This window comes from Staphylococcus sp. 8AQ (assembly GCF_902506595.1).
GTDB classification, from domain to species: domain Bacteria; phylum Bacillota; class Bacilli; order Staphylococcales; family Staphylococcaceae; genus Staphylococcus; species Staphylococcus pasteuri.
Window position 1 is genome coordinate 1 of the sequence record NZ_LR733873.1, and the last position, 42,650, is coordinate 42,650.

51 protein-coding genes and 4 pseudogenes are annotated in these 42,650 nt (G+C 30.1%); 33 read left to right on the forward strand and 22 right to left on the reverse strand.

The genetic code is table 11. From position 1 onward, the window contains the following. Positions 1-398, forward strand: a pseudogene (locus tag GVY01_RS12195) (YfcC family protein); the annotation flags it as partial. Positions 399-538: 140 nt separating this feature from the next. On the opposite strand, the gene GVY01_RS12200 reads toward GVY01_RS12195, so the two are convergent. Then, positions 539-1,057 (reverse strand): type 1 glutamine amidotransferase domain-containing protein, encoded by a 519-nt coding sequence (locus GVY01_RS12200; RefSeq protein ID WP_017636335.1) that lies wholly within the window; start codon positions 1,055-1,057, stop codon positions 539-541. A gap of 136 nt (positions 1,058-1,193) precedes the next feature. Beyond that, complete coding sequence (hxlA, locus tag GVY01_RS12205) at positions 1,194-1,829, reverse strand: 3-hexulose-6-phosphate synthase (RefSeq protein WP_017636336.1); 636 nt, start codon at positions 1,827-1,829, stop codon at positions 1,194-1,196. Positions 1,830-1,930: 101 nt separating this feature from the next. Between hxlA and GVY01_RS12210 the strand changes: the two genes are divergently transcribed. Both GVY01_RS12210 and GVY01_RS12215 read left to right on the forward strand, forming a co-directional pair. After that, positions 1,931-2,281, forward strand: a complete 351-nt coding sequence (locus GVY01_RS12210) for a winged helix-turn-helix transcriptional regulator (protein WP_017636337.1) — start codon at positions 1,931-1,933, stop codon at positions 2,279-2,281. Between the two features lie 117 nt (positions 2,282-2,398). Beyond that, complete coding sequence (locus GVY01_RS12215; RefSeq protein WP_017636338.1) at positions 2,399-2,494, forward strand: type I toxin-antitoxin system Fst family toxin; 96 nt, start codon at positions 2,399-2,401, stop codon at positions 2,492-2,494. A gap of 505 nt (positions 2,495-2,999) precedes the next feature. On the opposite strand, the gene GVY01_RS12660 is transcribed toward GVY01_RS12215, so the two are convergent. The 3 genes from GVY01_RS12660 to GVY01_RS12230 form a co-directional block, all read right to left on the reverse strand. Next, positions 3,000-3,116 (reverse strand): hypothetical protein, encoded by a 117-nt coding sequence (locus GVY01_RS12660; protein WP_311133135.1) that lies wholly within the window; start codon positions 3,114-3,116, stop codon positions 3,000-3,002. Positions 3,117-3,311: 195 nt separating this feature from the next. Next, positions 3,312-4,655 carry a dihydrolipoyl dehydrogenase family protein gene (locus GVY01_RS12225; RefSeq protein WP_029056294.1) on the reverse strand — a complete coding sequence of 448 codons (1,344 nt, stop codon included), beginning with the start codon at positions 4,653-4,655 and terminating at the stop codon, positions 3,312-3,314. Further along, a complete protein-coding gene (locus GVY01_RS12230) occupies positions 4,642-5,085 on the reverse strand; it encodes a MarR family winged helix-turn-helix transcriptional regulator (protein WP_375543616.1) in 444 nt (147 codons plus the stop codon). The genes GVY01_RS12225 and GVY01_RS12230 overlap by 14 nt, the downstream gene beginning before the upstream one ends. A 492-nt stretch (positions 5,086-5,577) precedes the next feature. On the opposite strand from GVY01_RS12230, the gene GVY01_RS12665 reads away from it, so the two are divergent. The 6 genes from GVY01_RS12665 (at position 5,578) to GVY01_RS12250 (ending at position 8,544) form a co-directional block, all read left to right on the forward strand. Beyond that, positions 5,578-5,898: an alcohol dehydrogenase catalytic domain-containing protein gene (locus GVY01_RS12665; protein WP_236549886.1), complete on the forward strand. Its 321-nt coding sequence runs from the start codon at positions 5,578-5,580 to the stop codon at positions 5,896-5,898. Between the two features lie 6 nt (positions 5,899-5,904). Further along, the gene (locus tag GVY01_RS12670) at positions 5,905-6,141 is read left to right on the forward strand and encodes a zinc-binding dehydrogenase (protein ID WP_029056297.1); all 237 of its coding nucleotides are present in this window, start codon (positions 5,905-5,907) and stop codon (positions 6,139-6,141) included. Positions 6,142-6,239: 98 nt separating this feature from the next. After that, positions 6,240-6,419, forward strand: coding sequence for a hypothetical protein (locus GVY01_RS12675; protein WP_225307072.1), 180 nt, complete (start codon positions 6,240-6,242; stop codon positions 6,417-6,419). A 60-nt stretch (positions 6,420-6,479) separates the two neighbouring features. Then, the gene (locus GVY01_RS12240; RefSeq protein ID WP_029056299.1) at positions 6,480-6,794 is read left to right on the forward strand and encodes an ArsR/SmtB family transcription factor; all 315 of its coding nucleotides are present in this window, start codon (positions 6,480-6,482) and stop codon (positions 6,792-6,794) included. Further along, positions 6,791-8,083, forward strand: coding sequence for an arsenite efflux transporter membrane subunit ArsB (arsB, locus tag GVY01_RS12245; protein WP_191962471.1), 1,293 nt, complete (start codon positions 6,791-6,793; stop codon positions 8,081-8,083). Before GVY01_RS12240 ends, arsB begins: the two co-directional genes overlap by 4 nt. A gap of 71 nt (positions 8,084-8,154) precedes the next feature. Continuing rightward, positions 8,155-8,544 carry an arsenate reductase/protein-tyrosine-phosphatase family protein gene (locus GVY01_RS12250; RefSeq protein ID WP_225307070.1) on the forward strand — a complete coding sequence of 130 codons (390 nt, stop codon included), beginning with the start codon at positions 8,155-8,157 and terminating at the stop codon, positions 8,542-8,544. A gap of 313 nt (positions 8,545-8,857) precedes the next feature. Here the strand turns inward: GVY01_RS12250 and merA are convergent, their stop codons facing one another. The 8 genes from merA to GVY01_RS12290 form a co-directional block, all read right to left on the reverse strand. Then, positions 8,858-10,180, reverse strand: a complete 1,323-nt coding sequence (gene merA / locus GVY01_RS12255; RefSeq protein ID WP_154874831.1) for a hypothiocyanous acid reductase MerA — start codon at positions 10,178-10,180, stop codon at positions 8,858-8,860. Further along, positions 10,167-10,601: an RrF2 family transcriptional regulator gene (locus tag GVY01_RS12260; protein ID WP_154895758.1), complete on the reverse strand. Its 435-nt coding sequence runs from the start codon at positions 10,599-10,601 to the stop codon at positions 10,167-10,169. The genes merA and GVY01_RS12260 overlap by 14 nt, the downstream gene beginning before the upstream one ends. Positions 10,602-10,937: 336 nt before the next feature. After that, positions 10,938-11,165, reverse strand: coding sequence for a hemerythrin domain-containing protein (locus GVY01_RS12265; protein ID WP_154874833.1), 228 nt, complete (start codon positions 11,163-11,165; stop codon positions 10,938-10,940). A 621-nt stretch (positions 11,166-11,786) separates the two neighbouring features. Beyond that, a complete protein-coding gene (locus GVY01_RS12270) occupies positions 11,787-11,882 on the reverse strand; it encodes a type I toxin-antitoxin system Fst family toxin (protein WP_154895756.1) in 96 nt (31 codons plus the stop codon). 258 nt (positions 11,883-12,140) lie between these two features. Then, positions 12,141-13,115, reverse strand: a complete 975-nt coding sequence (locus GVY01_RS12275) for a cation diffusion facilitator family transporter (RefSeq protein ID WP_375543615.1) — start codon at positions 13,113-13,115, stop codon at positions 12,141-12,143. Continuing rightward, positions 13,105-13,440, reverse strand: coding sequence for a hypothetical protein (locus tag GVY01_RS12280; protein WP_225307068.1), 336 nt, complete (start codon positions 13,438-13,440; stop codon positions 13,105-13,107). Before GVY01_RS12280 ends, GVY01_RS12275 begins: the two co-directional genes overlap by 11 nt. 113 nt (positions 13,441-13,553) lie before the next feature. Then, positions 13,554-14,942, reverse strand: coding sequence for an SLC45 family MFS transporter (locus GVY01_RS12285; protein ID WP_154874837.1), 1,389 nt, complete (start codon positions 14,940-14,942; stop codon positions 13,554-13,556). Between the two features lie 160 nt (positions 14,943-15,102). After that, positions 15,103-16,092 (reverse strand): LacI family DNA-binding transcriptional regulator, encoded by a 990-nt coding sequence (locus tag GVY01_RS12290; RefSeq protein ID WP_154895754.1) that lies wholly within the window; start codon positions 16,090-16,092, stop codon positions 15,103-15,105. A gap of 312 nt (positions 16,093-16,404) precedes the next feature. Between GVY01_RS12290 and GVY01_RS12295 the strand changes: the two genes are divergently transcribed. Continuing rightward, on the forward strand, positions 16,405-18,063 hold the full coding sequence (locus tag GVY01_RS12295; RefSeq protein ID WP_159333793.1) for a glycoside hydrolase family 13 protein: 1,659 nt from the start codon (positions 16,405-16,407) through the stop codon (positions 18,061-18,063). 230 nt (positions 18,064-18,293) lie between these two features. On the opposite strand, the gene GVY01_RS12300 is transcribed toward GVY01_RS12295, so the two are convergent. Further along, entirely contained in the window at positions 18,294-18,629 is a 336-nt protein-coding gene (locus GVY01_RS12300) for a MerR family transcriptional regulator (RefSeq protein WP_159333794.1), read from the reverse strand. A gap of 77 nt (positions 18,630-18,706) precedes the next feature. Between GVY01_RS12300 and GVY01_RS12305 the strand changes: the two genes are divergently transcribed. The 3 genes from GVY01_RS12305 to GVY01_RS12315 are packed head-to-tail and all read left to right on the forward strand — an operon-like array spanning position 18,707 to position 21,085. After that, positions 18,707-19,390, forward strand: a complete 684-nt coding sequence (locus GVY01_RS12305; RefSeq protein WP_119622432.1) for a type 1 glutamine amidotransferase domain-containing protein — start codon at positions 18,707-18,709, stop codon at positions 19,388-19,390. A 21-nt stretch (positions 19,391-19,411) separates the two neighbouring features. Further along, the gene (locus tag GVY01_RS12310) at positions 19,412-20,077 is read left to right on the forward strand and encodes an NAD(P)-binding oxidoreductase (RefSeq protein ID WP_159333795.1); all 666 of its coding nucleotides are present in this window, start codon (positions 19,412-19,414) and stop codon (positions 20,075-20,077) included. 3 nt (positions 20,078-20,080) lie between these two features. Further along, a complete protein-coding gene (locus GVY01_RS12315) occupies positions 20,081-21,085 on the forward strand; it encodes an NADP-dependent oxidoreductase (RefSeq protein ID WP_159333796.1) in 1,005 nt (334 codons plus the stop codon). Positions 21,086-21,420: 335 nt separating this feature from the next. Here GVY01_RS12315 and GVY01_RS12320 read toward each other — a convergent pair whose 3' ends face one another. The 6 genes and pseudogenes from GVY01_RS12320 to GVY01_RS12345 form a co-directional block, all read right to left on the reverse strand. Then, positions 21,421-22,284 carry a replication initiation protein gene (locus GVY01_RS12320; RefSeq protein ID WP_159333797.1) on the reverse strand — a complete coding sequence of 288 codons (864 nt, stop codon included), beginning with the start codon at positions 22,282-22,284 and terminating at the stop codon, positions 21,421-21,423. 703 nt (positions 22,285-22,987) lie between these two features. Next, positions 22,988-23,230, reverse strand: a complete 243-nt coding sequence (locus tag GVY01_RS12680) for a hypothetical protein (RefSeq protein ID WP_236549879.1) — start codon at positions 23,228-23,230, stop codon at positions 22,988-22,990. Between the two features lie 74 nt (positions 23,231-23,304). Then, positions 23,305-24,135, reverse strand: a pseudogene (locus GVY01_RS12330) (relaxase/mobilization nuclease domain-containing protein); the annotation flags it as partial. Continuing rightward, positions 24,122-24,307: a hypothetical protein gene (locus GVY01_RS12335; RefSeq protein ID WP_159333798.1), complete on the reverse strand. Its 186-nt coding sequence runs from the start codon at positions 24,305-24,307 to the stop codon at positions 24,122-24,124. The gene GVY01_RS12335 and the pseudogene GVY01_RS12330, both read right to left, overlap by 14 nt. Further along, positions 24,292-24,579: pseudogene (locus GVY01_RS12340) on the reverse strand (plasmid mobilization protein); the annotation flags it as partial. The gene GVY01_RS12335 and the pseudogene GVY01_RS12340, both read right to left, overlap by 16 nt. Before the next feature lie 249 nt (positions 24,580-24,828). Beyond that, positions 24,829-26,208, reverse strand: a complete 1,380-nt coding sequence (locus GVY01_RS12345) for an MFS transporter (protein ID WP_159333799.1) — start codon at positions 26,206-26,208, stop codon at positions 24,829-24,831. Between the two features lie 111 nt (positions 26,209-26,319). On the opposite strand from GVY01_RS12345, the gene GVY01_RS12350 reads away from it, so the two are divergent. From GVY01_RS12350 to pepG1, 8 genes and pseudogenes are all read left to right on the forward strand, one after another. Beyond that, positions 26,320-26,829 (forward strand): ArsR/SmtB family transcription factor, encoded by a 510-nt coding sequence (locus tag GVY01_RS12350; RefSeq protein WP_236549881.1) that lies wholly within the window; start codon positions 26,320-26,322, stop codon positions 26,827-26,829. Then, positions 26,799-26,996, forward strand: coding sequence for a hypothetical protein (locus GVY01_RS12685; RefSeq protein WP_236549882.1), 198 nt, complete (start codon positions 26,799-26,801; stop codon positions 26,994-26,996). The genes GVY01_RS12350 and GVY01_RS12685 overlap by 31 nt, the downstream gene beginning before the upstream one ends. A 140-nt stretch (positions 26,997-27,136) precedes the next feature. Then, the gene (locus tag GVY01_RS12355; RefSeq protein WP_064597096.1) at positions 27,137-28,027 is read left to right on the forward strand and encodes a ThiF family adenylyltransferase; all 891 of its coding nucleotides are present in this window, start codon (positions 27,137-27,139) and stop codon (positions 28,025-28,027) included. Between the two features lie 13 nt (positions 28,028-28,040). Continuing rightward, positions 28,041-28,445 (forward strand): annotated as a pseudogene (locus tag GVY01_RS12690) (aspartate/ornithine carbamoyltransferase family protein); the annotation flags it as partial. 6 nt (positions 28,446-28,451) lie between these two features. Further along, entirely contained in the window at positions 28,452-28,943 is a 492-nt protein-coding gene (locus tag GVY01_RS12695; RefSeq protein ID WP_328803506.1) for a hypothetical protein, read from the forward strand. 147 nt (positions 28,944-29,090) lie between these two features. After that, on the forward strand, positions 29,091-29,606 hold the full coding sequence (locus GVY01_RS12365; protein ID WP_159333800.1) for a MarR family winged helix-turn-helix transcriptional regulator: 516 nt from the start codon (positions 29,091-29,093) through the stop codon (positions 29,604-29,606). Next, positions 29,603-29,959 carry a rhodanese-like domain-containing protein gene (locus GVY01_RS12370; protein ID WP_064207393.1) on the forward strand — a complete coding sequence of 119 codons (357 nt, stop codon included), beginning with the start codon at positions 29,603-29,605 and terminating at the stop codon, positions 29,957-29,959. The genes GVY01_RS12365 and GVY01_RS12370 overlap by 4 nt, the downstream gene beginning before the upstream one ends. Positions 29,960-30,394: 435 nt before the next feature. After that, on the forward strand, positions 30,395-30,529 hold the full coding sequence (gene pepG1, locus GVY01_RS12760; RefSeq protein ID WP_328803504.1) for a type I toxin-antitoxin system toxin PepG1: 135 nt from the start codon (positions 30,395-30,397) through the stop codon (positions 30,527-30,529). Positions 30,530-30,713: 184 nt separating this feature from the next. Here the strand turns inward: pepG1 and GVY01_RS12375 are convergent, their stop codons facing one another. Beyond that, positions 30,714-31,577 (reverse strand): replication initiation protein, encoded by an 864-nt coding sequence (locus GVY01_RS12375; RefSeq protein WP_017636236.1) that lies wholly within the window; start codon positions 31,575-31,577, stop codon positions 30,714-30,716. Positions 31,578-32,019: 442 nt separating this feature from the next. On the opposite strand from GVY01_RS12375, the gene GVY01_RS12380 reads away from it, so the two are divergent. Beyond that, on the forward strand, positions 32,020-32,433 hold the full coding sequence (locus GVY01_RS12380; RefSeq protein WP_268893238.1) for a replication initiator protein A: 414 nt from the start codon (positions 32,020-32,022) through the stop codon (positions 32,431-32,433). Positions 32,434-33,048: 615 nt separating this feature from the next. Next, a complete protein-coding gene (locus GVY01_RS12385; RefSeq protein ID WP_159333801.1) occupies positions 33,049-33,423 on the forward strand; it encodes a hypothetical protein in 375 nt (124 codons plus the stop codon). Positions 33,424-33,816: 393 nt separating this feature from the next. On the opposite strand, the gene GVY01_RS12390 is transcribed toward GVY01_RS12385, so the two are convergent. Further along, positions 33,817-34,287, reverse strand: coding sequence for a hypothetical protein (locus GVY01_RS12390; RefSeq protein WP_159333802.1), 471 nt, complete (start codon positions 34,285-34,287; stop codon positions 33,817-33,819). A gap of 343 nt (positions 34,288-34,630) precedes the next feature. Here GVY01_RS12390 and GVY01_RS12395 point away from each other — a divergent pair, with 343 nt between their 5' ends. The 10 genes from GVY01_RS12395 to GVY01_RS12440 all read left to right on the forward strand — a co-directional run bounded on the left by GVY01_RS12395 (position 34,631) and on the right by GVY01_RS12440 (position 42,252). Beyond that, the gene (locus GVY01_RS12395) at positions 34,631-35,437 is read left to right on the forward strand and encodes a ParA family protein (protein WP_159333803.1); all 807 of its coding nucleotides are present in this window, start codon (positions 34,631-34,633) and stop codon (positions 35,435-35,437) included. Positions 35,438-35,556: 119 nt separating this feature from the next. Then, positions 35,557-35,805 carry a CopG family transcriptional regulator gene (locus GVY01_RS12400; RefSeq protein ID WP_159333804.1) on the forward strand — a complete coding sequence of 83 codons (249 nt, stop codon included), beginning with the start codon at positions 35,557-35,559 and terminating at the stop codon, positions 35,803-35,805. Positions 35,806-36,191: 386 nt separating this feature from the next. Beyond that, positions 36,192-36,434, forward strand: coding sequence for an AbrB/MazE/SpoVT family DNA-binding domain-containing protein (locus tag GVY01_RS12405; protein WP_159333805.1), 243 nt, complete (start codon positions 36,192-36,194; stop codon positions 36,432-36,434). Positions 36,435-36,966: 532 nt separating this feature from the next. Next, positions 36,967-37,170: a hypothetical protein gene (locus tag GVY01_RS12410; RefSeq protein ID WP_159333806.1), complete on the forward strand. Its 204-nt coding sequence runs from the start codon at positions 36,967-36,969 to the stop codon at positions 37,168-37,170. A 1,150-nt stretch (positions 37,171-38,320) separates the two neighbouring features. After that, positions 38,321-38,464: a type II toxin-antitoxin system Phd/YefM family antitoxin gene (locus GVY01_RS12820; RefSeq protein WP_159333807.1), complete on the forward strand. Its 144-nt coding sequence runs from the start codon at positions 38,321-38,323 to the stop codon at positions 38,462-38,464. Between the two features lie 773 nt (positions 38,465-39,237). Then, complete coding sequence (locus GVY01_RS12420; protein WP_159333808.1) at positions 39,238-39,597, forward strand: hypothetical protein; 360 nt, start codon at positions 39,238-39,240, stop codon at positions 39,595-39,597. Positions 39,598-39,746: 149 nt separating this feature from the next. Continuing rightward, positions 39,747-39,971, forward strand: coding sequence for a hypothetical protein (locus GVY01_RS12425; RefSeq protein ID WP_159333809.1), 225 nt, complete (start codon positions 39,747-39,749; stop codon positions 39,969-39,971). 496 nt (positions 39,972-40,467) lie between these two features. Next, positions 40,468-40,845: a hypothetical protein gene (locus tag GVY01_RS12430; protein ID WP_159333810.1), complete on the forward strand. Its 378-nt coding sequence runs from the start codon at positions 40,468-40,470 to the stop codon at positions 40,843-40,845. A gap of 5 nt (positions 40,846-40,850) precedes the next feature. Beyond that, positions 40,851-41,291 carry a RusA family crossover junction endodeoxyribonuclease gene (locus tag GVY01_RS12435; protein ID WP_159333811.1) on the forward strand — a complete coding sequence of 147 codons (441 nt, stop codon included), beginning with the start codon at positions 40,851-40,853 and terminating at the stop codon, positions 41,289-41,291. A 1-nt stretch (position 41,292) separates the two neighbouring features. Continuing rightward, complete coding sequence (locus tag GVY01_RS12440; RefSeq protein ID WP_159333812.1) at positions 41,293-42,252, forward strand: hypothetical protein; 960 nt, start codon at positions 41,293-41,295, stop codon at positions 42,250-42,252. Positions 42,253-42,650: the final 398 nt, after the last annotated feature.

Consider the following 42,650-nt stretch of genomic DNA (forward strand, 5'->3'; position numbering starts at 1 on the left):
ATTTAGTATTAAATAACGGAAGAATATCAGATACGATTTTACATTTTTCTTCATCACTTGTTGAAAATATTCAAGGTCCATTATTTGTTATCGCATTACTATTTATCTTTTTCTTCCTAGGATTTATAATTCCATCATCATCTGGACTAGCTGTATTAGCGATGCCTATTTTTGCACCATTAGCTGATACGGTGGGTATTCCTAGATATACGATTGTCACGGCGTATCAATTTGGTCAATATGCAATGTTATTCTTAGCCCCAACCGGTTTAGTCATGGCTACATTACAAATGCTCAATATGCGTTATTCACATTGGTTCCGTTTCGTTTGGCCAGTTGTGGTCTTTGTACTTGTGTTTGGTGGTGGCATGTTAGTAACCCAAGTTTCATTACATTAATATAAAAAATTTTTAAATTAATTTTATATTTATGTTATTTGGTTTGTTCATATAATATCTCAACTAAAAAACTATCGACAAATTTTATAAAATTTGTCGATAGTCACTAAAATAATTGAATATTTATTAATATTACAAAACTATGCTTCTAATTGTTTAATAATTTCTCTGTTGAAATCATCTAAATCATCTGGTACACGACTTGTTACAATATTGTTGTCTACTACAACTGATTCGTCGACAACGTGTGCTCCCGCGTTAGATAAATCTTTACGTACGTTGATAACACCAGTTATTGTACGTCCATTTAAATCATCAGTATCAACTAATAATAGTGGGCCATGGCATATTGCAAATGTTGGTACATCATTTTGAGTGAAATATTTAGTAAATGTACCATATCGACCTTCTTCATCACCACGTAAATGGTCAGGTGAGAATCCACCAGGGATTAATAATGCATCATAATTTTCTGGTTTTGCATCTGAAATACTAACATCTACCATTACTTTTTCACCATGTTTACCAACAACTTCATGTTTTTCTGTATCACCAATAACTTCAGTCTCGAAGCCAGCGTTTTCTAATGCTTCTTTTGGACTAGTTAATTCTATATCTTCAAATTCATCTGCTAAAATGATTGCTACTTTTTTAGTCATAAATAGAACACACCTTTCGATTATAATTTTTAAATCTAAATACTATATACACTAGAAAGAGGAAATTTAAACATATGCAGTTTTATATTTGTCTTGCGAATAACATATGTTTTTATCCAATATAAATTAGAAAAAATTAAGAATATAAATCTACTATATCACGACATTGTTTAGCCGCAGCTTTAGGATCGTCAGCGTTTGCAATGCCACCACCAACAATAATTAAATCTGGTTTTTCAGCTGCAACTGTTTTAATTGTATCTGGTTTGATCCCACCTGCTACAGCTACTTTTGAATTTGAAATAACTGATTTAACAGTACGTAAACTTTCTAAAGGTGAAGCACCTTTAGCTTGTAAATCATAACCCGTATGCACCGCAATATAGTCAGCACCCATTTCATCTAATTCTGCTGCACGTTGTTTTAAATTTTGAACCGCAATCATATCAACTAATAATTCTTTACCATTATTGTGAGCTTCTTCAATAGCACTTTTAATTGAAGCATCCTCAGAAACACCAAGAATTGTCACAATATCAGCCCCAAATTTTACAGCTTGACTTACTTCATATCCAGCAGCATCCATAATTTTTAAATCTGCTAATACTTGTGCGTTATTAACTGACTTACTCATATATTCAACGGCAGATAGTCCTTCATTTATAACAATTGGTGTTCCAATTTCTACGATATCAATAAATTCTTCTACTTCTTGAGCAAGCTTTGCTGCTTGTTTTTGATTTAATAAATCAATTGCTAATTGTAATTTCATTAAATTTCTCCTTTCTATCTTTTATAATGCTATTATGGTATTAGTTGTTTCTAATAACAATACTGACATTTTTGTCACTATATGAAAATGGAGGATTTCTTGTGTTAATTGAATATAATAATAAAGAATTTTATACTTCAAAAGATTTAGCCCTGTCTGTAATTGGTGGAAGATGGAAAATTGCCATTGTTTACCACCTTTTGCAAAATAATCGTTTAAGATTGAGTGAATTACAAAACAAACTTCCTGATATCAATCAACGTATGTTAATAAGGCAACTCAGAGAATTAGAGAAAGACAAAATCATTGAAAGGAAGATCTACCAAGTGGTACCTCCAAAAGTAGATTATAGGTTGACTAAAATAGGATTAAAACTTGATAAGGTAGTCTTTTCAATTTGCAATTGGGGGGACGATTTTCTAGATATACTTAAAAACAGTAATCATAGATAATTGACATGACAAATGATTATCGGAAGTTATCTGTAACTCACCCATTACAGATGATATAATATAAAGGTCGCCTATCTCTCAGGCGTCAATTCAGACGCAGAGAGGAGGTGCTAATCTATGCTAGAAATCCTTGTTCACATCACGACCACAGTCATCAGTGGTTGTATTATTGCGTTATTTACGGATTGGCTACGTAATCGCAATAATAAATAGGCGACTATAGCCACACCTAAAAATCCCCTTACTATTGCCGTAGTGAGGGGATTGGTGCATCTATGCTAGTTTCCTTGTTAACTAAATTATAACACTGGTTAGTAGAGAAATGCAAAGTAGTTTTATCTGTTTAGGTTATGTGAATCCAATATATTTAAAAATAGGAGTGATTATGATCAATAAAGTTAACTTACATCACAGGATGAAAATCTTTTAAAACAAATTAATGGAGTAAATCAACAATAGAATCAGATAATGAAATTTCTATTATTTTATTGATTGTAATAGCTTCAGTACATTTTTATTAACTTTAGTTTTGTATAGGATTTTTTTCATTCTATTCAGTATGATTGTGGATATATTTACTAGTAACATAATTAGATATTAAACGCTATATTATTGTGTCATTTCAATTAATAATGCTTAGTTATAATAAATTCTGAAATAAAATTTCTACTTTTTTAGGACTGTTTTTGAAAGCAAGTTTTTTATTACATTACCATCTTTAGCAATAATAAATTTTGTGAAATTTTATTTGATTTTCTTTCCATATTCCAGCTATTTGATCATCAGTACCAGGTTTTTGTTTAGCAAATTGATTACAAGAAAATCCAAGTATAATTAACCCTTGCTCTTTATATTTTTGGTAATATTTTTCTAATTCTTCAAATTGACCACTAAGCTACATTTTGTGGCAGTATTAACTAATATAATAACTTTACCTTTGTAGTCATTTAAATAATACTTAATACCTACTACCATCTTTGTTAACAACTTGTATATCATAAATATTACTAGTTATTTTATAGCACTCCTTTTATAACATTGCTAATTTTAATTGATCTATAACGCCACTTGATGATCCAGGAAAAGCAAAGATCATTTTATTTAAATCTTGAGCCGTTAATTTTTGGTTTACAATGAAAGTTAATAAATTAACTAAATCTGGTGCATCATCAGCATATATAGCAGCTCCCACTAATTGTTTATCATTATTTAATACAATTGTCATTTCAGCTTCAGTTTCATTTTTGTATTCAAACACCATTTGTTTACCAAAAGGAATATCTATCACTTTATAGTCCTCACTAGTATTAGCTTCATCTACAGAAACTCCAATATTAGACAATCTTGGTAGTGTATATAAAACTGAAGGTATTGCAGGATAGGTAATAGGATTTTTATTCATACCCAAAATATGCGCAGCAATATAGTTAGATTCAAATGTTGCAGTAGGTGTTAATTTAGGAATTACTTTATCTAACACATCACCACTAGCATAAATATTAGGGATATTTGTACGTAAATATTCATCTACCTGTATACCTCGAGTAGTGAAATTAACGCCAACTTCTTCAAGTCCAATACCGTTGACATTTGGTCTACGTCCAGTAGCATCTAACACATAGTTAGTAGTAATCTCTAATCCTGATTCTGTTGATACAGTATAATTGTCACCTAGCTCTTTAATTACAGTAGTATTTTCATTCATATGGAATTGAACTCCTTCTGTTGCCAATTTGTCCATTAATTTAGCAACATGTGCTGAATAAAAACCTTTGAGCGGTTCATCGTCAACATGAATCATATGAGTTTCTACACCAGATTTAATGGCTATGCTAGCAAATTCAATACTAATAATACCTACACCTATAAATGTGATACTATTTGGCATTTGCTCTAAGGATAAGAAGTCTCTACTATCGTGTGTATATTCAGACCCTTCAATATCTAACTTATTGCTGTGTTGACCTGTTGCAATAACTATGTTTTCACCGTAATATTGTTCACCATCTACTACGAGGTGATGCTCATCTACTAATTTTCCTGCCCCTTCAATAATATCAATACCTTGTTGTTCAAATAAACCTTTCAAAGTATTTGCCATAGGGTCAATGATTTTATGTTTATAAGACATAAGGTTTTCCCAATTCACTGATAATGCTTCAGTATTAATTATGTTGGGATAGTGTGAAGCTTGCTCTAGTACTTCATAAGGGTTTTCTAATAAAATTTTGGCATTGCACCCATAATTTGTACAAGTACCTGCTATACGATCTTTTTCGACAATAGCAACCGATTTCCCCGCTTTGTTTAAAGTCAGCGCACTATGCCAAGCTGCGTGTCCACTACCTAAAAATACAACATCATATTGTTTCATTTGAATCATCCTTTGTAATAATTTTCAACGTTTCTTCTAAATTATCCATAATACTTTTGGCTTTCATATATTCATCTACATCAAATTGTGAAGAAATGCATTTAGCAATAGCTTCATGTACTGCTTCTTGCTCATTTAGACCTTTTATCGTTAAAGTTATGATAAGGTTACGTTTATCGCTTTCATCCCTATTTCTTTGAACCCAGCCAGCTTGCTCAAGTCTTTTTAGTAATGGGCTTAGGGTATTACTTGCTAGATTCAACTTTTTACCAATGGATAATAAAGTTTGAGGGTTCTCTTCCCATAATGTTAATAGCACTAGATATTGAGAAAAAGTTAAACCGAATTGACATAATTGCTTTTCATAAAACTTGCTGAATAATTTGTTAACATTATAAGCAGAAAAGCATAGCTGATGTGCCAATTTCATTTCATCATCAATCAATTTAATCACTCCTATTCTCATTAAAGAATAATCAATCGCAAACGATTAATCAACTGAGAAAACTTATAATGAACCACATACGTTTGTTTAATTGATTACTAACTTTTAAAATTTTTCATCAATTGTGCAAATTGATTTCGATTTTAAAAATAGTGCGTAAAACTTATGGTTTCAGAGTATTATTCAAAAGAAGAATGAACAAGTCATTAAATATATACGTAAAGTAATTGGAAAAAGAGCTATAATTTAGTTCTTTTTTCATACTTATACATTGTTGTTTAACAGTATGACGGTTTGAGTGTTTTGTAAATTTTTCCATAATCCTAATAAAAAGGAGTTTTAATAGCGAAAGCATGGCAATTAGAAAATTTTGGTTTAGATAACCTTAAACAAGTTGAACTAGAGAAACCCGAAATTACAGAAGATCAAATTTTAATTAAAGTTAACTCTGTATCACTTAATTATCGAGATACTGCAATTGTCGAAGGTATATGTATATATCCCCCTGAATTATTAAAATTTCCGTTTATTCCTGTTTCAGATGCTTCAGGAATAGTTGTAGAAATCGGCTCAAAAGTTACCAAATTTAAAAAAGGTGATCGTGTTACTTCACATATGTTTACCAAGTGGCTAGATAGAAAACCTAAAAGCGATGAACAATCACATGCCTTAGGTGCTACAGTAGATGGTGGACTTTCAGAATACATGGTATTGAATGAAAATGCAGCTGTATTCTCTCCTGAAACACTTACAGATAATCAATCGTCAACTTTGCCAGTAGCAGCATTTGTGAATTGATTCTCATTGGTTGAATATGGAAATATTAAAGCAGGTGATAAAGTTCTTGTTCAAGGCACAGGTGGCGTTTCTATATTTGTAATTCAAATAACAGCAGCATTAGGAGCAGAAGTTATTGCAACAAATAGCAGTGATGAAAAATTAGAAAAAGCCAAAGAACTCGGAGCTTCTAAAGTAATCAACTACAAAAAGCATCTTGATTGGGAAAAAGAAGTCCAAAAATTAACAAATGTAAAGGTGTAGAACATATTGTAGAAGTGGTCGGTGGGTCAAGTATTGCCAAATCTATAGATGTCTTAGTTTTTAAAGGGCATACATAGATTATTGGATTTCTTGAAAATATGGGAGCAAATGTTAATTTATTCGCATTACTTGCTAAACAAGCAAGAATCCAAGGTATCAATCTAGGGCACCATAGATCATTTGAAGATTTCAATAAAGCTTTAGATCAAATAAATATAGATCCTGTAGAAGTAGGTATTACACGCCAAACTATATATAGAATTAAAAACAGTAGATAAAATAGTATAGGCATTAATCTATATAGATGTTAGTCTATTAAATGTCTAAGAGGTATATTCGTGTCTTATAAAGAACTATCAACAATATTAAAAGTTTTATCAGATCCAAGTAGGTTGGAAATGCTGGATTTACTATCTTGTGGTGAATTATGTGCTTGTGACTTGTTGGAATATTTTCAATTCTCACAACCTACGATAAGTCATCATATGAAGTCATTAGTAGATAATGATTTAGTTATTACACGAAAAAATGGTAATAAACACATGTATCAACTTAATCGTGAATTTTTAGATTATATTAATCAAAATTTGAACATCATTAACTCGCCTAACCAACGGTACGTATGTAAAAGTATGAAATTGGGTGAGTGTTGATGACAATTTTAGCAATTGTGATTTTTCTTTTAACTTTAATTTTTGTGATATGGCAACCTAAAGATTTAGATATTGGTGTTACAGCTTTCATTGGAGCTGTCGTTGCTATCATTACAGGAGTCGTAAGTTTTTCTGATGTATTAGAAGTAACAGATATTGTTTGGAATGCTACATTAACATTTGTAGCTGTTATTCTTATTTCATTAATATTAGATGAAATTGGTTTTTTTGAATGGTCTGCAATACATATGGTCAAGGCTTCCAACGGTAATGGATTAAAAATGTTTATCTTTATAATGATATTAGGGGCAATTGTAGCAGCATTTTTTGCAAATGATGGTGCAGCTTTAATCTTAACGCCCATTGTATTAGCAATGGTAAGGAATCTAGGATTTAATCAAAAAGTGATTTTCCCTTTTATTATTGCTAGTGGTTTTATTGCAGATACTACATCACTGCCTTTAATTGTAAGTAACTTAGTTAATATTGTTTCTGCAGATTACTTTGATATTGGGTTTATTGAGTATCTTAGTCGAATGATTATTCCTAATATATTTTCTCTGATTGCTAGTATTATCGTTTTATGGTTATATTTCAGAAAATCTATACCTAAAACGTTCAATACAGAAAATATTTCAGACCCTAAAAATGTAATCAAAGATCCTAAATTATTTAAGCTTTCATGGATTGTATTAGCAATACTACTTGTGGGATATCTTGTTAGTGAGTTTATACAAATACCTGTATCAATCATTGCTGGTATCATTGCTCTTATCTTTGTAATATTAGCTCGTAAATCTAAAGCAGTTCATACAAAACAAGTAATTAAAGGCGCACCATGGAATATTGTTGTATTCTCTATTGGTATGTACCTTGTTGTGTTTGGACTAAAAAATGTAGGTATTACAACTATTCTTGGGGATATCCTAACAAATATTTCAAGTTATGGGTTATTCAGCAGTATCATGGGTATGGGATTTATAGCTGCTTTCTTATCTTCAATTATGAACAACATGCCAACTGTTTTAATAGATGCAATAGCGATTGGTCAATTCAGTGCTACAGGAATATTAAAAGAAGGTATGGTTTATGCGAATGTCATAGGTTCTGATTTAGGACCTAAAATTACGCCAATTGGTTCTTTAACAACATTATTGTGGCTACATGTCTTAACACAAAAAGGTGTGAAGATTTCATGGGGAACATACTTTAAAACTGGAATTATCATTACTACTCCAGTCCTATTTGTAACACTCTTAGGTTTATACCTTACACTAATCATATTTTAAGAAAAGAGGCTTTAATTATGGATAAGAAAACAATTTATTTTATATGAACAGGAAACTCTTGTCGTAGCCAAATGGCTGAAGGTTGGGGAAGGGAAATATTGGGTGAAGATTGGAATGTCTATTCTGCCGGTATTGAAACACATGGTGTTAATCCTAAAGCAATAGAAGCTATGAAAGAAGTAGATATTGATATATCAAACCATACGTCAGACTTGATTGATAATCATATTTTAAAACAATCAGATTTTGTCGTAACGTTATGTAGTGATGCAGACGATAATTGTCCTATTTTGCCACCAAACGTTAAAAAAGAGCATTGGGGTTTTGAGGATCCAGCAGGTAAAGAATGGTCAGAATTTCAACGTGTTAGAGATGAGATTAAATTAGCTATAGAAAATTTTAAAATGATAGGTATTGCAAAAATTAATGAAACAAAAAACTTAACTTTAAAATTTCCATGATGATGTGCATGGCCACTATGATGTGAGGCATGGTTATCATGATGATCATGATAACCATGTCTAGTATGAATCATATGATGCTGTGAGTCTCTATTATCCATCAAATTACTTCCTCCAATTTATAAAAATCTATAGGTAATATAATTAGTTCATATTATATACCCAGTAGGGGTAAGTAAAAACGAATTGATTTCCAAAATAATTAGAAAATACATATCGCTTAATCGAATAAATTCATATTTTAATATTATAAATCAAGAGATATACTATCATTTAAAGTTATTTATATTGATTTTAATTGAATTAATACTATTTAAATATTAAATAAATCATTAAATGATTCTATCATTGTTGGATGGGTATAAATATTGTCTCTTAAAATTGTATAGTCAATATCTTGATCAATAGCAAGTTTAATAATATTTATCATTTCTTCAGATTGTAGTCCATATAGTGTAGCTCCTAATATTTTATTTGTTTTAGTATCTATCACTACTTTAAACAGGCCTCTAGTGTCATTATTGATTTTGTGTCTTGGTATATTATTAACTGGAAGCTTACCTTCTTTAATCTTATAACCTTGTTCTTTCGCTTCTTTCGCCGTTAAACCAACACGAGATAATGGTGGGTCTATAAATACAGTATATGGTATTGACCCTCTATTTTCTGTAGTACGCTCACCTGAACCTAATAATTTGTCGTTAACAATTCTAAAATCATCTAAAGAAATATAAGTGAATTGCATGCCCCCTTTAACATCACCAATCGTATAGATATGATTAACGTCAGTTTTCAGTTGATTATCAACTTTAATTTCGCCACGTTCACCAAGTTTAATATCAGTATTTTCTAAATTTAAGTCTGTATTTGGTTTTCTACCAATTGCGAGTAGAACTGCATCTGCTTCAACATCGCCTCTATTCGTTTTTACGACAGTATGATCATCTTGATCTTCAAATGCTGAAGTTTGAATATCTAGCTCAATTTTTACACCTTTATCTTCTAAGTCTTTAATTGCATGAGAAACGATTTCTTCATCTTCTTTTGGCATTAGTCTTTCTTTCATTTCTAATACAGTCACTTCTGTCCCAAAGTTGGCAAACATAGATGCAAATTCTAAAGAAATATAACCTCCACCCACAATAACCAATCGTTTAGGCTTCTCATTTAAATTCATGATACCAGTAGAATCGTATAAATATTTTGATTTTTGAATGCCTTGGATATTTGGAATAACAGGTGTTGCTCCTGTATTTATAACGATGTCATTTGCTGTTAAAGTATCTATGACTTTACCTTGTTCATCTAATAAATTCACTTCAGTATTTGATTTAAAGGCAGCTTTATAATCTAATACTGTTATATTTTCATCATCTGCTAAATTATGGTAGTTCTTTTTATTAAGTGCAGTTACAACTTCTTCTTTACGATGTAATGATCGATTGAATGAACCACTTTCTAATCCTTCATGTATTAATGTTTTAGATGGGATACACCCTGTGTTGATACATGTACCTCCATACATTTTTTGAGATTTTTCAACTACTGCTACTTTCATTCCTTGTGCTGATGCACTTTTTGCAAGTGTTTTACCACCTTTGCCAAATCCTAAAATTAATAAATCATACTTTTTCATTGTATCTCTCCATTAAAATTTTATTGAGTATATCTCCAATTGATATATTTTGATAAAATGCTTCTAAAATTCTAAACTCTTCGTAATGATATTCTGACATAACATGACTCATTTGATTTGAAATTTCACATTCACTATCTTTAGTTCCTGTGTAAATTCTTCCAAATGATTTATTAGCGGTGAATAATCTAAATAATTCTGCTAAGGATGTATTCAAGACATTACCTTGCACACTATAACCGCCATACTTTCCTTTTTCCACTGTAATATAACCACTTTCGGATAATTGACTCATAACTCTTCTTAGTTGAACTGGATTTACACAAACTTTCTTTGATAGTTCGGTACTACTGAACTTTTCATAAGAATGCTTACTTAAAAAAACTAGTACATGGACTGCGATATTAAACTCTAAATTCAATGAAGTACCTCCAAATTCCAAAAGTAATTTTTATAGTTACATTTAAGCACATTAATTTATGATATGCAAATAAATTGGAATGTAATTTATTTCTACTTTTTATCTTAAAAACTCTTTTTAGTTTCTAGGAGTTTGTTTATTTGAGATATTGGAATATTAATGGAAGACAATATGATTAACTAAAATTGATTTTTGATTAATAGAAATATTGAAGAGTTTATATGGTGAAATTTATTAGTTAGTGAGAAAAATGTTTCTGTTTCAAAGTGAAAAATACTGTAATATGAATACGGAGAAATGCAAAAATAATTTCTTGTTAAAATAACATTTACGTTTTTAGATTTGCTTACTATTGTATACTAATTCCCATATTTTACAAGCATCGCTTGGTAATTGGAAATTAAAAGTTAATCTTCGTATATTATTTAAAATATCTCTAATATTTTCATGAGCAGATATTAAATCTGCAATTATACTTTCAATATCTGAAACCTTTTGACCATTACTATATTCAATGATTTTAGGAAAATCCACTGTATCTTCCTTTTGTGTATGTTCTAACATATTATCTCTAAATACTTGATATGATTTTTATGTTTCAAAATAGTCTGTTGCATATAAACCTCTCCTACACTTTAGTTTAATCATAGTGTATTCGTTTTTAAGAAATATAAACTTGACCTATATCAATCTTATCTAATAAATATAGCGAATAATATTTAGGCTTAAACAGATACATATATAAAAAGAGTCCAGAAACTTTATGTCCCGGACTCATGAAACAGAAAAATTTGATTATATATCGAGAGAAAAAGATATATTTGAAAATCTATATGAAAATGTTTTGCCTTATAACCCAATATATTTATAGAATTAATGAAAATCAAATAAACACTTATTATAATAACTATGAATTAGTTAAAAATAGTAAGGATTTATTAAAATTACTAAAGTTAAAAGGAATTCATTTCGAAAATTCTTTAAGAAATGATCCTCTTTATAGCGAACAATACGAAGTATTTAGAAATTTACTTTAGCGTGATTAGTCTGAATACATGGTTTTGCATTTCTCCACCAACCAGTGTTATAATCTAATTAACAAGGATATCTGCATTTGATGCACCAATCCCCTCACTATTGCGAGTAGTGAGGGGATTTTTAATGGTGTGGCTTAGTCGCCTATATTTACTTATCATAACGTTTTCGAAGCCAATACGAAAATAACGCAACGATACAACCACTTGTTGCTGTGGTCATGATGTGAACAAGGATATCTGTCATTTTTAGCACCTCCTCTCTGCGTCTGAATTGACGCCTGAGAGATAGGCGACTTTTATATTATATCACCTATAATATTTGAATTACAGATAATTTCCGATAAGTGATGTTATGTCTATATAACCTCTCTAAAAATTTTTAAAGAATATTTTTAGGTTACATAATAGGACGTTATCAGTGTTAGATAAATATTTTTTGTAATAAACCTTTTTACGTTGTTTTAAAATTTCCATTTCCGCTGTTTGATTATCAATCAAATTATTAATTTTTTATATTTTCTTTAACCTTTTCAAAATAAGGTTCATTAAGATGATTAATATCTAAATGTTCTATTTGTATTGTGGTATGTGATATTCCATATTTTTCTTTTAATAAATCTTCTATTTCATTTATAACCACAAAAGCATCTATACTACTTCTACTATCTAGAACAACATGCACACTTAAAGAATATTGATTTGTTGTAATTCCCCATAAATGAAATTCATGCACGTCGATAACGTCGGGAATAGATTTTATTGCTTCTATGACATTGTCTGTATGTAATTCTTGTGGCACAGCTTCCATCAATATCATCCAAGCATTACGCATAATTTTATAACCACCCCTAAAAATAATGATTGAAATGACCATACTTAAAATAGGATCGAATAATTGTATACCTGTGAAATGTATTAGTAAAACTGCTAAAATGACTCCTACTGAATTTAATAAATCTCCAACAAAATGCCATAATGCACTTTGTACATTGATATTTTGTTCATTCTTTAAAGAACGCATTAATATAACCGTCAACACAATATTTACAATTAAACCAATTGTTGCTATGACAAGCATTAAACCACTTTCAACTTGCTTAGGATAAACTATACGTATGATCGCCTCGTAAAAAATACCAATAGAAATTACTGATAGTGCTAAACCATTTAAGAATGCTGCTAATATTTCGAAACGTAAGTAACCATAAGTAAAACGTGCTGTTGGTTTACGACTTGCAAAGTAAATAGCCAGCATTGATAATCCGAGCGCAAGTACGTCACTTAACATATGAAAGGAATCTGACAATAAAGCTAAAGAGTTAGATAATATTCCGCCTGTAAATTCTACAATTGTAAAAAATAAAGTGATTAATAGCGTTGCCCATAATGTTACTTTAGATTGTTTTTGGACTTTACTGTGTTCTACATGGTGAAAGTATGTTTGTTTCATATACCTATTCCCCTTTTTATTTTCCATAAGTGATACTTGTACCTAAATGACCAGCAATAATAAGTAGTACAAATCCAATAATCGTCAATACAACTGTCGCACCTATACATAATTTTTTATATTTTATAAACCACATACTACCTATTTGAGTTAATGTTGCAAACCCATATGTTATAAGCGAATCTAAGGCGAATGTTTCATGTAAATGTACTAATTTTTCAACATGTTGTATCCCATAATGTTGGATAGCAAATGCCTCTCCACTATCTCCAAGTATGTAACTAATAATTCCAAATACCATAACTGTAGTAAGGAGCATGGTTAATGTGATAGATAAATTAACTTTTTTCAAAAACAACCTCATTTTTTCTTTATTCAACCTTAAATTCAAATATCCCTTAGTTAATTTAGAAAGTCGACAATACCATAGAGAGTTTGTCGACAATCTGCATTTTTAATATTTTATTATTGTTTTTCATACTTAGAATCAATCAAACTTACACATGCCGCAGCTACTAATAACATTACTCCAGCAAACAACAGCATGTTTGGCATTGATTTACCAAACAACGGGAATAACGCAAAGCTAGCTAAAGAAGCGATAATCTGAGGGAGACAAATTGAACAGTTAAATAATCCTAAATAAGCACCAGCATTTTTTCCATCTGTATTTTCAGTTAATAATGTAAATGTTTGTGTATTCATAGTAAGGTTATTAATTCCAATTAAGCAGAACGATAAAATTAATAACCACTGTGAATGAATAAAGAAGATTGATATAAATCCAATAGCACCCATGAGTAAACCAAATCTTAATACTAATTTTCTTTGATGAGGTTTTGCATATGCAGCTACTATGCCAAATAAAATAGATGCTACAAATTGTACGCCAGTTAATACACCATACCAGTTACCTGCTTCTTGGTATCCTGCTGATGAAGGATCTGTAGTACCCCAAACATTATTAGCAATAGCACCAGGTGTATATGTCCATAAATACATAATGGCAAACCAAGTAAAGAATTGAACCAAAGATACTTGCCAAAATTGTTTAGGTGCTTTTAAAAGCAATTGCCATAAATTCAATGAATTTTTACGATTTCTTTTTTCCTCTATTCCATGATACTGTGCATGTAATTTAGGGTTATATTCATTTACAGAACGTACTGTCCAAATAGTTGAAATTAACAGAACAACTGCTGCAATATAATATGCAATTTTGACTGTCATAGGTACTTCACCTTTAGGCGCTACGTTCGATACACCCCAAAGTGTTAATAAGAATGGGAGTAAAGTTGCTATAATCCCTCCCATATTCGAAAAAATTTGTTGCCAAGACCAAGCCATGTCTCTTTGTTTTTCAGGAACCATATCACCAATAACCATTTTGTATGGTTGCATACAAGCATTTGCAGTTAAGTCCATAAAAAGTGTCATGATTGCTCCAAATAAAAGAGCAGACAATGATGCATAACCAAAACCAAGTGATCCTGAATTCGGTAATAATACAAGTGTGATAACTCCTATAGGACCGGCTATTAATAAATATGGCATTCGTCTACCAAATCTTGTCCATGTACGATCCGAATAATAACCAATCAATGGTTGAATAATCAAACCAGCTAACGGAGGTAAAATAAAGAACCATCCAAGATTATTGGGGTTCGCTCCTAAGGTTTGGAAAATTCTAGCCATCATAGCTGACTGTAAAGAAAATGCCATGTTTACTCCAAAAAAACCAAAAGTCATTGCAAAAATAATGCTCTTTTTCAATATTGGCAAGCTCAGTTTTTCTGACAATGGCTTTTCTTTCTCACTACTGTATTGATAACCTAAACCATCTGTGTCTTTCATTTTAAAATCTCCTTAAAAAATAACAGTCTTTAAAGTATGCGATTACTTTAAAGACTGTTATTTCATATAATATTTTCTACACACATTAGTCTTCGTTAATTATGTAATCGATTACTTACAGATAATAACATATGAAAGTGATTTTGTAAACGATTACAATTTATTTGGATATAGTTGATTTTCTTTCTATTAACTTACCATTTAAAATTATATTTTTTCTTTCTATTGCTTTTTTATCTATAATCTCTATTAACAACTCCATTGCTTTTTCTCCGATTTCATAATTAGGTTGCGAATAGGTTGTAAGTCCAGGTTCAATGATTTCAGCTAATTTAATGTTATCGAACCCTACAACAGAAATATCTGTCGGTATATTTATCTTATGTTTTCTCAACACTTTAATTATTCCAATGGCCATTTCATCATTAGCTGCAAAAATAGCTGTTGGTCTATCTTTCATACTTAAAATATGTCTTGCAATTTTATATCCTGATTCTAAAGAAAAATCCCCTTCAATAATTGTTTCCTTAGTAACTGGATAATTATACTGTCTCATTTTATTTTCAAATCCTAATAAACGCTTTTTCCCCAAAATACTATCTAATGATCCTGTAACATGTATTATTTTCTTTTGCCCTAAATTAATAAGAAAATCTGTAACTGTTTCTGCCGCTTCAACGTTATTAATTGATATTGTAGGGATATCTAAACTTGTGCTTGTTTCACATGCTAACACTATTGGGTATTTATCATAAATATCTTTCATTGTTCTTAAACTTAACTTTGATGTTAATAGGATCATACCGTCTACTTGCCTCTCATAAAGGTATTTAAAATAATTATTTACTTTCTTCTTTTGAGCATCAGCCAAAAGAATTTGATATCCCTTCTTTCCAGCTATACTTTCAATTCCTCTCAGCATATTTGTAAAAAAAGGATTAGTAATATCAGGTACTACAACTAAAATAGTCTTAGTTTCCATTTTTCTTAACTGTCTTCCAATACTATTAGGATAATAATTTAATTTTTCTACAGCATCTAAAACTTTTTTTCTATTTTTTATAGATACATTCCCGGTATTTGTTAATACTCTTGAAACTGTTGCTGTTGACACTTCTGCAAGTTCAGCCACGTCTTTTATATTTGTCACTCTTGAATCCCCCTTGTTCAATATATACAACTTTGATTAGAAAAAAGTTATTATACTAGCATTCACTCTTAGCTAATACTAAATAAATGAGATATTTTTCTAAATATAATTCGAGCTAAATTAGCTAAACTTATTATATAACATAACTGGCTTTAATGTAATCGTTTACAAAAACTCAAAAACTTGATACATTAAAATGTAATCGATTAGATTTTAAATTGTTATTTCTATATTTAAATGGCTAAAAATAAACATAAAGCATACTAATATTTTAGTCATTGTAATAACATAAAACGATAAGGAGCGAGAATTATGACAGAAATTAAAGATAGACAATGGTGGAAAGAAGCTGTCGCATACCAAGTTTATCCTCGTAGCTTCAATGATTCTAACAATGATGGTATCGGTGATTTACGTGGAGTAATTCAAAAATTAGATTATTTAAAAGAATTAGGGATTGACGTTATTTGGTTAAGTCCAATGTATGCTTCTCCTAACGATGACAACGGTTATGATATCAGCGATTATCACGCCATTATGAAAGAATTTGGAACTATGGAAGATTTTGATGAGCTCTTAGATAAGGTCCATCAGAAAGGAATGAAACTAATTTTAGATCTTGTAGTCAATCATACTTCAGACGAACATCCTTGGTTTATTGAATCTCGTTCAAGTAAAAATAGTCCTAAACGTGATTGGTACTATTGGGCTGATCCGAAGGATGATGGTTCTGAACCTAATAACTGGGAAAGTATCTTTAATGGTTCAACTTGGGAATTTGATGAAAATACAGGACAATATTATTTTCACTTATTCAGTGTTAAACAACCCGATTTAAATTGGGAAAACCCTGAAGTACGAAATGCAGTTATAGACATGATGAATTGGTGGTTCGATAAAGGTATTGATGGTTTTCGTGTAGATGCAATTACGCATCTTAAAAAATCTTGGGAAATGGGAGATTTACCCGTTCCTCCAGGTAAAAAATATGCCCCGGCTTTTGATGCTGATATGAACCGCCCTGGTCTTCAAGATTGGTTACAACAAATCAAAGATGAATCATTAAGTAAGTATGATATTATGACTGTCGGTGAAGCAAATGGAGTAAATCCCGATAATGCTGACGAATGGGTTGGAAGAGAAAATGGTAAATTTAATATGATTTTCCAATTTGAACATTTAGGCTTATGGAATACAGGACAATCTCATTTCGATGTTAAAACTTATAAAAAGGTATTGAACCGTTGGCAAAAAAAACTTGAAAATACTGGATGGAATGCACTATTCATCGAAAACCATGATCAGCCGCGTCGTGTATCTACATGGGGAAATGATAATAAATATTGGTATGAATCAGCTACAAGTCATGCGGTTGTTTACTTTCTACAACAAGGCACACCATTTATTTATCAAGGACAAGAAATTGGAATGACGAACTTTCCGTTTACAAGTATAGAGCAATTTAACGATGTATCTGTTAAAAATGAATACCTTATGGTTAAAGAAGAAGGCGGAAACACTGATGCATTATTAGAGAAACACCGCATGGAAAACAGAGATAATTCTCGAACTCCAATGCAATGGAATAATGAAGATTATGCTGGTTTCTCTAATGTTGAACCTTGGTTCCCAGTCAACCCTAACTACGTTTCAATTAATGTCGAACAACAAGAAGCGGATGATCATTCTATATTGCAATTTTACAAAGATTTAATTCAACTTAAAAAATCAGATGCCACCTTTACGTATGGAGAATTCAACTTAATTGATTCAGAAAATTCCAGTATCTTTGCATATACTCGCACATTAAGTAATAAAACAGCAGTCATTGTCGGTAATCTAACAAATCAAACAGCAAGTCTAAAAACTGATCTTAAATTAAACAAGGGCGATTTAAAATTGCATAACTATGATACTGAAATTAATACAGATAATATAAAACCCTATGAAGCATTTGTTGCTATGATTTAGTTAATAAATTTATTCAGTTGACAAATATCCAAAATTCAAACCCACTCATAACAATATAAATTTTAATTTGAGTGGGTTTGGATTTTTTAAATTATATATTATTTACCTTTTTTGTCTGACTTTTAAATTGAGTATTAATAAAGTCTCCTATACTATGTGAATAATCATATTTTTATTCTTAAATTAATCTTTATATCAAGAAAATCATACAATTGATAGCTCTAAGCATTCTATATTTTCAATTTTTTTTCAATTAGAGAAATGTGTTCACTTATCATATTTCTTTGTTTATTCAAGAATTCAAGGTGTGCTCCAAGTATACTTTGTATGTCTATTTTATTTTGATAGAGCATGTCAGTGTTTTTTTGAATTTCTTTTAATGGCATATTTAAATTCCTTAGACACTGGATAAATTTAATCATTTCGATATCGTCGTCTGTGTATAAACGCTTGTTATTGCTGTCTCTATGGATGTGTTTCAATATATTCTTTTTCTCGTAATAACGTAGTTTGCTTTTAGGTATTTTGCAATAATCTGAGACATATTCAATGTAATATTGTTTCATGTAAGCATATCCTTTCTCTTAAATCAAGGTTTAACTGATATTGTACTCTATATAAACATGAATGAGGAGGAAATACAATGAAAAAAGCTTTAATTGTTGTAACAAACATTGCGAAATACGATAATTTAGACAGACCTACGGGTGCGTGGTTCTCAGAGGTTACGCATTTTGCGAAAGATTTCTATGACGCAGGTTATGATGTTGATTTCGTAAGTCCGAACGGTGGATATGTGCCTCTTGATCCTATCAGTCTTAGCCCTGAAATGATGGGAGCTGAGGACTGGGAATACTACACAGATCATAATTATATGAATAAATTTGGACAAACATTATCTCCAAAAGAGGTTAATCCTAGCAACTATCAAGCTATTTACTTTGCAGGTGGACATGGTGCGATTTGGGATTTTAGAAATAACAAAGAACTTAACGACATTGCGTTAAGTATTTACAATAACCAAGGCGTTCTCTCTTCTGTATGTCATGGTGCGGCGGGTCTACTCGACATTAAAGAAAATGGGGATTACCTCGTTCATCATAAAGACGTGACTGGTTTTACAAATAGTGAAGAACAAGCAAATGGTACAACTGAATACATGCCATATTTATTAGAAGACGAATTCATTAGTAACGGTGCACATTTTAAAAAAGAGGATGACTGGAGCAATTTCGCAGTCGTAGATGGTCGCATTGTGACTGGTCAAAATCCTCAATCAGGACATGCTGTTGCTGAACATGCTTTAAAAATCTTAGCTAATCAATAATTTCATAAAGGAGCGATATACATGAAATCATTAATTATTGGCGCTAATGGTGGCGTCGGTCAACATCTTATACGTAAACTGAAAGCACGAGATGTTGATTTTACTGCCGGTGTTAGAAAAGAAGAACTAGTTGAATCTTTAAAAGCAGATGGTATCGATGCAACTTACATTGATGTCGCAAAACAGTCTATTGATGAATTAACAGAATTATTTAAACCGTATGATCAAATCCTTTTTTCCGTTGGTTCTGGTGGGAGCACAGGTGACGATCAAACAATCATTGTAGATTTAGACGGTGCAGTGAAAGCAATTAAAGCAAGTGAACACGTCGGTCATCAACACTTTATTATGGTATCAACGTACGACTCACGTCGAGAAGCGTTTGATGCGTCAGGCGACTTGAAACCATATACCATTGCAAAACATTATGCGGATGACTACTTAAGACATGCAAATTTAAAATATACCATCGTGCATCCAGGCGCTTTAACAAACGAACATGAAACGCAACAATTCAATATGAGTGAGCAATTTGAAAATGTACAAAATCCGTCTATTACAAGAGAAGATGTAGCAGAAGTGCTTGTTTCTGTATTAACTGATGAAGCATTACAAGGTCACGAATTCCAAATCATCAATGGTGACTTGTCATTATCAGACGCAATAACTAAATATCTGGAGGAGTAATAAATGAATAATCAACAAATTGTACTTGCAAAACGACCACAAAGTATCCCTCAAGACGATGTATTTAGATTTGAAACAATAGAAACTCGAGAACCACATGCAGGTGAGGTTCAAGTAGAATCCATTTATGTATCTGTAGATCCTTACATGAGAGGCAGAATGAATGATACAAAAAGTTATGTTCAACCTTTCCAAGTGAATGAGCCATTACAAGGTCATATTGTTGGAAAAGTCACACAATCGAACGATGAACGTCTATCTGTTGGCGATTATGTCACAGGCATATTACCATGGAAAAAGATAAATACAGTGAATGGAGACGATGTGACCCCTGTGCCATCAAAAGATGTACCATTACATTTATATTTAAGTGTTTTAGGCATGCCGGGAATGACGGCCTACACAGGATTGCTTCAAATTGGTCAACCAAAATCTGGCGAGACGGTTGTCGTGTCAGCTGCATCCGGTGCGGTAGGCTCTGTCGTAGGACAAATTGCTAAGATTAAAGGCGCAAAAGTTGTCGGTATTGCTGGTGGTAAGCAGAAAACAGCATATTTAACAGATGAATTAGGATTTGATGCGGCCATTGATTATAAACAAGATGATTTTACGCAGCAACTCGAAGCAGCTGTACCAGATGGTATTGATGTGTATTTTGAAAATGTAGGCGGCACAATTTCTGATGAAGTGTTTAAACACTTAAATCGATTTGCACGCGTTCCGGTATGTGGTGCAATTTCAGCATATAATAATGAAAATGACGATATTGGGCCACGTATCCAAGGAACGTTGATTAAAAATCAAGCATTAATGCAAGGATTTGTAGTAGCACAATTCGCTGATCATTTTAAAGAAGCAAGCGAACAACTCGCACAATGGGTGTCTGAAGGTAAAATTAAATTTGAAGTGACGATAGATGAAGGTTTTGACAATTTACCTTCTGCATTCAGAAAGTTATTTACAGGTGAGAATTTCGGTAAACAAGTTGTCAAAATCAAAGAAGAATAGTGCAAAAATTGCAACACCAATTGTTATAAATGAGTTGTATATATTATCACCAATTAAGAGTATTTAAATATCTTATCTTCTTAATCATTATTATTTATTCTATTTTACAATGCTCCACTAACTAGTGTTATAATTTACCTAACAAACTGTTTATAAGAATAAAATAGAGAGACGTTAGTGAGTCAATAAATGTTTTCAATATTATATTCTGGGAAAATGAAAATTAGATAATAAGCATTCATATTTATAAAGCCTTGTTCTTTTAGAACAAGGCTTTTTCTCCCAAGAAGTATTAGATCATGATATCAGTGTATCTATGCTTATTATTTCTACTGTTACTCATCCCAATCAATTTTAAGTTGCTTTAAAAAAGCTTCCCGATCCTTTTCTAATTGAGGATCTATATCAATTTTATCTTCTTTATTATATGTTCGATTTTCTAACCATGAGGGTGTTTTTTCTCTACTAATATATTGTCTTGAACCGACAGTATTTTTACTTTTAACATACTTTTTATTATAAATACGATTTTCAGGTTCGAATATAAATTCTAGATATTCTATTTTGCGTCCCTTTTTTGCTCTAACTTTATGTATCTTTAACGCTTTAAAAATATAACTGAGTTCGTTAATAATAGGTTTTAATACATTCTTATTAATATCGGTCATTCTATACGATGTTGGAATATCTAATCGCTCTCTAAAATCATTTATTTTTATTTTTAAATAACCTGTATGTTTAAACTGCTTAAGTATTCTAAACATGTTTTTAGAATACGTTGATTTAAGCGTCGTCATTTCTTCTAGTTCAAATTTTGTAAAATTATTCGTAATTGAATTAAGTATATGCTTTAGATTAGGAGATGTTGAAATCTCTAAATATTGTTCCTTTTTATGAATTCTATAATGATTAAACAACACAAAGCGCTCTATGATGTCATCATCTTCATACTTAATTGTCAATTCCAACATTTTTTTGTATACATCATCCAAATCTTTCACAAACCTATTAATATTACGCGTTTTAGGGTTATAGTTACTTAATTCTTTTAATTCATCAAAAGCCAAATGTAACATATAGGTGTCTTGTTCTTTTAACTTATTGCACATCACAAAAAACAAATTAATTTCTATGCTTGTAAATTTTCTTAATGGGACAAGGTTTAGATCATTTTTATATACAACTGTTTCACCAGACATTTTATTATCACTCCATCAGTAACTGCATCATATAAAGGAGTACTAAAAAAATAAATACTCCCTTATACCAATTGAATATAAGCATAAAACACTTTTATAGCGGCGTCAATGAATAAAAGGAGTGATGATATTTAAACTACTCCTTTTATGTGGCAAAACTATGCCTTTTATGTGGCAAAACTATGCCTTTTATGTGGCAAAACTACTCCTTTTATGTGGCAAAACTATGCCTTTAAAATTCTAAACTCCTTGGCACTCTATGTCTAAAGTACCTCCTAAAAAGGTTTTAAAAAGATTTATAAAAAGATATTAAAAAGTTAGGGGCAATTCACCCCTCATAAATTCAAAAGAAAAAAGTGTTAAAAAAGTTACTATCAGAAACAAAATTTCATTTCTGATAGCAACTTTTTTATTTTAAGCCTAATTTAAGCTTTATATAGCATCTTTATCCTGAATTATATACTTATTAATTAAATACTCTTATACGCTCTTAAAATGGTATATATAAGCAATCCAAATAAGAGATAAGGGACAAGATAAAGTAAAAGAATGAAATAACGCCATGCTGAATGCTCGGTTTTTAATACATAGTTAATCCATTCGTAAAAATGATGAACACCTAACAAGTCACCTAAGAGATTTAAGACTAAAAATGCGACCATAGTTAAAGCAAAAATGAAAAACATAACAGTAATCCCTTTGGTTAAACGATTAAATGCTTGATCATATTGTTTAACAGCTGTTTCGTTTTTTTAATTCGCTCATCTATTGTCTTTTTATATTCGCTATTCGCTTTTTGAAGGTCTGCTTGATTGCTTTTCATTTCTTTAACCATGTTTTGTGTTTCTGTTTTTACGTCATTGAGTTCTTTTTGTATCGCTTGTTCAAAATCTTGTTTTAAATTATCAGTATCAATGCGTTGTACATAATGTCTCGCTGCACTCATAAATCGTTTTTCGTTCGTTTGAGTTGCTTGATTAAAGTTCGAGGCCGTGGTCTCGATCGTCGTTAATAATTGTTCGTGATGCTTGTATCTCGTTCAGTTGATTCATCATGGTTTGAAGTTGGTCGTTTTGGCTGGAAGTCAGTGTCTGAGTCTCGTTCTTGTTGTCTTCGTCGTTGAATTTGTCTTTCAAAGCCACCTTCGATACCTCCTTTATTGTAATCTTCGTCGAGTTTACGCCCACGCACCTTTTTATTTTCGGCTAAATGTCGATAGGTAATGCTTTTGAGTGTGACACGTTCAATTTCAATATCATGTTGGTTTAAATGGTCTTTGAATTCATCCATATTCGTTGCTTGTGATTGGTCTATCGCCTCTCTGATTTCATCTTTCCATGAATATTGGACAGTTGATTTCGTATTAGGGTGGGCAATGGCTTTTTCCGTTTGTGTATAACGTAAACGTGCTGTGTCTTTCTTTGGCACATTTAAACCATGTTCTTGACACACCTCATCATTAAAATCTCTTAAATCACGTAAGGTTTGTTTATTGTTGTTAAATTTTTTCCCTGTCTCAAGATCAATAGCATTAATCACAATATGGTTGTGTACATGATCCGTATCATTGTGTGTATAGACAGTGACTTGATGATTGGGCGCCATTTTCTCAGCAAGTTCTAAACCTAGCTGATTACATTGTTCAGGCGTGACTTCGTCAGGTTTAAACGATTGGATAATCACATGACCTTGATTACCGTCCGTTTTGCTATATAACTCAAGAGTGGGTTTGAAACTCGATTTCGCATAGTCTACATCACAATTTAAACCACTTTTTTCAATGGCACGTTTTTCAGCGTAATTGATCGCCCGTGATGTTGATTTGGTGGCACTTAATTTAGTTGTTGCAATCATCACGTCGTTTTTCTATTATTTCTTGAATTAAATAACCAATATTGATTACTCCAATAACTAACATAATTATGGCTGTTGTATATGAATGGTTATAAAAATTCCAAATTGAAAAGCCTATAGCAAGTATTAATACAAATAAGCTCGTTACTATTTCTAAATTCTTTCCCATATGTCATTCAACCTTTCACGTAATTCATTAATATTATGTTCTAATGCCTCATAATTCGGTGCGTCATATTGATGTTGATTACAATATTTAGCAATCTGATTCGCATTTGCGCCTAACTTAATTAAATCTTTCGCAATCGATTGTCGCGTTTCTTTATCAAATTTCGGTGCGACCAATCGATTGCCTTGTGCCTTTTTCTTAACGAAAGAAGGCACACTCATATTTAAAGTTTCAGCCGACTTCTTTAACTTTAAATATTCGGATTCGCTCACACATCCCACCACGCTTTCTTCGAAAGATAACTCCTTAATATAATTTTGCTTTACCCTGTAAAGTAAAATTAATCAAGTCGTTATAGTGGTTTGGGCAAGCATTGGCTTTGCTAGCCACTTACGTGGTAGCGACGCCTGCTTGTTGGGGATTATCCCCAAGCCCCTTAGGATTTTTTCTAACGAAAAAATAGTGTCTAATTGATAGCCACTAATAATAAAGAAAAAGAAGTATTATTTGTTATAAATATATTAATTAGGTTCATATTTAGTCTTTAATATTTTTAATAAAAAAGGTAATAATGCTAAAAAGAGTGTTATTGATGCAAATAACCATGCATGACTTGACCCTTCTATGAGTTTATCTGAATTTGATGAATTACTGATAAATAATGAAGTAACTGCTGTATAAAAAGCAATACCTATATTTTGAACCATTCTTTGTGTAGCTCCAACAGTACCTTGCATATCTTGAGATACAGTTCCCATTATTGCTGAAGTATTAGACGGTAGGAAAAACCCTCCTCCTATACCATATATTAGTAATAACAAGCTTATTGTCACTGGATTTAATATATATTGTAATAATCCTAGGCTTGTATATGCCACAATCATAATAATTAGTCCTGTAGTCATTAATACAATATTGCCAATGCGAGAAATTAATTTACCAGATATTTTTGAAATAAGTACTAATCCTAAAGGAGAAGCAAGGTTAACTAATCCTATTTGCCAAGATGAAAGATGATTAATCTTTTCTAAAATATATGGAGGAATGATAAAACCTAAAGATGTTGTACCTCCAAATACAAATATTGCAAATATTGGAGATGAAAATGATACATTCTTGAATAAACGTAAATCGATGATAGGATGATTCGTTTTTAACTCCCATATAATAAATAGGCAAAAAGAAACAATAAAGATTAGGAAATTGCCATATACTGATATATTAAAAATTGAGTGATAAGACCAAGATGTTAAACTTATTAATAAACAAAAGATAGATAGAAATAATAATGAATTTCCACGTATATCTAAATGGATAGACATACTTTTTTGTTCTTTAATATATCTTTTTAAAAATAAACAGCCGATTAAACCGATAAATATAAAGGGAATATTGACCCAAAATATCCATCTCCAATTACCTACAGATATTAAAAGACCTCCAATACTTGGACCTAAAACAGGACCTATTCCTAATAGAATACTTAACGTTCCTAACGCAGAACCTTGTCTATTTTCAGGAATGGTTGTAGTAATAATAGCTGTAGCAGTTCCTTGTAACATTGCTGCACCTATACCTTGTAAACCACGAAAAACGATTAATTGTATGACGTTGTTTGAAAAACCGCATAAAATAGAAGCTATTAAAAAAATAGTTAATCCTAAACTATATATATTTAAACGACTGTATTTATCGCTTAGTCTCCCAAATATTATAATTGTGCCTGTTAATAATAAAGTATATAGTGTGACACTCCAAGTAATAAAAGAAGTATCAACATTAAAAGATTTAGATAAAGTAGGTAATGCGACATTTATAATTCCGCTATCAAGGGTGGATAAAAACATTCCTATTCCTGCTGTAAAAACAACTAAATGATCGAAATACTTAGAAGAATTCATCTATAATACCTCCTCATTTAACTAATTTAATCATACCCATATAATATTTCGCTTAACACCGAAATATTATATGGGTATGATTAAATTGTACTAACAGAAAGGGTGTATTATATGTATGAAAATTTTTCTGATAATATTCTCCTTATTGGACATAAGACACGTTTAACTATGTTAATTGAATTATCTAGTGGCATAGCTCTTCCAGCTGGAGAATTAGCTAAATTAGCTGGTGTAAAACCTCAAACAGCTAGTGAACATCTTTCAAAACTAGTAGAAGCTAATTTTATTTCAGTTAATACATGGGGACGACATCGCTATTATAAAATTGATAATGACAAAGTCATTGATGCAATCAATGCTTTATCTGTTATATCTCCTCCTATGAATAGCAAATCGTTAAAAGAAACAACAAAAAAAGAAAAGTTGTCGTATATACGCACTTGTTATGGTCATATTGCTGGGAAAATAGGGGTTAAATTTACTGAAGCTTTATTAGAAAATGATTATCTTAAAGAAAAAGGAGAATGTTATAAATTGACTCAAAATGGAAAAAATTGGTTAAAAAAATTGGAATGGAAACAGAAAAAAGCATGTATTCTAAATCTATTCCAAAGCATATAGATTGGACTGAAAGAAAAAATCATATGGCAGGACCGGTTGCATTACAAATAACTGAAAAAATGATCGAATTATCTTGGATAGAGAATAGTGAAATTAATCGATGTCTTAATTTAACCAAAAAAGGAAAAAGTGCTTTCAAGACATATCTAAATATGAACATCCCATAATAAAAAAACGAAATATTTTGACAAATAAAGTGCTTTTATGATTATGTACTTATTGAAAGTGTATTAAACCACTTATATTTTAATTTTTTCTGTGTCGAGTGATGTAGTTGTTATAAAATATTATATTTTGGAGTTTCATAATGAATTCTAAAGTGATTAAACATACTGCAGATTTTGATGAAAAACGATATTGGGAAAGAGTTAAGCGAAATTTAGGTTGGTTAGGAAATACTGATGAAGAAGCCAAAAAGCGTCAAAATAAAATTAGTGAAGTGGTAATAGGCATTGCCGGTTGTGGTGGTATAGGTGGTGCTGTAGCCGAAAGATTAGTAAGATTAGGAGTTCGTCATATAAAAGTAGCAGATCCAGATTATTTTGAGCTTTCTAATATTAATAGACAATTTGGTGCATCTTTGGATAATCTTGGAAGAAATAAGGCAGAAGTAGTTGGAGAATCTATATTTAATATTTCAAGAGATGTAAATGTTGATGTTTATCCTGAAGGTATTAATAATAATACTGCTGATGATTTTGTAGAAGGTTGTGATTATGTTTTAGATAAAATTGAATTATTTGAATTAGAAGCTCGCTATGCATTACATAGAGCTTTTCAAAAGAATGAAAGATGTAAATTTATGTTAACTGTGCCAGTATTTGGTCATAGAGCTTTCTTCTTTAAATGGACTAAAGATTCAATGTCAGCTGAAGATTATTTTGATATCAAGCCAGGTTCAGAGCTAGATGAAAAAAATACAAGAAAAATAGTTTATTCTCTTTTTCCAGAATACCCTCAATTTCCATCCAAAGAAAGATTAGATGATTGGTTAATTAATAATAAAGAATGCCCTATCTTTGCTGGATGTCCCCCTTTAGCTCAAGGTCTTTTAGTAGAAAGATTGAGTTTTGAAATAACTGGTCTGAAAGATATTCCAGAATATAAAGAATTACCGTCAACTCCAAGTTATTCTATGTTTGATTCAGCCTCTTGGGAAACAAAAATTGTAGAAAGAGAGGAAAATAAAATTGATTAATAACTTATTATCGATGAAGAATGTGAATCTTACTGATATTAATACTATTTTTGAAAAAGCAGATTATTATGAAAAAGCTTTAAAAAATGGAAAAGTAATTAAGGATTTAGAAGGTAAAATTCTTGCTACACTTTTTTATCAACCAAGTACCAGAACTAGAATGAGTTTTACAAGTGCCATGTATCGATTAGGTGGACAAGTCATAGATATGGGTGGACCTAAAGTAGCACGCACTGATGATTATTTTGACGAGAGTATGTCAGATACTATTAAATATATTGAACAGTATTCAGACATCATGGTTATGCGTCATTTTCAAAATTATACTGTTGAAAAAGCATCGTAGGTCACCCATACTCCTATGATTAATGCTGGAGATGGAACAAATGAGCACCCTACACAAGCTTTATTAGATTTATATACGATGTCAAAAGAATTAAATGGTTTAGAAGATAAAGTTATAGGAATAGGCGGAGATATTAATTGTAGAGTGATTCGTTCTATTGTTATAGGTTTAGAAAAGTTTGATATTAAGAAAATTATATTTCTATTGCCAAATGGAGAAGAATTAAATAGCGATATTCTAAATTTATTAAAAAATACTGATTACTCTATAGTCCATAATGTAGAAAGAGTATTAGAGCAAGCAGATATATTAGATATCATACCTTTTGAACTGCCAGATTTTAATTCTGCTTATTCAGAAAAAGTTGATGAAAAACCATCATTAGAAAATAATTTGATAGTATCTAAAGAAAAGTTTAATGATAAGAATAGGATCCCTATTCTAAGTCCTGGACCAAGAGAAGCTGAACTTTCTTCAGATACAGACGACATGGATAATGTGATATTTACTAAACAAGCATATAATGGTTTATTAATAAGAATGTCTCTTTTGTATTATTTTTTACACTGAATTAATAGCTATTTATAAAATGAATAGGTTATACAAACTAACTACCCATAATAATTAATTATGTAAATTAAAAGTACTTTTAAAGTTTATTAAAGAATGTTATATTCAAAGTAGTTAGGTGCCTAACTACTTTGAAGGAGTGTTTTTTTGGAAGATTTTTATCTATATGATAGCCCCTCAATCAATAAGTTGAGAAATTTAAAAAAAGAGTATGATAATTTAGATATTACCTCTGTACTTACGTATTTTGAGATTCAAAAAGCTTATAAAAATATAAAATCAAATCATGATTTCCTTTTTCAAAAATTTGAGCTATCTGAAAGTAAATTTACGATAATGATGTTGTTGTCTTATGAAAAAGACATGATTTTATCACCTTCAGACTTGTCCCGCAAAATTGGTAGTAAAAAATCAACTATTAGCGGTGTTTTAAAGGGATTGGAAAAGCAAAATTGGATTAGAAGAGTTAAAGTGTTAAAGGATAATAGAACTAACTATGTACAATTGACTAGTGAAGGGCTAAATAAATTAGAAGAATTTTTACCATATAATTATGAACTTGTTTCAAATATTTTTTCTGATTTTAGTGAAGAAGAAAAGGAACAACTATATTTCTTAGCAAACAAACTTAAAATTAATTTAGAAAAGGATGATTTTTTATGAACAAAATAGACTTTTTAGAGACATTTTTAAGTTTTTACATTGATCATCATGAAGTACTTAAGGATATGGAAAGTGGTGAAAATAGATATACTATTCTTGATGTGAGAAATGCACCAAAAGAAGTTAAAGGAGATAAAATTAAAAATTCTATTGAAATACCGGCTAAGGATTTAAAAAATCAATTGAACACTTTATCTAAAGATACGATTTATGTAGTTTATGATTGGACAGGCGGAACTATTTTAGGAAAAGAAGCATTATTAGAATTATATAAAAATGATTATGAGGCTTATGAATTAGCTGGAGCTTTAGAAGGCTGGAAAGGTATGAAACTACCTTTGGAAGATGTATAATATATACGTTTTAACTACCTATAAGACTTTATTATGTTAACTAAAGGAAAAGGGAGAAACGCCGTTAAATCAGCGTTTCTCCCTTTTATGTGAATTCATGGACTATTCACATTTTATACATACCCTTAACCACACGTTTTCATGCATTTTCATGAAGAGAACTTTTGTATATTTATGTAAGTTACACTTGTGTAACCTACACATAGCGTATACTTATTTAATAGTAAACTATTAAACTTGTTTACTTGTATATTTGTTTAGCTGTTGCATACAATATGCGCGCATATTGTATGCATGTATATTGTATGCCTGCATATACTTGAAAAGTTATATATTTGAACACAACTTTAAAAAACTTACTTACATCTATATAATGATCAATGTAAGCAAGTTGGATCGATGGTGGCTAATCTGAGTATAAGGAGCGTGCTGCCTATGATGGTATCAATCAAATCTTTAGAAAGGAGACGCCTCTTGGTTGATATAACTACCATGTTGCAATTTGGAATTTTCCTCATTACGTTCATCGGTCTTATCATCGAGCTTATTAAATTAAGCCAAAAAAAATAACCATCCCAACTTTTGACAGAGTAGGAAGAATGGTTATTAAGTAATATCCGAAAAGTCACCGTCTTTTTAACGGGCTTACTATGGCACAAGTGTTATCAGCACTTGTGTCTTTTTGGTATATACTAGTTAGCAATTCATTTGTTACTTTAATTATATCTTTCATACTATCTTTTGTAAACTTTTTCTATTCTTCCCAATCGACTTCAAGTTGTTTTAAAAAGGCTTCTCGTTCTTTCTCTAATTGTGGATCATACTCATTTTGTGTTTGTTTTTCATATGTGCGTTCTTTTAACCATTTTGGTGTTTTCTCACGACTTATATATTGTCGTGACTTACCTATATCCGCCATTTGAGGTTGTCGTTTACTGTGAATGCGTTTCTCAGAGTCAAAAGTAAATTCTAACCATTCAATTTTACGTCCTTTTTTAGCTTTGATTTTATTGATATTGAGGTTATTAAATATTGGAGAGAGCTCCTTGATAATCGGTGTTAAAACAAATTGGTTAATATTAGACATTCTATAAGATTCTGGAATATCTAATCGTTCTCTAAAGTCTTCAATTTTAATCTTCATATAGCCAGTATGTTTATATTGTTTAAGTAATCTAAACATATTTTTTGAATAGGTAGATTTAAGGTGTGTCATCTCTTTTAATTCAAATTTAGTAAAGTTATTCGTAATTGAATTTAAGATATATTTTAAATCAGGAGAAGTAGCAATTTCTAAATATTTTTCCGATATATCTATTTCATACTTATAGAATAAGACAAATTTTTTAATTTTTGTTTCAGTTCTAATAGTATATCTGATATCTAACATCTTATCGTAAACTCTTTGGAGATCATCTACAAACCTGTTAATGTTACGTGTTTCTGGACTGTAATTACTTAATTCTTTGAGTTCATCAAAAGATAAATGAAGTGTATTAGTATCTTGTTCTTTGAGCTTATTACACATAGCAAAAAATAAGTTAATTTCAGTAGCAGTAAAGCGTCGTAATGGAACTAAATTCATTTCATTTTTGTAAATAACAGTTTCTCCGCTCATATAATAACTCTCCTTTCAACAAAGGCATAAAAACAAAAAAACTATGCTTTTAATGTGGCAAAAATATGCCTTTTAAATTCTATAATATTATGTATTAAAGCTTGTTTATACAGTAACATAGAACTATAGGCATAACAACAAAAAAAATATGCCTTTAATGTGGCAAAACTATGCCTTTAATGTGGCAAAACTACTCCCTTTAACACCTTAAATCCATTGTCTCTCTAAGCATCAAACAAGTCCTAAAAAGGTTTTAAAAATATTTATAAAAATATATTAAAAAGGGCGGCGATTATGAGACAGCAACCACTATGAAAAAGGTTTCTATAAATACCATGTTACATACATTCGTACTTATACTGTTATTTATATGTATATTATTAGAGCACTATTGTAAAATTTAAAATACTGTATAATACATGTAAATTTATGTAAGTTACAAATATTATACAAATTCTTACTATTTGATCCACAATACAGAGGGCTTCATGTGAAGTCAAAAGCGATGTATATGTTAATTGTAGACACGATGATATATCGAATGAATAAAGATACTATCGAGGTAGATAGAAATGGCTATCAGTATATCGAATTTGAGACCGATTATTTCAAGAAAATGTTAAAAATCAGTGTGAACACAATCACTAAATTCAAAAAAGAATTAATAAAAGTAGGACTTATTGATGTTACTTCAAAAACAGGTAAACAACGTCTTTACGTCTACATGCCTAAAATCGAGGATAAACAATTCTATTATTATAATAAAGAGACAAAATCCAACAAATACACATATATCGAATTACCTAAATTCTTATTTGAAGCGGCATATCAATCAATATCTTCCTATCAAAAATAGCCGTACAACTGGACGCTTTGTGGACAATCACGGTGTAGTATATACAAAATATACTTATAATCGCTTCATAGACGCATTAAACATCAAATCAAAGCATACACTAAAAAACATATCAATATCTTAGTCAAATACAATCTATTAATCGTGAGTAATGTAGCTACTACAATTAATCATATTTTCAAAACATAAAACCGTTATTATGTATTAAAGCCTAAAAAAAGAAAAAAACAATGTAATCAAACAAGTTGATACAAACGATAGTTATGTCTCAAGTCATAATGTAAATGTTGAACAAAATAGGGCAAATAATGTCGATATGGAAGGACATAATCACAATAATAATGCATCTGATTAACAAAATATGTCATCTAGTAATATTAAAAATTCTAGTAACACTATAAACATAAATGCACAGTATATATCAGAGTCAGCCTCATTCAAAACTGAAAATGAATCATTAAAAGAACAAATACGCTATTACAAAAAATACATCAAACAATACTTACCTGATTTCATCGATGAGAAAAAAATGCTAAAAGAACAATTACTAAAGAATTTCCCGACTTTTATCCGTACGCTTATTGTTAATTACACGACTAAGAAACACAGCGTGCGATGAGTGTGATTTGTGACGCCAAAAATAAATATAATCAACTCTACGAAACAAATTATCGTCTTGAAGATTTAGAGAATGAAATTGTAGAAGCATTAATCCGTGTAAACCGAAAACATAAAAAAGACAATAAAAAGATGACTGAAGTATGTAATTATCTAGTTGTAAGTATCAAAGGCGCATTTACTCAAAGACACGAAGAAGATTATAACAGAGGTGTTATTACAAAAAGTCCTGAAACGGCTTTATTTGGTGACTTACCAAATGTTATTACGACATCAAGTCAATTGATGAATAGCAATATTAGAAAACAAATAACGTCAAACGAATTACATGCCGCCAATCAATACGCAACGGCTAAGAAAATGCCTTTTTGATAACCTAATATAAGATTTGCGAGTAGTGGACCATAGGAAATGCAAGGATAAATTGAATTAGTAAAAGACATTACCATCATTAGCAATTATGGTTAGGCGTTATTAGTATGTCTATTTGCTACGTATTTTAGACATAAGGTCTTTATAATATATATTGAATTTATTCTTTTTATTTACAATCTTTTCAGAAGAGTATGAATCAATGATACAGGTCCTATATAAAATCTTAAGTTGCTGTAGTAAAACGATTTATATAAGGTAGCAGACTAAAATACACATACACACATATATACACATAAACGTGTTGGTGTGTATATATGTGTGTATGTGTCTGCTTAAAGGGGAATCAGTATATATTATTACTGAAACTAAGTAATAATAAAATATAAAGCCTTATATTTTGTTTACTGCTCTAATTATTCCTTCTTTTGTTAGATCAATAATAGGTTGATATTTTTCTTTATTAAGGTCTAGTTTGTTTATTTCAATTTCAATTTTTTCTAATTCTTCAATTATATGCTCTCCTTGAGACAGTATTTTAGAGTATATACCTATTTTAGAGAGTTCTCCTTGTGTTTTAAAGGCTGATGTATCTTTCTCTTTGTTTAATTCTTTAATATTAATTTGCTGACTATTCCATGTTTGTAACCTACCCTCTATGTATTTTTCCTTACGATATCGCCTAAGAATACTTACATCTATTCCGGCATCCCTAAATATATCTTCGGGGTCTTTGCCATTGTTTAATTCTTCTACAGCTTTAATTTTGAAATCATCCGTATAATATATGTTCTTACTAGTTACTTTATAAATATTAATATTAGCTTCTAATTTTTGTCTAACCTCTTTGGGTAAAGTTGCCATTTTTTCTCTCTTTCTCTCTTTCTTTCTTTTTTTATTTTATTACTATAAATTGGATAAAGTTAAAAGTCAAAATATATATTTAAAAGATAAACAGAGTAGTCTACATAGTAAAAAGTAATTATATATAATAAATAGAAGCGGCTCTAGGTAATATATATGTTTTGTTTGCTAATATTGTATCAGATAAAACAAAATACTATTTTTATATTAGTAATAGATAAATACGTCAGTAGTTGCCAATGAATTTAAATAATAGTAGAGAATTTTTTAGTTATTAGCACGCATATACATATGTATATGCGTGTGTGTATGTGTATGTTAAAATAAAGACGGAGGTGTACAAATGGAAATAATTACTTTCGCAGCCGTTAAAGGCGGAGTAGGTAAAACAACATTATCCTATAACTTTTCTGGCTATTTATCTGATCTAGGCTATAAAGTCTTAATGATAGATTTAGATCATCAATGCAACTTATCTCAAATATTAGGAATTTATGATCAAAAGAATACGGTCTTATCTATATTCGAAAAAATAGATGCATTGCATATTGAAGAAAAAGTTAAGATACACCGTATTAATAATAATATAGATCTTATCAGTGGCTTTTTACGTTTAGATGAGTATGAGAAGCATATGAGTACGACAGATGGAAAAGACATGCAGTTATATATGTGGCTGGATGATTACTATGAGGAATATAATATTGGTCAATATGACTATATTATTATTGATACACATCCCGATTTCAGTACATCAACAAGAAATGCGATTGTGGTAAGCCATAAAGTAATTTCTCCTAATAAGCCAAGTGGCTTTAGTGATGATTCGAATGCAAACATTTCATATCGTATTAATAAATTGAAGAAGGACTTAATTGACTTTAGGACACGAGAAAGCTATGTCACAGCTAAGCTTTTTTTCGTTGGAAATATGGTCAAACATAATACTAAATCATCAATTAATTTTAAAAAAAGCATTGAAAATCAAGAGGATTATATAACTTATTTTCCTGATAAGGAATTAATTACACGCAGTGTTTTAGAGAAAAAGCCAATTGTATCATTTAAACAAGAGCCTTCAATATACTTAAAGGAGAAAAGTTTTTTTCACCAATTTATAAAGAGTTGTGAAGCTATTAAAGATGCTTGATTAATATGAATTAAAAAGAGAATATTTAATTTATCCTTGAATGTCAACACACAATATTGTGTACACCCACACATACAAACATGCACATGTATATTATATATTGCGAAAGGAGCTTTAAAATGGCTTTTAATAAAAAAAAAGATAGTAACGATCAAGAAAAGAATATAGAAAAAGCTTTAGAAAATGCAGTATCACCCAATATATCATATAAAAAAATAGAGATAAAAAAAGATAAAATTAAAGAAAAGAAGCAGAGATATCAATTTATGTTACAGCCTTCAGTTAGGAAAAAACTAGATGAGTTAGTTGAAGAAAATAATTATTCATCATCTTCAGAGTTTTTAAATGAGGTTATAAAGCAATTATAGGCAAACTAGTGTTACATTTAATTGTGTAATGTATATTTAACCTTTAGATATGTAAAAAGATTATTAAGATCATTAAACTAAGCCGATGTCAACTGTACACAAACAAAGCACATGGGAGCGACACCAATACCGCTTCTATGTGCTTTGTTTGTGTACGTTGTGTACTTGGAAGTTATAGAAGAAAAATATCTACCACGTTTAGAATTAATCCAGATATACTAAAAATATAAGGATATAAAAGCCAAAATAATAGAATGCGATGATAGAGCGAATGATGGTAGGTCAAAAAGTATAAAGAGAACCTATTTTTAAGAGTTAGAGGGAGATTAATCACATAACGATACCGAAATAATCATAGTTAATAATCAAAGGAAGGAGTAGTACATATGACGGTGGTTCATACAAGAAAATTAAGAAAAAGTGGTAATAGTAATGTATTAACGATACCTAAAGAAGTAATCAAAGCATTAGATGTCGTCGAAGGACAGCATATTGCTTTTAACGTTGTTAATGGAAAAATCATATTAGAAGCGGTTAAACCAGATGATAATGAAAGTGATATTTTAAGTATCGCTAATCAAGTGAGTAAGCAGTATGATAATGCATTAAAAGATCTAGTGAATAATTAACAATTTATATAAAATCAAAATAAACAAGGAGGAGATTTACCATGGACTTAAGACAATATGTTAACTTAAATCATATATATACGTTTCAGATGGCTATTTAGAGATGTTTTTAAATAAAGGGGAAGATTTACTTAAGTGATCTTAATACGGCGATGATATGGACGATATAGAGCATGATTTTAACTATATAGCAAGATATAAGATTGAAAAGAATGATAGAGATCAAAAAAGTGATGCAGCTATACATGTTTTTATATCTAAAATAGATGTTAAGAGGAAATAAGACAAAGTGATGACCAAGACATTCGCATATTTCATTCATGAATTATTAGAATCATTTTCTCACGAAAAGATAGAAATAGCGCTACACCAATCAGCCAGTGAAGTCAATTATAAAGAATGCCATATATATCAAAAATTATTGGCTCAAGTATGTGAAAGTGGGAAACTTCCGTATATATACGACATATATAAGACGTATTTACCATAGATCATAGACAATAGGACCTAGACTACTATAAAAAGTTAATGAATGAATCAAATTATCAATAATCTAGACTTATCTATTCAAGGTATTCAAAAGGTACAAAGTAAATATACATCAATGAAAAAAACAGAGAAGCGAAAATGTTTTCCGTTTTATAAAATAAATAATTTAAGTAATGATGAACAATTGTTAAAATTAGGTGGTCAATATAATAGTTATTCGGCAAGATATGATAATACAGTTAGATAGCTATTAGACAAAGATATTAATGAAATATATTTAGTACTAAAAATTGATACGGAGTATATGACGAATATGGATTAATTCATCAATGATCAAATTGAGGGAGTGATTTTATATTTCATCTATTAATGTTAAATGTATAGAGTTCATATTTGATAATGAGAAGCGGAATCAAACGAAATATCATCCTGAAGATACTCGGTATAAATGGAAAACGTAAATCACAAATAAGTAGAGAAAAAATACCAGAATGGATATAATCACTAGAACTAAATAGCGATTGTACATCGATCAAACGATTTATTGTATGAATGTAACTAAAATATAAAAAATAATAAATAAATCTCTTGAGTTGTATTTAATTACATATGATGAGTTATAAAAGTTAGAATAAATATTAATAGTCAAAACAGATGATAGACAGATAAATAGAAGTGGATGTAATATAAGAAGCCGCTTCGCTGAAAAGTTTTTTTGATATGTGTACGTAGTGTACGCCATAATGAATTGAGTTTTTATTTACTACTAATTGTTTAGACTTTCGATTGGACAGTTTCCACTTCTCAATCGTTGGATACTAGAATCCGACACACTTGCTTTTTTACTAACTATTGTTTGAATAATCATAGTGTTATCAGTGAATCGTTGTTTAATTAGGAGTGTTAGAAATAAAAATAATAAATAGAGTAATGGCGATAACTAATACACCTAAAGCGTAATTGATATATGCTTTGATTTTTGATTTCATTAATTTTATCATTAGTATCACCTCGTTTTATAATATGAAGTAAGAGGATGTCCCCGTTTTAACTAAGTAATCTAACTAATTATTAGTCTGACTGTTGAGGCAATGACGGAAACTCCAATAGCATAATTTCTAAAGGTTTGGCTATGAGATTGGTATGTTGTTGCCTCTTTTTGTTCTAAATTGTATGAAAAATATTCATTTTTCAAAGCTTTATAATTACATAACTAAAATAATAGATTATAGAAGCGGGTAATAGTCCCGCTTATTTTTAATTTGAAAAAAGGACAAAATGTTGTACATTTTATCTATAAAACAAGGAGATGAGACTATGACAAATATTGCTAATTATACAAACAATTTGATAAGCATCATAAAAAAGTTAAACAATATAGGGATGTGAAAATTGTTATGACGAAAAATGATGAAAACGCGTTTATTATGTCTGTATCAGATTATAGAAGTATACTAGAAACGATATATTTGAATCAGTCTCCTACTAATGTAAGACACCTCGAAAGTTCATTAAAAAGCTTTGAAAATAAACGAACATAAGAATTGATAATCTATGTCTAAATTAGTCGTAGTATTCTCAAGGGGAACTTCTATTTAAATCATTTGTGTACGCAGTGTACGTTATAAGATTGTTTACTGTCGAAGATGTGTTACTATATGTTTAAGAAGTATGAATGATCTATAAATAGTTTGTTAAATGAATATTTATAATCTTTACAGGATACGATTCCAATTCATTTTCACTGTTAACTACTTTGTAGATTATGATAGTTGAATCTAAATTTCTTTATATGTTATTAGGTGTTTGTATTGTGTTATCGATACAGACGCCTATTTTTATATTCTATTTTGCTATTCAATAGGTAATAAACACAATAAGTGATTAATGGTTTATTGGTATATCAACTTACAAAGTTTTCTCAAGGTTAACTACTGTTTTTTCTTCTTAAGTATACGTGCATAAGGTTGTTTTCCTTGAATATAAACATTTTTCAATTTTCAATATTAAATGTGAATTCTAAATAATCAATATAATGCCCCTTTTCACTTTTATTTATTTCTAAATTTGGAGATAGTAGCATGAATACTTTAATATTTGTATTTAGTAAACGTTTATCAACACACCAAAATTATGTCCTTTAGGAATATTGAGGCATTTCTTAAAATCATGAGTTGAATTATTCAAAGTGTACGCAGTACACAAGAAAAGTAATGAAATTGTTTAAAGAGTACGTAGTGTACTTTGTTTACATATAGAATTAAAAAGGAACATTATAAGAACTAAGCTAACTAAAAAGAAAAGAGATGAAATCATGAGAGAGCAATTAAGGAAATTTAAAAATCAAGATGTTGTATTAACTGGAGAATTAAAAAGTGTGAAATATAGACGTTATTCAGATAGATTTAGTATATATAAGGAAAATGTTCATATACTACTGAAAAATGTAAAAATAAATGGTGAAATCATCGATCATATTTGGTTACAGGAACGCAACAAGTTTTATGAAGAATATAAATCTTTAACAGGTCAGACAGTTAAATTTAAAGTTAAAATCAAACCGTATATTAAAAAGAAAAATTTTGTATATGTTGAAGATTACGGAATACAAAGATTAAGTAAAATATTAAGTAAAGAAGTTTATGATGAACAAAAGCCATTTAAAAAGAAGTAAGCAAATATAAATTACTAAAAAAATTAAATCAATGACGCTGAGAAACGCATTTATTTACGTTGAGAGTTACCGATTAAGGTGATACACGGAGTAAGTGCGCTATTCTTATTTAAAATTAATAGGAAAAATTAGTCAAAACAGTTTAGGAATTGAATAAAAAAGATTACAAAGTAAAATTAATTATATATATTGCAAATCATTTTGACGATGTAGATTATGACGAAGTAACTGGCAAAATATTAGCCGGAGATAATGTGTTTATCTTTGTTGAAAATCACGCAATCAACACAGAATATAAAGATATAGCTGATAAATTAGTTGATTACGTAAATACAAATAGATATTCTAAAAAATCAAAATTAAAAAAGAATTAGAATTATTTGTTTATATTGATGATAACAACTTATTTTATTAAGGTACCTTTTTAAGGAATAACAATATATTTAAAACAATTAAATCTTAAAAATAATAACTATTTAACAAACGAGATATAACTATTAATAAGAATAAATATATTTAAATATAATTTTATATAATAAATTTTACAGTTACAAAATAGATACCAAGAATAACTTTAATTTTCAAATATATATAGTATCAAAAATTATACTAACGCATAAAAATGATATATATTATTAGTGATGGAAGTCTAAAATACTATTAGCTTACTAAATATAATATTAATGTTTTTAATAAAATAGCCTTTATATTAATAATGTGTATTTATATTTATAATTTGAGCCAAATATTATATATAAAGTGTTTTAAAATATATGATTTGTGTTCTTTGTGTACGTTGTTTTCGTTGCGTACATAGTATCTTAATTGTAGTATTTATTTAATTAATATTAATAGAAATGAGTGATGATTATGGCTAATACCAAAACGATTAAGCAAATAAAAATAGCAAAAACTAAATGCAAAAATTTAAATGACTTTTTACTAAATTTTGTTCATTGGGAAGAAATTGCAAAACGATTAAATTATAGTAAACCATCAGTTTTTAGAATTAAAAAACAAATGAAGAAATATTTAACTACAGAGGGTGAACAAGAGGCTTTATATAAAATGTTTTCTGTTTCAGAACTAAACAAGCTTATAGATTTATATAATGATTATATAGAGAACCCAGACGCTTACGCCAAACCTAAAACTAAAAAGGAGTTAAATAAGGAACGTCAAGAAAATGCTATAGCAAAGCATATGAAAGATATGAAAATGGATTATAAACCAGAAGACAGAGAGTGATATGAATGGCTAAAGAATGGAGCTATATTATTGATATTCCCCCAGTAGCAACGCCACGCCCTAACTTTAGAAGTGTAAAAGGCTCAGACGGTAAAACTAAAAATATTACGTACTATCCAGAAAAATACAATCAATATATGAGAGATGTACAAGAAATGTTAAAGAGAGATAATGCTTTAAATCAGGATTTTTATGATGTTATGGCTTGCCCGTACGGTGTAAAAGCCGAAATAAAATTCTTTGTGCAAGCACCCAAAGGATATAAGGGCGTTAATAATATTATGAGAACGACGGCACCAGATATTGATAACTTAGAAAAAGCTGCTTTTGACAGTATTTTTAAAGGTTTAGAAATCAAAGATAGTCGTATTGTTATGGTGGCTAAAGCTAAATTTCAAGAGTTGCATAGACCTAGAACAGAAATCACATTGAAAGGGATTGAATAACATGCCTTCAACGAATTTAGATAAATTTTACGCTATAGAGCGAATTATGGAAGAGTTTAACGGGCTCAAAGAAAATTACTTAGAATCATTAGAAGAACGTTATGAGTATATGAACGAGTATCGGAGAGAATATAGAAGTTTAGTAAGAGCTATTAATGAAATTGAGAAAAGACTAGAAACGACCGAAAAAGATGACGAAGTAATAGAAGTTTTAAAGAAAAACGCAAGGATCAACGCACAAAAGCAAATAGAGAGTATAGAAGAGCAAAGAGAGACGAATCCTTATTTTGACCCTAAAGATAGTAAAGAAAGCCTAAAAAAGCTTGTAAATGCCTTGTATAGAAATGTTAGTATTGATTATTTAGAAAGTCTTCAAAAGTCCTTAGAAAAAAACAATATAGATGTTGACGGTTTACAGTTACTTATAGATACATTAGAAAGTGATGAAGAGCATGACAATAGAGAGCAAAAGCAAAAAATACTATCTTTGATAGATATGGCGAAAAGTGATTATTTAGGTAGTTTTAAAGATTATAGAAATACGTTAGAAACGGGAGAAGTAGGAGAATCGTTTAATGATATTTTTAAAGTTTTAGCTCAGTTAGGATATGACGAAGAAGCTGGGCTTATGGCAGATGCATTGCCAGACTATGAAGATGTTAGACGTGAAAGACCCGACCCACAACGGTTATTAGAAGTATTACCACCGGTAAAAAGTGCGGATTTACAATATTGGCAGTCAAATAGGCGAAAAAGTGAGGGATACGCCTTAAATATGATTTTTGCTAAAGAAGTAGCTTATACGCGTAGAGCTTTATTAGAAGATAGGGAATTTATCGGCACTAGAAACGCTTTTAACCGATTGAATAACGCTTATGAGGAATTAAGTGAATATATGTACGAAAGATATCACGAGTTAGGTGGAACACCTTATAATTATCATGGACATATGGATAGATAAAATATGAATATTGACTATAAATGCTTTAATGACGGCGTTTATAGTCTTTTTTTGTGCAGATCAAAATATATAAAAACTATATAAAATAAATAATACTTATAAATAAAATGATAAAAATCCTTGAACATACGCTAAACATATCAAAAAGTAAATATAAAATCAAATAAATAAAAAGCAATATCATAAAATAAGCAGAAAAGTGTTGCATATCAAACGATAAAGGAAATTATCAAAAAATGTTGTTCAAAACCATGCAAAATACAGTATCAAAAATGAAACCAAAAAGGAATGGGAATAAAAGTCAGTCTCAAAATTAAGACCGAAGAGTAAGTGCTATGGGCTGACAGCCCATAGCACTTACTCTTCGGTCTTAATTTTGAGACTGACTTTTATTCCCA

Bases quoted from the DNA above. Each gene is read 5' to 3' on its own strand.
- GVY01_RS12405 (WP_159333805.1), top strand. From the start codon at position 36,192: ATGACGGTGGTTCATACAAGAAAATTAAGAAAAAGTGGTAATAGTAAT.
- GVY01_RS12350 (WP_236549881.1), top strand. From the start codon at position 26,320: ATGTATGAAAATTTTTCTGATAATATTCTCCTTATTGGACATAAGACA.
- GVY01_RS12385 (WP_159333801.1), top strand. From the start codon at position 33,049: ATGAGTGTGATTTGTGACGCCAAAAATAAATATAATCAACTCTACGAA.
- GVY01_RS12435 (WP_159333811.1), top strand. From the start codon at position 40,851: ATGGCTAAAGAATGGAGCTATATTATTGATATTCCCCCAGTAGCAACG.
- GVY01_RS12265 (WP_154874833.1), bottom strand. From the start codon at position 11,165: ATGTTAGAACATACACAAAAGGAAGATACAGTGGATTTTCCTAAAATC.
- GVY01_RS12820 (WP_159333807.1), top strand. From the start codon at position 38,321: ATGACGAAAAATGATGAAAACGCGTTTATTATGTCTGTATCAGATTAT.
- GVY01_RS12215 (WP_017636338.1), top strand. From the start codon at position 2,399: ATGCTAGAAATCCTTGTTCACATCACGACCACAGTCATCAGTGGTTGT.
- GVY01_RS12695 (WP_328803506.1), top strand. From the start codon at position 28,452: ATGTCAAAAGAATTAAATGGTTTAGAAGATAAAGTTATAGGAATAGGC.
- GVY01_RS12440 (WP_159333812.1), top strand. From the start codon at position 41,293: ATGCCTTCAACGAATTTAGATAAATTTTACGCTATAGAGCGAATTATG.
- GVY01_RS12285 (WP_154874837.1), bottom strand. From the start codon at position 14,942: ATGAAAGACACAGATGGTTTAGGTTATCAATACAGTAGTGAGAAAGAA.
- GVY01_RS12400 (WP_159333804.1), top strand. From the start codon at position 35,557: ATGGCTTTTAATAAAAAAAAAGATAGTAACGATCAAGAAAAGAATATA.
- GVY01_RS12305 (WP_119622432.1), top strand. From the start codon at position 18,707: ATGAAAAAAGCTTTAATTGTTGTAACAAACATTGCGAAATACGATAAT.
- GVY01_RS12230 (WP_375543616.1), bottom strand. From the start codon at position 5,085: ATGAAATTGGCACATCAGCTATGCTTTTCTGCTTATAATGTTAACAAA.
- GVY01_RS12250 (WP_225307070.1), top strand. From the start codon at position 8,155: ATGGCTGAAGGTTGGGGAAGGGAAATATTGGGTGAAGATTGGAATGTC.
- GVY01_RS12370 (WP_064207393.1), top strand. From the start codon at position 29,603: ATGAACAAAATAGACTTTTTAGAGACATTTTTAAGTTTTTACATTGAT.
- GVY01_RS12355 (WP_064597096.1), top strand. From the start codon at position 27,137: ATGAATTCTAAAGTGATTAAACATACTGCAGATTTTGATGAAAAACGA.
- hxlA (WP_017636336.1), bottom strand. From the start codon at position 1,829: ATGAAATTACAATTAGCAATTGATTTATTAAATCAAAAACAAGCAGCA.
- GVY01_RS12310 (WP_159333795.1), top strand. From the start codon at position 19,412: ATGAAATCATTAATTATTGGCGCTAATGGTGGCGTCGGTCAACATCTT.
- GVY01_RS12295 (WP_159333793.1), top strand. From the start codon at position 16,405: ATGACAGAAATTAAAGATAGACAATGGTGGAAAGAAGCTGTCGCATAC.
- merA (WP_154874831.1), bottom strand. From the start codon at position 10,180: ATGAAAAAGTATGATTTATTAATTTTAGGATTTGGCAAAGGTGGTAAA.
- GVY01_RS12375 (WP_017636236.1), bottom strand. From the start codon at position 31,577: ATGAGCGGAGAAACTGTTATTTACAAAAATGAAATGAATTTAGTTCCA.
- pepG1 (WP_328803504.1), top strand. From the start codon at position 30,395: ATGATGGTATCAATCAAATCTTTAGAAAGGAGACGCCTCTTGGTTGAT.
- GVY01_RS12410 (WP_159333806.1), top strand. From the start codon at position 36,967: ATGAATCAAATTATCAATAATCTAGACTTATCTATTCAAGGTATTCAA.
- GVY01_RS12270 (WP_154895756.1), bottom strand. From the start codon at position 11,882: ATGACAGATATCCTTGTTCACATCATGACCACAGCAACAAGTGGTTGT.
- GVY01_RS12335 (WP_159333798.1), bottom strand. From the start codon at position 24,307: ATGGGAAAGAATTTAGAAATAGTAACGAGCTTATTTGTATTAATACTT.
- GVY01_RS12225 (WP_029056294.1), bottom strand. From the start codon at position 4,655: ATGAAACAATATGATGTTGTATTTTTAGGTAGTGGACACGCAGCTTGG.
- GVY01_RS12275 (WP_375543615.1), bottom strand. From the start codon at position 13,115: ATGGAAAATAAAAAGGGGAATAGGTATATGAAACAAACATACTTTCAC.
- GVY01_RS12315 (WP_159333796.1), top strand. From the start codon at position 20,081: ATGAATAATCAACAAATTGTACTTGCAAAACGACCACAAAGTATCCCT.
- GVY01_RS12300 (WP_159333794.1), bottom strand. From the start codon at position 18,629: ATGAAACAATATTACATTGAATATGTCTCAGATTATTGCAAAATACCT.
- GVY01_RS12430 (WP_159333810.1), top strand. From the start codon at position 40,468: ATGGCTAATACCAAAACGATTAAGCAAATAAAAATAGCAAAAACTAAA.
- GVY01_RS12395 (WP_159333803.1), top strand. From the start codon at position 34,631: ATGGAAATAATTACTTTCGCAGCCGTTAAAGGCGGAGTAGGTAAAACA.
- GVY01_RS12390 (WP_159333802.1), bottom strand. From the start codon at position 34,287: ATGGCAACTTTACCCAAAGAGGTTAGACAAAAATTAGAAGCTAATATT.
- GVY01_RS12200 (WP_017636335.1), bottom strand. From the start codon at position 1,057: ATGACTAAAAAAGTAGCAATCATTTTAGCAGATGAATTTGAAGATATA.
- GVY01_RS12420 (WP_159333808.1), top strand. From the start codon at position 39,238: ATGAGAGAGCAATTAAGGAAATTTAAAAATCAAGATGTTGTATTAACT.
- GVY01_RS12320 (WP_159333797.1), bottom strand. From the start codon at position 22,284: ATGTCTGGTGAAACAGTTGTATATAAAAATGATCTAAACCTTGTCCCA.
- GVY01_RS12680 (WP_236549879.1), bottom strand. From the start codon at position 23,230: ATGAGTGCAGCGAGACATTATGTACAACGCATTGATACTGATAATTTA.
- GVY01_RS12675 (WP_225307072.1), top strand. From the start codon at position 6,240: ATGGGAGCAAATGTTAATTTATTCGCATTACTTGCTAAACAAGCAAGA.
- GVY01_RS12685 (WP_236549882.1), top strand. From the start codon at position 26,799: ATGTATTCTAAATCTATTCCAAAGCATATAGATTGGACTGAAAGAAAA.
- GVY01_RS12345 (WP_159333799.1), bottom strand. From the start codon at position 26,208: ATGAATTCTTCTAAGTATTTCGATCATTTAGTTGTTTTTACAGCAGGA.